Origin of the sequence: Streptomyces sp. NPDC004435 (assembly GCF_042873895.1) — a bacterium.
Taxonomy (GTDB): domain Bacteria; phylum Actinomycetota; class Actinomycetes; order Streptomycetales; family Streptomycetaceae; genus Streptomyces.
The window spans coordinates 1-56,900 of the sequence record NZ_JBIAMB010000017.1 but is presented as its reverse complement, the minus strand read 5'-3'; the positions used below and the strand labels follow the sequence as shown (position 1 = coordinate 56,900).

Annotated in this window: 48 protein-coding genes (1 of these 48 running past the window's edge); 19 read left to right on the top strand and 29 right to left on the bottom strand. The window is 74.4% G+C overall.

Annotated elements, in window-relative coordinates:
• The 4 genes from ACFYT9_RS27675 to ACFYT9_RS27660 form a co-directional block, all read right to left on the bottom strand.
• Positions 1–320, bottom strand: partial view of a PDZ domain-containing protein gene (locus ACFYT9_RS27675; RefSeq protein WP_389168350.1) — the 5' portion only. 769 nt of this gene lie to the left of the window's left edge; 320 of the gene's 1,089 nt are visible here — the first part of the coding sequence; the start codon lies at positions 318–320; its stop codon lies beyond the left edge, outside the window.
• 72 nt (positions 321–392) lie between these two features.
• Complete coding sequence (locus ACFYT9_RS27670; protein WP_376601536.1) at positions 393–605, bottom strand: hypothetical protein; 213 nt, start codon at positions 603–605, stop codon at positions 393–395.
• Between the two features lie 213 nt (positions 606–818).
• Positions 819–1,280 (bottom strand): molybdenum cofactor biosynthesis protein MoaE, encoded by a 462-nt coding sequence (locus tag ACFYT9_RS27665; protein ID WP_389168349.1) that lies wholly within the window; start codon positions 1,278–1,280, stop codon positions 819–821.
• Between the two features lie 80 nt (positions 1,281–1,360).
• On the bottom strand, positions 1,361–2,470 hold the full coding sequence (locus ACFYT9_RS27660; protein WP_376601534.1) for an SDR family oxidoreductase: 1,110 nt from the start codon (positions 2,468–2,470) through the stop codon (positions 1,361–1,363).
• Between the two features lie 190 nt (positions 2,471–2,660).
• On the opposite strand from ACFYT9_RS27660, the gene ACFYT9_RS27655 reads away from it, so the two are divergent.
• A complete protein-coding gene (locus ACFYT9_RS27655; protein ID WP_389168347.1) occupies positions 2,661–4,097 on the top strand; it encodes a zinc-dependent metalloprotease in 1,437 nt (478 codons plus the stop codon).
• Complete coding sequence (locus ACFYT9_RS27650; RefSeq protein ID WP_376601532.1) at positions 4,094–4,615, top strand: NUDIX hydrolase; 522 nt, start codon at positions 4,094–4,096, stop codon at positions 4,613–4,615. The genes ACFYT9_RS27655 and ACFYT9_RS27650 overlap by 4 nt, the downstream gene beginning before the upstream one ends.
• A gap of 68 nt (positions 4,616–4,683) precedes the next feature.
• Here ACFYT9_RS27650 and ACFYT9_RS27645 read toward each other — a convergent pair whose 3' ends face one another.
• The 4 genes from ACFYT9_RS27645 to ACFYT9_RS27630 form a co-directional block, all read right to left on the bottom strand.
• Complete coding sequence (locus tag ACFYT9_RS27645; RefSeq protein WP_387274422.1) at positions 4,684–5,439, bottom strand: AIM24 family protein; 756 nt, start codon at positions 5,437–5,439, stop codon at positions 4,684–4,686.
• A 19-nt stretch (positions 5,440–5,458) separates the two neighbouring features.
• The gene (locus ACFYT9_RS27640; protein WP_189847816.1) at positions 5,459–6,139 is read right to left on the bottom strand and encodes an AIM24 family protein; all 681 of its coding nucleotides are present in this window, start codon (positions 6,137–6,139) and stop codon (positions 5,459–5,461) included.
• Positions 6,140–6,153: 14 nt separating this feature from the next.
• The gene (locus ACFYT9_RS27635) at positions 6,154–7,827 is read right to left on the bottom strand and encodes a TerD family protein (protein ID WP_387274419.1); all 1,674 of its coding nucleotides are present in this window, start codon (positions 7,825–7,827) and stop codon (positions 6,154–6,156) included.
• A 112-nt stretch (positions 7,828–7,939) separates the two neighbouring features.
• Positions 7,940–8,506 carry a M48 family metallopeptidase gene (locus tag ACFYT9_RS27630; RefSeq protein ID WP_389168518.1) on the bottom strand — a complete coding sequence of 189 codons (567 nt, stop codon included), beginning with the start codon at positions 8,504–8,506 and terminating at the stop codon, positions 7,940–7,942.
• A gap of 142 nt (positions 8,507–8,648) precedes the next feature.
• On the opposite strand from ACFYT9_RS27630, the gene ACFYT9_RS27625 reads away from it, so the two are divergent.
• On the top strand, positions 8,649–9,857 hold the full coding sequence (locus ACFYT9_RS27625) for a TOMM precursor leader peptide-binding protein (protein ID WP_389168345.1): 1,209 nt from the start codon (positions 8,649–8,651) through the stop codon (positions 9,855–9,857).
• Complete coding sequence (locus ACFYT9_RS27620) at positions 9,850–11,193, top strand: ABC1 kinase family protein (protein ID WP_389168343.1); 1,344 nt, start codon at positions 9,850–9,852, stop codon at positions 11,191–11,193. Before ACFYT9_RS27625 ends, ACFYT9_RS27620 begins: the two co-directional genes overlap by 8 nt.
• A 9-nt stretch (positions 11,194–11,202) precedes the next feature.
• Here the strand turns inward: ACFYT9_RS27620 and ACFYT9_RS27615 are convergent, their stop codons facing one another.
• The 5 genes from ACFYT9_RS27615 to ACFYT9_RS27595 form a co-directional block, all read right to left on the bottom strand.
• Positions 11,203–11,385, bottom strand: a complete 183-nt coding sequence (locus tag ACFYT9_RS27615) for a hypothetical protein (protein ID WP_376603367.1) — start codon at positions 11,383–11,385, stop codon at positions 11,203–11,205.
• Between the two features lie 99 nt (positions 11,386–11,484).
• Positions 11,485–11,844 (bottom strand): hypothetical protein, encoded by a 360-nt coding sequence (locus ACFYT9_RS27610; protein ID WP_376604876.1) that lies wholly within the window; start codon positions 11,842–11,844, stop codon positions 11,485–11,487.
• The gene (locus ACFYT9_RS27605) at positions 11,841–12,209 is read right to left on the bottom strand and encodes a WhiB family transcriptional regulator (protein WP_389168341.1); all 369 of its coding nucleotides are present in this window, start codon (positions 12,207–12,209) and stop codon (positions 11,841–11,843) included. The genes ACFYT9_RS27610 and ACFYT9_RS27605 overlap by 4 nt, the downstream gene beginning before the upstream one ends.
• Positions 12,210–12,378: 169 nt before the next feature.
• Positions 12,379–12,726, bottom strand: coding sequence for a hypothetical protein (locus ACFYT9_RS27600; protein ID WP_387274413.1), 348 nt, complete (start codon positions 12,724–12,726; stop codon positions 12,379–12,381).
• Between the two features lie 172 nt (positions 12,727–12,898).
• Complete coding sequence (locus tag ACFYT9_RS27595) at positions 12,899–15,103, bottom strand: ATP-dependent DNA helicase UvrD2 (RefSeq protein WP_389168340.1); 2,205 nt, start codon at positions 15,101–15,103, stop codon at positions 12,899–12,901.
• A 196-nt stretch (positions 15,104–15,299) separates the two neighbouring features.
• On the opposite strand from ACFYT9_RS27595, the gene ACFYT9_RS27590 reads away from it, so the two are divergent.
• Positions 15,300–15,554 (top strand): glutaredoxin domain-containing protein, encoded by a 255-nt coding sequence (locus ACFYT9_RS27590; RefSeq protein ID WP_376604868.1) that lies wholly within the window; start codon positions 15,300–15,302, stop codon positions 15,552–15,554.
• A 55-nt stretch (positions 15,555–15,609) separates the two neighbouring features.
• Here the strand turns inward: ACFYT9_RS27590 and nudC are convergent, their stop codons facing one another.
• From nudC to ACFYT9_RS27555, 7 genes are all read right to left on the bottom strand, one after another.
• A complete protein-coding gene (gene nudC / locus ACFYT9_RS27585) occupies positions 15,610–16,557 on the bottom strand; it encodes an NAD(+) diphosphatase (protein WP_387280477.1) in 948 nt (315 codons plus the stop codon).
• Positions 16,558–16,612: 55 nt separating this feature from the next.
• Entirely contained in the window at positions 16,613–18,031 is a 1,419-nt protein-coding gene (locus tag ACFYT9_RS27580; RefSeq protein ID WP_387280475.1) for a dipeptidase, read from the bottom strand.
• A gap of 10 nt (positions 18,032–18,041) precedes the next feature.
• Positions 18,042–21,353: an ATP-dependent helicase gene (locus ACFYT9_RS27575; protein ID WP_389168338.1), complete on the bottom strand. Its 3,312-nt coding sequence runs from the start codon at positions 21,351–21,353 to the stop codon at positions 18,042–18,044.
• 91 nt (positions 21,354–21,444) lie between these two features.
• Positions 21,445–22,257 carry a hypothetical protein gene (locus ACFYT9_RS27570; protein WP_389168337.1) on the bottom strand — a complete coding sequence of 271 codons (813 nt, stop codon included), beginning with the start codon at positions 22,255–22,257 and terminating at the stop codon, positions 21,445–21,447.
• A 75-nt stretch (positions 22,258–22,332) separates the two neighbouring features.
• Entirely contained in the window at positions 22,333–23,109 is a 777-nt protein-coding gene (locus tag ACFYT9_RS27565) for a hypothetical protein (RefSeq protein WP_389168335.1), read from the bottom strand.
• 157 nt (positions 23,110–23,266) lie between these two features.
• Entirely contained in the window at positions 23,267–26,677 is a 3,411-nt protein-coding gene (locus tag ACFYT9_RS27560; protein ID WP_389168333.1) for an ATP-dependent helicase, read from the bottom strand.
• Positions 26,678–26,991: 314 nt separating this feature from the next.
• Positions 26,992–27,429, bottom strand: coding sequence for an MGMT family protein (locus ACFYT9_RS27555; protein ID WP_389168332.1), 438 nt, complete (start codon positions 27,427–27,429; stop codon positions 26,992–26,994).
• 141 nt (positions 27,430–27,570) lie between these two features.
• On the opposite strand from ACFYT9_RS27555, the gene ACFYT9_RS27550 reads away from it, so the two are divergent.
• Positions 27,571–30,222 carry a lysylphosphatidylglycerol synthase domain-containing protein gene (locus ACFYT9_RS27550; RefSeq protein ID WP_387277779.1) on the top strand — a complete coding sequence of 884 codons (2,652 nt, stop codon included), beginning with the start codon at positions 27,571–27,573 and terminating at the stop codon, positions 30,220–30,222.
• A gap of 168 nt (positions 30,223–30,390) precedes the next feature.
• On the opposite strand, the gene ACFYT9_RS27545 is transcribed toward ACFYT9_RS27550, so the two are convergent.
• Complete coding sequence (locus ACFYT9_RS27545) at positions 30,391–31,131, bottom strand: YwiC-like family protein (protein WP_389168330.1); 741 nt, start codon at positions 31,129–31,131, stop codon at positions 30,391–30,393.
• Between the two features lie 138 nt (positions 31,132–31,269).
• On the opposite strand from ACFYT9_RS27545, the gene ACFYT9_RS27540 reads away from it, so the two are divergent.
• The 6 genes from ACFYT9_RS27540 to hemG are packed head-to-tail and all read left to right on the top strand — an operon-like array spanning position 31,270 to position 40,340.
• Positions 31,270–34,917: a nitrate reductase subunit alpha gene (locus tag ACFYT9_RS27540; RefSeq protein WP_389168328.1), complete on the top strand. Its 3,648-nt coding sequence runs from the start codon at positions 31,270–31,272 to the stop codon at positions 34,915–34,917.
• Positions 34,918–34,920: 3 nt separating this feature from the next.
• Entirely contained in the window at positions 34,921–36,453 is a 1,533-nt protein-coding gene (narH, locus tag ACFYT9_RS27535; protein WP_389168326.1) for a nitrate reductase subunit beta, read from the top strand.
• On the top strand, positions 36,450–37,085 hold the full coding sequence (gene narJ, locus ACFYT9_RS27530) for a nitrate reductase molybdenum cofactor assembly chaperone (protein ID WP_389168325.1): 636 nt from the start codon (positions 36,450–36,452) through the stop codon (positions 37,083–37,085). The genes narH and narJ overlap by 4 nt, the downstream gene beginning before the upstream one ends.
• Positions 37,085–37,807 carry a respiratory nitrate reductase subunit gamma gene (gene narI / locus ACFYT9_RS27525; RefSeq protein WP_387277788.1) on the top strand — a complete coding sequence of 241 codons (723 nt, stop codon included), beginning with the start codon at positions 37,085–37,087 and terminating at the stop codon, positions 37,805–37,807. Before narJ ends, narI begins: the two co-directional genes overlap by 1 nt.
• A complete protein-coding gene (locus tag ACFYT9_RS27520) occupies positions 37,804–38,997 on the top strand; it encodes a TIGR04053 family radical SAM/SPASM domain-containing protein (RefSeq protein ID WP_389168323.1) in 1,194 nt (397 codons plus the stop codon). Before narI ends, ACFYT9_RS27520 begins: the two co-directional genes overlap by 4 nt.
• Positions 38,985–40,340, top strand: coding sequence for a protoporphyrinogen oxidase (gene hemG / locus ACFYT9_RS27515; protein WP_389168322.1), 1,356 nt, complete (start codon positions 38,985–38,987; stop codon positions 40,338–40,340). Before ACFYT9_RS27520 ends, hemG begins: the two co-directional genes overlap by 13 nt.
• Before the next feature lie 68 nt (positions 40,341–40,408).
• On the opposite strand, the gene ACFYT9_RS27510 is transcribed toward hemG, so the two are convergent.
• Positions 40,409–40,795 carry an HGxxPAAW family protein gene (locus ACFYT9_RS27510; protein WP_389168320.1) on the bottom strand — a complete coding sequence of 129 codons (387 nt, stop codon included), beginning with the start codon at positions 40,793–40,795 and terminating at the stop codon, positions 40,409–40,411.
• Between the two features lie 102 nt (positions 40,796–40,897).
• Between ACFYT9_RS27510 and ACFYT9_RS27505 the strand changes: the two genes are divergently transcribed.
• The 3 genes from ACFYT9_RS27505 to ACFYT9_RS27495 all read left to right on the top strand — a co-directional run bounded on the left by ACFYT9_RS27505 (position 40,898) and on the right by ACFYT9_RS27495 (position 44,875).
• The gene (locus ACFYT9_RS27505; protein ID WP_387277796.1) at positions 40,898–41,392 is read left to right on the top strand and encodes a MarR family transcriptional regulator; all 495 of its coding nucleotides are present in this window, start codon (positions 40,898–40,900) and stop codon (positions 41,390–41,392) included.
• 271 nt (positions 41,393–41,663) lie between these two features.
• On the top strand, positions 41,664–43,241 hold the full coding sequence (locus tag ACFYT9_RS27500) for an alpha/beta hydrolase (protein ID WP_376604609.1): 1,578 nt from the start codon (positions 41,664–41,666) through the stop codon (positions 43,239–43,241).
• 77 nt (positions 43,242–43,318) lie between these two features.
• Complete coding sequence (locus ACFYT9_RS27495; RefSeq protein ID WP_389168318.1) at positions 43,319–44,875, top strand: alpha/beta hydrolase; 1,557 nt, start codon at positions 43,319–43,321, stop codon at positions 44,873–44,875.
• 56 nt (positions 44,876–44,931) lie between these two features.
• On the opposite strand, the gene moeZ is transcribed toward ACFYT9_RS27495, so the two are convergent.
• From moeZ to ACFYT9_RS27460, 7 genes are all read right to left on the bottom strand, one after another.
• Positions 44,932–46,110, bottom strand: coding sequence for an adenylyltransferase/sulfurtransferase MoeZ (gene moeZ / locus ACFYT9_RS27490; RefSeq protein WP_376601771.1), 1,179 nt, complete (start codon positions 46,108–46,110; stop codon positions 44,932–44,934).
• A 63-nt stretch (positions 46,111–46,173) separates the two neighbouring features.
• Positions 46,174–46,923, bottom strand: coding sequence for a spherulation-specific family 4 protein (locus ACFYT9_RS27485; protein ID WP_376601769.1), 750 nt, complete (start codon positions 46,921–46,923; stop codon positions 46,174–46,176).
• Positions 46,911–47,882, bottom strand: a complete 972-nt coding sequence (locus ACFYT9_RS27480) for an NAD-dependent epimerase/dehydratase family protein (protein WP_376601767.1) — start codon at positions 47,880–47,882, stop codon at positions 46,911–46,913. The genes ACFYT9_RS27485 and ACFYT9_RS27480 overlap by 13 nt, the downstream gene beginning before the upstream one ends.
• Positions 47,883–48,005: 123 nt before the next feature.
• Positions 48,006–49,757 carry a hypothetical protein gene (locus tag ACFYT9_RS27475; protein ID WP_389168317.1) on the bottom strand — a complete coding sequence of 584 codons (1,752 nt, stop codon included), beginning with the start codon at positions 49,755–49,757 and terminating at the stop codon, positions 48,006–48,008.
• 13 nt (positions 49,758–49,770) lie between these two features.
• The gene (locus ACFYT9_RS27470) at positions 49,771–51,435 is read right to left on the bottom strand and encodes a glycosyltransferase (protein ID WP_389168315.1); all 1,665 of its coding nucleotides are present in this window, start codon (positions 51,433–51,435) and stop codon (positions 49,771–49,773) included.
• A 487-nt stretch (positions 51,436–51,922) separates the two neighbouring features.
• Positions 51,923–53,419 (bottom strand): DUF3152 domain-containing protein, encoded by a 1,497-nt coding sequence (locus tag ACFYT9_RS27465; protein WP_389168314.1) that lies wholly within the window; start codon positions 53,417–53,419, stop codon positions 51,923–51,925.
• A 7-nt stretch (positions 53,420–53,426) separates the two neighbouring features.
• Entirely contained in the window at positions 53,427–54,407 is a 981-nt protein-coding gene (locus ACFYT9_RS27460; RefSeq protein ID WP_387277806.1) for an alpha/beta fold hydrolase, read from the bottom strand.
• 230 nt (positions 54,408–54,637) lie between these two features.
• Between ACFYT9_RS27460 and ACFYT9_RS27455 the strand changes: the two genes are divergently transcribed.
• The 4 genes from ACFYT9_RS27455 to ACFYT9_RS27440 all read left to right on the top strand — a co-directional run bounded on the left by ACFYT9_RS27455 (position 54,638) and on the right by ACFYT9_RS27440 (position 56,757).
• A complete protein-coding gene (locus tag ACFYT9_RS27455; RefSeq protein ID WP_376601758.1) occupies positions 54,638–54,853 on the top strand; it encodes a hypothetical protein in 216 nt (71 codons plus the stop codon).
• 160 nt (positions 54,854–55,013) lie between these two features.
• On the top strand, positions 55,014–55,673 hold the full coding sequence (locus ACFYT9_RS27450; RefSeq protein ID WP_376601756.1) for a TetR/AcrR family transcriptional regulator: 660 nt from the start codon (positions 55,014–55,016) through the stop codon (positions 55,671–55,673).
• Between the two features lie 158 nt (positions 55,674–55,831).
• Positions 55,832–56,059, top strand: coding sequence for a DUF3107 domain-containing protein (locus ACFYT9_RS27445; RefSeq protein ID WP_189847783.1), 228 nt, complete (start codon positions 55,832–55,834; stop codon positions 56,057–56,059).
• 422 nt (positions 56,060–56,481) lie between these two features.
• Positions 56,482–56,757 carry a hypothetical protein gene (locus tag ACFYT9_RS27440; RefSeq protein WP_389168312.1) on the top strand — a complete coding sequence of 92 codons (276 nt, stop codon included), beginning with the start codon at positions 56,482–56,484 and terminating at the stop codon, positions 56,755–56,757.
• Positions 56,758–56,900 lie beyond the last annotated feature (143 nt).

Below are 56,900 nucleotides of genomic sequence, written 5' to 3'. Positions count from 1 at the left end.
TCCGTCTTCCCGTCCGGGTAGAGGGTGTCGTGCGGCACGATCACGTTGTCGTGCGCGAGCCAGCCGTAGACCGCCTCGACGGCGTTCATCTTGTAGTCCGCGCTGGTGACCCTGACCGTGGTCATGTTGAGGTGGCCGTCGGTCGGGTACGTCTTGCGGCCGGAGATCTGGAGCACCGGCTCGCCGCGGGCCTCGCCCAGCGTGTTGACCGTGGGTCCGGGGCTCATCTCCGAGTACGGCACCGGGATCAGGACGCCGGCGATGAGCAGGCAGATCAGGACCAGGGTGGAGGCGAGCATCGTCGCGGTGCGGCGTGGCATGGAACGACAGTACGGGACTCGCCTGTGCGCGCACCCCAGGGGCGGTCCGTCCGCCGGACGGCGATCCGGCCGTCAGGACTCGGCGGGGGCCGGTTCGGGGACCGGGCGGAGCGGGGCGGAATCGGGTGCGGTGGGGTGGGTGCGCTCCATGGCGTCCCTGAAGCGGGCATAGCCGGCGAGCTCGGCCACGTCACCTATGGTCTTGCTCCTCTGGACCCAGCTTCCCCATATCGCCGCTCCGACGACTGCGAAAAGCGGAATCAGCAACCAGGCCAGCGCTGCCATCCCGACCTCCCATCCCCAGTGAGTTGATCAGCAGATTATTCATCTGTGCCAACAACGCTCGGGCCTGGGGGCCGGTTACGCAAATCGGGCGTTCGGCTACGCCGTGTCGGCGCGTCGCCTTGCCAGGATCGGGCAGCCCAGGGGTGGCCGCTCAGCAGGCGCCGACCCTCCCCCAGACTTCGTCCGGGGGACCCCCAGTCTCGGGGTGGGCGTTCAGCAGGCGCCGACCCACTCCTCGGTGCCGTCCGAGAAGGTCTGGTGCTTCCAGATGGGGACCTCGTGCTTGAGGTCGTCGATCAGCTTGCGGCACGCCTCGAACGCCTCGCCGCGGTGCGGGCAGGAGACGGCCACGACGACCGCCAGGTCACCCACCGCGAGGTCGCCGACGCGGTGGACGGCCGCCAGGGCGCGGACCGGGTAGTTCGCCACGACCTTCTCGGCGACCCGGCGCATCTCGTCCTCGGCGCTCGGGTGGCAGGAGTAGCCCAGCCTGTCGACGTCGGCGCCGCCGTCGTGGTTGCGCACGGTGCCGACGAACAGGGTCGTCCCGCCCGCGGCCTCGTCGCCGACGGCCCGGAAGACCTCGTCGACCGAGAGCGGGGTGTCGCGGATGGCGAGCAGCTTGATCGGGTCGTCCGCGGCCTGCTCACCCGGGTGGTCGTGCGTCGTGGTCATGCCGTCCATGGTGCCGCACGCCGCCGACATCCCGGAATAGCGCTTTCGACCGGTGGACCGGGACCCTCCGTAGGAGGGTCCTACAGGCCGCGCCGCTTCCTCATCTGCCGCACCAGGGCCGCGGTGCCCAGGAGGGCCACCGTGGCTCCCGCGGCGCCCGCCGCCGTGGCGTCCTTGCGGCCCAGCCGGCGGCCCGCGACCGTGTGCCGGCCCTGGACCTCCTCCAGGAGTGCCGCGAGGACCTCCTCGTTGGTCCACCGCGGGCGCCAGCCGGCGTCGTGGAGCCGGCCGACGCTGACCACCCAGGGGTGCATGGTGTAGGCGAGGTCCCCGGCCGGGGAGGGGGTGAGGCCGATCCGGTGCAGCCGGGCCGCGGCCCCGAGGGCGACCGCCGAGGGCAGCTCCATGCGGCGGATCCCGGAGAGCTCCTCGACCTCCTCCTGCTCCAGCCAGCCCTCGCAGCCGACCGCGAACTCGCCGTCGACCTTCTCCAGGGCCGCGTACTCCAGGGCGCTGACCAGGTCCTCCACGTGGCAGAACTGCCAGGTGGGGCGTGATCCGGCGACGACCAGGAGGCGGGGCGACTCGAAGTAGCGGGTCAGCGCCGTGTCCGTACCGCCGACGAGGACGGCCGGGCGGACCACGGTCACGTTGAGGCCGGGGTGGGCGCGGGAGCCGCGGCGGCCGAGCCGCTCGATCTCCAGCAGGTCGCCGACGCCGGTGGCCTCGGCGGTGGCCCGCAGCTCGGCGTCCTCGGAGAGCGGGATGTCGTTGTCGGGCAGGGCGCCGTAGACCATGGTCGAGGTGCACAGGACGACCCGGTGGACGCCGGCCGCCGCGGCGGCCGTGAGGACCGTCTGCGTGCCGCGCACGTTGTAGGCCGTCCGGGCGGCGGAGTCCGTCTCCAGGTCCAGGTCGACGGCGAGGTGCACGACGACGTCGGCCCCCCGCAGCTTCTCCGCGATGGCCGGATCCCGCACGTCGAGGACATGCCAGGTCGCCTCCGCCACCTCGCCGCGCCGCTCGTCGATGGCGACGACCTGCCGGATCTCCTCCGAATCGGCGAGACGCCTGGTCAGCAGGGCTCCGACACCCGTGGCGGCGCCGGTGACGGCGACGACGGGGCCGCGCACGGCGGACCGGGTTGAGTGGTTTCGCGCTCCGCGAACCTGCGGATCTGGGGAACTCACCGACCGACTCCAGTGGTTGTCTTCAGTACGTGCGGGGATGACGCGTACGTACCAGGTGGCGTCCATCCTGCCGCAGGGCACGGCCCGGCGGAGACTTGAGCCCATATCCGACCCGGATGTCTACGCTGGTGTGGTGCAGTGGGCAGTCGCCGCCGGCAGAAGCCGGTGGCCCTAGGAGCCGAGGAAACCTGTGAGTGACACCCCATTCGGATTCGGCCTTCCGCCGGAGGAGCCGGAGGACGGCGACGAAGGCAAGAAGAAGGACCCCACCGGAGGTGGCCAGGGGTCCGGCAGCCCGTTCGGGGCGAACCCGTTCGGGTTCGGCGGCCTGCCCGGCATGGGCGGCGGCCAGGGTGGCGCGGACAATCCGTTCGCGGCGATGTTCGGGGCGATGAACCCGACGGACCTGGGCGCGGCCTTCCAGCAGCTCGGACAGATGCTGAGCTACGAGGGCGGTCCCGTGAACTGGGACATGGCCAAGCAGATCGCCCGCCAGGTGGTCGCGCAGGGCACCGCCGACGGCGTCAAGGACGCCAGCGTGGGCCCGGCCGAGAAGTCCGCCGTCGAGGAGGCGGTCCGCCTCGCCGACCTGTGGCTCGACCAGGTCACCTCGCTGCCCTCCGGGGCGAACACGGCGGTGGCGTGGAGCCGCGCGGAGTGGGTCGAGGCGACCCTCCCGGCGTGGAAGGAGCTGGTGGACCCGGTCGCCGAGCGGGTCGGCACCGCCATGGGCGATGTCCTGCCGCAGGAGATGCAGGCCATGGCCGGCCCGCTGATCGGCATGATGCGGTCGATGGGCGGCGCCATGTTCGGCCAGCAGATCGGGCAGGCCATCGGCGCGCTCGCGGGCGAGGTCGTCGGCTCGACCGACGTCGGCCTGCCGCTCGGCCCGGCCGGCCGCGCCGCGCTGCTCCCGCTGAACGTGGCGTCGTTCGGCAAGGACCTGAGCGTGCCCTCCGACGAGGTCCGGCTCTACCTGGCCCTCCGCGAGGCCGCCCACCAGCGTCTCTTCGCCCACGTGCCGTGGCTGCGGGCGCACCTCTTCGGTGCCGTCGAGAGCTACGCGCGCGGGATCAAGGTCGACACCTCGAAGCTGGAGGAGGCCGTCTCCCAGCTCGACCCGACCCACCCCGAGCAGCTTCAGGAAGCGCTCCAGTCCGGCATGTTCCAGCCGCAGGACACGCCCGAGCAGAAGGCCGCCCTGGCCCGTCTGGAGACGGCGCTCGCGCTGGTCGAGGGCTGGGTGGACGCGGTGGTCCACGAGGCCGCCAAGTCCCGGCTGACCTCGGCGGACGCGCTGCGCGAGACGCTGCGCCGGCGCCGGGCCACCGGTGGCCCGGCGGAGCAGACCTTCGCCACCCTGATCGGCCTGGAGCTGCGCCCCCGCCGGCTGCGGGACGCCTCCCGGCTGTGGGCCTCGCTCACCGACGCGCGCGGGGTCGACGGCCGCGACGGCCTGTGGGAGCACCCGGACATGCTGCCGACGGCGACCGACCTGGACGACCCGGACGGCTTCGTCCACCGCGAGCACCTGGACTTCTCCGAGCTGGACAAGATGCTCGGCGAGGCCGCCAAGGGCGACCGCGACCCGAAGGACGGGGACGGGGACGGGGACGAGAAGAAGTGACCCTGCACGACGACGCGGTCCTCGTCCTCAAGGGGTACGAGGGCCAGCCCGAGCTGCGCGATCTGTACCTGGAGCACCTGGCGACCCATCCGGACGGCATGTACAAGCCGTGCGCGGCCGGTCACCTCACCAGCAGCGCGCTGGTGATCGACCCCACGCGCGGGCGGGTGCTGCTCACCCTCCACAAGAAGCTCGGCATGTGGCTGCAGATGGGCGGCCACTGCGAGGAGGGTGATGCGACGGTCGAGGCGGCTGCGCTGCGCGAGGCGGCGGAGGAGTCGGGCGTCGGCGGTCTGACGCTGCTCCCCGGCGGTCCGGTGCGGCTGGACCGGCATGCGATCCCGGCGCCCTGCCACTGGCACCTCGACGTGCAGTACGCGGCGCTGGCCCCGGCGGACGGGGTCGAGCGGATCAGCGAGGAGTCGCTGGACCTGAGGTGGTTCGCGTACGACGAGGTGGCCGCCGTGGCGGACACCTCGGTGGTGCGGCTGGTGGAGGGCACGCTGGCCCGCCTGTGACGCCCGCGGACGTGAGAGGGCCCCCGGATCTCCTCCGGGGGCCCTCTCACGCGTCCGCGCGTGGTGCGTCAGTTCCAGGCGTTGTTCTGGTTCTGGGCGTGGGCGCCGTGCTGGCCGACGCCGAACTGGGCGGCGGCGCCCTGGCCGATCGCCGCGTTCTGCGGCGGCATGACCTCGCTGGGCTGGACGAGGGCGAAGCCCTGCCCGAGGAAGCTGAGCTCCCAGCCCTCGCCGGTGCTGCCGCGGCGGCTGCGGACGCTGCTGTTGTGCGTCTGGGCCTGCATCTGGACCCGCAGCGAAGTGGACCAGGCGACGATCGCGTCCGCGTCGGCGCTGACGTACTTCTCCGGGGTGACCTGGAGCATCAGCGGCTGGCCCGAGGTCATCAGGGCGACCTTGCCCCGGCCGGTGATGTTGAGCTGGTACTTGCCGGTGCCGGAGACCCCGTACTGGCTGTCGACCGCGATGACCTCGGTGTGGAGGCTCGTGTCGAGCGCGAGGACGTAGGCGCTGTCGACGGTGAGGCCCTCGTGGTCGACCTCGACGACGTGGATGTACTGGGCGAGGTTGGCGAAGTAGACCGTGCCCTGGCCGGAGCAGCGCATCAGGTCGAGGCCCTCGCCGGTGCGGGCGCGGGCCTGCCGCTGGCTGCTGCTCTGGTACTCGCCGTCGAAGTCGACGAGGCCCTGGTAGGCGACCATGGCGCCCTTGCGGGCCAGGATGTCGTCGTGGCCGGTGAGGCTGACCCGCAGGAGCTGCGGGTTCTGGACGACGTACCGCTCCTGGCTCTGCTGCTCGGCGTGGTTGAAAAGCGGGCTCTGCATGATGTGTTCTCGCTCCCCCTCAGCCCCGGACCCGCAGGCGGTCGCTGCTGTCCTCGCTGGGCTGTACGACGACGATGCCCTGGCCCGAGAAGGCCATCTGGTATGCCTCGCCGCTGCCCCGCCCGATGAGGGAGGACGCCTTGAAGCTGCGCTTGCCCTTGACCTTGAGCGCCGGCGACCAGGCGACGAGCGCGTCGGGGTCGACGTAGGTCTCGTCCTCGCCGCGGCCGCAGTCGACGACGATCGGGGTGCCGCGCGAGGTGAGCGCGACCCAGCCGGTGCCGGCGATCCCCACGTTGAACAGGCCCTGGCCGGCGAACTTGGCGAGGCCCTTGACCCGCTCGACGCCCCACTGGAGGTGGGCGTCGAAGGCGAGGAGGTTGCTGCCGTTGACCGAGATCGCGTCGTTCTGGAGGTTGATCACGACGACGTCGGCGCCGTAGTCGGCGAGGTAGAGCAGGCCGTCGCCGGCGCACTTCATGATCGGCGCGCCCTCGCCGGTGGCCCACTCCTTGGCGACCTGGCGGACGGCGGGCGGGTTGGGCTCGTAGCTGATGAAGCCCTCGTAGGCGACCATCGAGCCGGTCCGGGCGTAGAGGTCCTGGCCGGAGGCCATCGCGACCTTGAGCATGGTGCGGCCGTGGTTCTCCATGCGGGCCGCGATGGGGGTCGGGGCATAGCCCGCGAGCTGCTGGTTCATGGTGTCGGGCTCCCTCAGACCTCGTACGGCTGGACGACGATGAAGTTTCCGGGGGCGCCCCGGAACTGGAGGTTCACGGTCTCCCCGCTGTGGCCGGGGAAGGCGTTGCGCCGGAGCCGGACCTGGCTGGAGAGGATGACCTGCGAGGCGGCGGACCAGGCGACGACCGCGTTGCAGTCGGCGAAGGTCGTCGGCGTGACGGGCAGGACCACGGGGACGCCGTGGGTCTTGACGATCACGGTGCCGGTGCCCTGGAACTGCATGGTGAAGAGGGCGCCGCCGGGAATGCCGTGGCCCTCGATGCGGCGGACCTCGTACTGCAGCGACTCGTCGAAGGCGAGCACGTTCTCCGCGGAGACGCAGATGGCGTCGCCCTGGAGCTCGATCGGGTGCAGATGGGCGCCGTTCTCGGCGAGGAAGACCTGGCCGCGGCCGGTGCAGCGCATGAGCTGCATCTCCTGGCCGGTGGCGTTGCCGACGATCCGGCCGGCGAAGCCCGCGCCCTTGTAGGAGAAGTCGACCTTGCCCTGGTACATGACCATGGAGCCCTGGCGGGCGAGGACGGGGGTGCCGCCCATGGCCAGGTCCACCCGCATGAGCTGCTGGTTCTGCGGGGTCCAGCGGGCGCCGGTGGCGGTCTCCTTGAACGGTGCGAGCGCGGCGGCGAGTCCGGCGCCGGCCGCGGGGGCGCCCTGCGGCACGCCCTGGGGCGGCATGCCCGGGGGCATGCCGGGCTGCTGGCCGTAGGGGGCGGGCTGGCCGTAGCCGGGCTGCTGGCCGTACGGGGCCTGCGGCGGCTGCTGCCCGTAGGGGGCGCCGTGCGGCGGGGTCTGGCCCGGGATCTGACCGTAGGGAGCGCCGTGCGGCGGGGTCTGCCCGTACGGCGCGGGGGCGGCCGGCGCGGGGGGCGGCGGCGGCACCGGGGCGGGGGCGAGCGGCGCGACCATGGTCGGCTGGGTGTGCACGGGCTGCGGTGCGGGCGGCGGGGTCGGCGGCTGGGCGCCGTAGCCGGGCTGCGGAGCGCCGTAGCCGGGGGCGGGAGCCGGGGCCGGGGCGGCGGGAGCGCCGAAGGCCGGGGGCGCCGCGGCCTGGGCGGGGGCGCCGAAGGCCGGGGCGGCCTGCTGGGGGGCGGCGGGCGGCTGGGCCGCGGGCTGCTCCTCCTCCAGGACCTCGCCGCCGAAGTTCCGCAGCAGCGCCTCCAGGCCGCCGTCGAAGCCCTGGCCGACGGCGGCGAACCGCCACACGTCCTTCAGGTAGAAGTCGCCGAGCATGACCGCGCGCTCGGTGGAGAACTCGGCACCGGTGAAGGCGTAGCGGGCGACCTCCTCGCCGCCGGCGACGATCCGGATCCAGCCGGGCCCGACCTGGGACATCTGGCCGTTGCCGTCGATGGTGGCGGTGAAGGCCAGCTTGTGGATCTGCGGGGGGATCCGGTCGAGGGTGACGCGGAAGGACTCGGTGTCCCCGGACTGCGCCCCGAGCAGCTGGATGGACTCCTCGGGCGACTTCGGCTGGTTGAAGAAGACGAAGTACCGGTCGTCCGAGAGGCGCTCGTCGGCGTCGAGCCCGAAGCAACTGATGTCGAAGGTGAGTCCGGGCGCCGCGATCTGCACGCCCACGTACAGATCGGTACCGGCGGTCAGATCACTGATCTTGGCCTTGTGGCCGCGTTGGAATTCCCTGGCCATGCGTAACGACCGTCCCCCATCCCGATGGCGAATGACTCGCGTCAGGCTAACCGCTGGGAACGACATTCAGACAGGGCGGGGCGGTTCCGGTACGGAATCGGGAAATCTGGCCTCAGGCCGCGGGATCCCCGTCCGGAGGGTGTGGGAGGCGGGCCGCGGCGACCACTCCTTCGAGGTAGCCGCGAGCCCGCTCGGTCCGCGGGTACGCCTCCAAGAGCCGCCAGAAATCGGGGCCGTGGCCGGGGACGAGGAGGTGCGCGAGCTCGTGCAGGAGGACGTAGTCGACGACGTACTCGGGCATGGGCTGGAGGCGGTGGGAGAGCCGGATGGAGCCCTCGGCGGGGGTGCAGGATCCCCAGCGGCTGTTCTGGTTGGTGACCCAGCGCACAGAATCGGGGCGGGCCTTCCCGTCGAGGTAGCGGGCGGAGAGACGGTCGGCGCGCTCGGCCAGCTCGGCGTCGCCGCGGGTGGCGCGGCGCTCCTTGTCCTTCTCCTTCGCGGCGAGCTTCTCCAGCATCACCCCGACCCAGCGGCGCTCCTCGGCCTCCGACATCCGGGCCGGGATGAGGACGATGGTGCGGTCCCCGTCGCGGTACGCGGAGACGGAACGGGTGCGGCGGGCGCTCCTGCGGATCTCGACTGGCACGTCCTCGACGGTACCGGGCCCGTCCCCCGGAATCGCCTGTGTATGACCTACACGACTTTCCGCCCGTATGACTTTCGGGCGGGCCTGTGGATAACTTTCCGCGCCGTTCCGCGCCGTCGTGCAGCCTGGTTCCGGGAGAAGACACGGGGAGATCCGGGAGCGGACGGGGGCGGAGATGCATCCGATGGTGAAGCCGGCACTGCGCCGGGCGTGGCGGAGTCTGACCTGCGTGCAGTACGGGGTGACGCCGGCGCACGCGGTGGTGCTGGACCCGGTGGACGCGGCGACGGGCCGGCTGCTCGGGCTGATGGACGGGACGCGGGGGACCGCGCTGCTGCGGCGGGAGGCGGCGGAGCTGGGGCTGCCGGAGGGGCGGCTCGACGCTTTGCTCGCGCGGCTCGCGGCGGCGGGGCTCCTGGTGGAGGCCGGGGCCGGGCGGCCGGGGCGGGCGGGTCCCGCCGCGGGGGCGGTGGACACGGCGCTGGATCCGCTGCGGGCGGATCTGGCCGCGCTGTCGGTGGTGTGCCCGGAGCCGGACGGGGCGCTGCGGACGCTGGCCGCTCGCCGGGAGCGGCGCGTGGTGGTGCGGGGCGCCGGGAGGGTGGGCGCTTCGGTGGCGGCGCTGCTCGCGGCGGCGGGCGTCGGGACGGTGGAGGTGGCGGACCGGGGCCGGGTGGAGCCGTGGGACACGGCGCCGGGCGGGCTGCCGGCCGATGTGGTCGGCGAGCGGCGGCTCGCGGCGGTGCGGCGGCTGGTGGGCCGCTGGGCGCGCGGTCCGGTCTCGCCCCGGCGGAGGGGCACGCGGACGGGGGCGGGTGACGGGGACGACGAGGTGCCGGTGTCGCTCGTGCTGGTGACGCCCCGGGACGGTCTCGGGGTGCTGTGGCCGGATCCGGTGGCGGCCGAGCCGTGGACGGCGGCGGGGGTCCCGCAGCTGTACGCGGGGGTGCTGGAGGCGACGGGTCTGGTGGGGCCGCTGGTGCTGCCGGGCGGGACGGCGTGCGCCCGGTGCCTCCAGGAGGAGGCGGTGGACCGGGATCCGGAGTGGCCGCGGCTGCTCGCGCAGTGGCGTTCGGGGGCGCCGCATCCGCTGCCGGCCTGTGACGTGGCGCTGGCTGCGGCGGTGGCGGGGCTCGCCGCGGCGCACGCGCTGGCCTTCCTGGACGGGGAGCTGCCGGCGAGCACCGGGACCCGCTGGGAGGCGGTGGCTCCGACGCTGGGTTGGCGGTCCGAGCGGCTGGTGCCGCACCCGGCCTGTCCCTGCGGGGCCGCGCGCGGGAGGGTGGGGGTGGGCGCCTCGGCAGCCGGGGAGGCGCGGTCCACAATGGCGGGGCGCAGCCCTGCGCGGCACGGCAGTCTGGGATTTGGAGGGGCGCATGTCTGATCTTCCCCGGAAGGCGGTCACCCGGACCGCCAGGTTGGCCGCGTTGCCGCTGGGCTTCGCGGGCCGCGCGACCTGGGGCCTGGGCAAGCGGATCGGCGGGAAGTCCGCCGAGTTCGTCGCCCGGGAGCTCCAAGAGCGCACGGCGGAGCAGCTGTTCAAGGTGCTCGGGGAGCTCAAGGGCGGGGCCATGAAGTTCGGCCAGGCGCTGTCGGTGTTCGAGTCGGCGCTGCCGGAGGAGATCGCCGGCCCGTACCGGGCGGCGCTGACGAAGCTTCAGGAGGCGGCGCCGCCGATGCCGGTGCGCACGGTGCACGGGGTCCTGGAGGAGCGGCTCGGGGCCCAGTGGCGGGAGCTGTTCCTGGAGTTCGAGGACAAGCCGGCGGCGGCCGCGTCGATCGGGCAGGTGCACCGGGCGGTCTGGCACGACGGGCGTGAGGTCGCGGTGAAGGTGCAGTACCCGGGCGCCGGGGAGGCCCTGCTGTCGGACCTGGCGCAGTTGAGCCGGTTCGCCCGGCTGCTGGGGCCGCTGGTGCCGGGGATCGAGGTGAAGCCGCTCATCACGGAGCTGCGGGAGCGGGTGACGGAGGAGCTGGACTACGCGCTGGAGGCGGGGGCGCAGCGGGCGCACGCCGAGGTCTTCGCGGACGATCCGGACGTGGTGGTGCCGGGTGTGGTGCACCAGGCGGAGCAGGTGCTGGTGACCGAGTGGATGGACGGGGTCCCGCTGGCGGAGGTGATCGCGGACGGCGGGCAGGAGCAGCGGGACCGGGCCGGGCAGCTGCTGGCCCGGTTCCTGTTCTCGGGTCCGGCCCGGACGGGGCTGCTGCACGCGGATCCGCATCCGGGGAACTTCCGGCTGCTGCCGGCCGCGGACGGGTCGGACGATCCGGCGGGGTGGCGGCTCGGGGTGCTGGACTTCGGCACGGTGGACCGGCTGCCGGGCGGGCTTCCGGAGGTGATCGGGACCTGTCTGCGGATGACGCTGGCCGGCGAGGCGGAGCCGGTGTACGAGCTGCTGCGGGAGGAGGGCTTCGTCAAGGATTCGGTGGCGCTCGATCCGGAGGAGGTCCTGGAGTACCTGCTGCCGATCATCGAGCCGGCGGAGGCGGAGTCCTTCGTCTTCACCCGGGGCTGGATGCGGACGCAGGCGGCCCGGATCGCCGATCCGCGCTCGCCCGCGCACCAGCTGGGGCGGCAGCTGAACCTGCCGCCCTCGTATCTGCTGATCCACCGGGTGACGCTCTCCACCATCGGGGTGCTGTGCCAGTTGAACGCGACGGTCCGGCTGCGGGACGAGCTGTCCGCGTGGCTGCCCGGCTTCGACCCGGAGGGCTGAGGGCCGGGCTCACCACCAGGCGGAGTCGAGGCGGCCTTCGATGGCGCGGAGGTTGGCGCGGGCGCATTCCTCGCAGAAGTACTGGCGGCGGCCGTTCTCGACGGAGCAGGTCCAGGTGATCGGGAGGGTGTCGGCGGTCCTGCCGCAGCGTGCGCAGGCCACGGGCTCCTCCGCGGCGCGGGGCTCGTTCATCCTCGTGACGATAGCCCGGCGGGGCGCCCGCGGCGGGGCAACGCACCGCGGGGGCCGGTCCGTTCGGACCGGCCCCTGCGGGGATGCCTGGTGGGGCGCTCAGTGCATGACGGCCATGGCCAGCGCGCGGCGGGCGCGCAGCGAGACGCGCTCGGCGCGGCGCTGCATACGCCGGGCGGCGATCAGGCGCACGGCCTGACGTTCCGCGTCGGCCTCACGCTGTCGCTCGTGCATATGGGCACGGGCCAGGGCTTCTGGGATGAGTTGCATGTCGCGGGTCCTGTTCTGACGCAGCGCGGGGGCGCCGGCGGTGGAGAAGTCGGGGGTGGCGGAGCGGATGGGCTCGGTGGCGGGCGTGGTCATCGGGGCCTGCTTCTGGGGATCGTGCGTGAGGGGGTGGTCGATCGTTCCGGTACGCCTGGGGGCCTTGTGGGGTGCCTCCCAGGTGCGGGCGGTCATGCCGCGACCGGGTTCTTGCGCGGACGGCCGCGGGGCCGCTTGCGGGCGACGACGACGCCCTGGACGAACAGCTCGCCGCCCCAGACACCCCAGGGCTCACGGCGCTCCTTGGCGCCGGCGAGACAGGCCGCGACCAGCGGGCAGGTCTTGCAGAGGGACTTGGCGTACTCGACGTCGGCCGGGGACTCGGCGAAGAAGACCTCCGGGTCGTAGGCGCGGCACGGGACGGGGACGCCCAGGTTCTCGATGGCGTCGTCGAGCGCGGTGAGCGATGTCAGGGGGGTCAAGGCGTGGTCCTCCGTGGGGCCGGACGGGGGGATCGTTTCGGAAGGCGGTACGGACGGGGCGTGCGCTTCGAGTTGCACGGGTGTCTTTCCTCGTCTGGTCGTTCCGGCCGGTCGGCCGGGTCTTCGGCTGGTACCGGGTTTCTTGTCCCGAGGCCCCTTCGCTCCGTCGTCCCCGTTCGGGGACAAACAGAAGGGCCGCGGATCCCGGGTGGGGTTCCGCGGCCCTGAAGGCGCCGGCCTGATCAGGTCAGGCTGGATCACTCCAGGGTTCGAGCCCACGGAAGGCCCACATCGTGTGGTGGTGCGTCGTCTGCTGCTTGCCGGCACCGGCTGCCGCGAAGCCATAGGCCGTGATTCCGGCCTTGCCCTCTTCAGCCACCCGTGCCTCGGTCGGTCGCTCGTCGCGCTCGATGACGGCCATGCCGCGACCGGACAGACCGGTGACGGGCAGACCGCTGCCAAGGAGCGCAAAGGCGGAGAGGCCGAGCGAGCAGGTGGAGACGACCGAGCGATCGGTCATTTTGGCGGTGCTGACGACGGCGTCGAACTTGCTGCTGACGACATTGCTGCTGATGACGTTGATGTTGCTGATCACTGGAATCGCCTCCTCTCGGCGTCTCGGAGAGCTCGGGTGCGAGCCGGGCTCTCGATGTTTATTTGGACAAGTACAGCACGAGACAGGGCTTCATAAGAAGCCGCTGTTGCGTGGTTAAGAACCTATGGGGCTTGACGGGGCGTGCGCAAACTATTTTTCCCACGAGTTTCGATCAGACGTCCTCCGGCTCCGCCGCACCCTCTCCACCCGGGTCCTCACCTGCGCAGATGGCGAGGACGTCGGCTCCGAACCGGTCCAGCTTGCGGGCACCGACGCCGGCGATCACGGCGAGCTCGCCGCCGGAGCCGGGGACCCGCTCGGCGATCGCCATGAGGGTCTTGTCGGTGAACACGCAGTAGGCGGGCTGGCCGAGTTCCCGGGCCCGGTCGGCGCGCCAGTCGCGCAGCCGCTCGTACAGGCCCTCGTCCATGTCGGAGGGGCAGTCCTCGCAGCGGAGCAGCTTCATCGCGCCGGCCTCGGTGAGGGTGGTGCCGCAGACCCGGCAGCGGACGGGGCCGCGCGGGCGGCGCCGGGCTCCCTCGCCGGCCGGGCCGGAGCCGCCGCGCTCGATGCCGCCGCCGGCGGCGCCGTAGCCGGTGCCGCGGCTGCCGGAGCCGGGGCGCAGGCCCTTGAGGAAGCGGCTGGGGACGCGGTTCGGGCGGCCGCCCGGGGAGCGGGAGAGCGCCCAGGACAGCGTGAGGTGGACGCGGGCGCGGGTGACGCCGACGTAGAGCAGCCGGCGCTCCTCCTCGATCTGCTCGTCCGTCTTGGCGTAGGTGATCGGCAGCATGCCGTCGGTGAGGCCGACCAGGAAGACGGCGTCCCACTCCAGGCCCTTGGCGGCGTGCAGGGAGGCGAGGGTGACGCCCTGGACGGTGGGGGCGTGCTGGGCGGCGGCGCGCTCGTCGAGCTCGGCGACCAGATCGGAGAGGGTGGCGCCGGGGTGGGCGGCGGCGAAGTCGTCGGCGAGCCGGGCGAGGGCGGCGAGCGACTCCCAGCGGTCCCGGACGGCGCCGGAGCCGGCCGGGGGCCGACTGCTCCAGCCGTGGCCGGAAAGCACCGCCCGCACCTGGGCCGGGAGGTCCTCGGCGCCGTCGAGGAGGGTGTCGTTCGCCCCGAAGCGGGCCGCGCCGCGCAGGGCCGCGCCGGCCTCCCGTACCTCCTGGCGCTCGAAGAAGCGCTCGGCACCGCGGAGCTGGTAGGGGACGCCGGCGTCGGCGAGGGCCTGTTCGTAGACCTCCGACTGGGCGTTGATCCGGTAGAGGACGGCGATCTCGCCGGCGGGGACGCCCGCGGCGATCAGGTCGCGGACCCGGCGGGCGGTGCCCTCGGCCTCCGCCGGCTCGTCGCCGTACTCGGTGTAGACCGGCTCGGGGCCGCGCTCGCGCTGCGAGACCAGCTCCAGGCGGTGCTCGGCTGCCCGGCCGCGGGCCTGGTCGAGGAGGCCGTTGGCGAGGTGGACGACCTGGGGGGTGGAGCGGTAGTCGCGGACCAGCTTGACCACGGTCGCCTGCGGGTGCCGGGCGCGGAAGTCCAGCAGGTGGTCGGGGGTGGCGCCGGTGAAGGAGTAGATCGTCTGGCTGGCGTCGCCGACCACGCAGAGGCTGTCCCGCTCCCCCAGCCACAGCTCCAGGAGGCGCTGCTGGAGCGGGGAGACGTCCTGGTACTCGTCGACCACGAAGTGCTGGTACTGGCTGCGGATCTGCTCGGCGATGTCGTGCCGGTCCTGGAGGATGCCGACCGTGAGCAGCAGCACGTCCTCGAAGTCGATCACCGAGCGCTCGCCCTTGAGCTGCTCGTACATCGCGTAGAGCTGGCCGATCTCGGCCGGGTCCCTCGGGGCGTCGCGCCGGGTGCGGGCGACGGCCGCCGGGTAGTCGGCGGGCACGGTCTGGGTGACCTTGGCCCATTCGATCTCGGCGGTGACGTCCCGCAGCTCGTTCCGGTCGAGCCGGACCCGGCAGCGGGCCGCCGCCTCGGAGACGAGCTGGACCTTCCGCTCCACCAGCCGGGGCAGCGGGCCACCGATCGCTTTCGGCCAGAAGAACTGGAGCTGCCGGAGCGCCGCCGAGTGGAAGGTGCGGGCCTGGACGCCGCCCGCGCCGAGCTGGCGGAGCCGGCCGCGCATCTCGCCGGCGGCGCGGTTGGTGAAGGTGACGGCGAGCACGCTCGCGGGCTGCAGCACGCCCGCCCGGACCCCGTACGCGATCCGGTGGGTGATCGCCCGGGTCTTGCCGGTGCCGGCGCCCGCGAGGACGCACACCGGTCCGTGCAGGGCCGTGGCGACCTCGCGCTGCTCCGGGTCGAGCCCGTCGAGCACCGCGTCGGCGGTCTCCGGGACCCGAGGGAAGAGAGAGGAGTGCGTTGCTGCTGTCACTCCGCCATGCTGCCAGGTCGGGCGGGGTCGGTGCGGCGCGTCGTCCACAGGTCGAGCCCGTGGTCGTACCGTCGCATGATCGTCCCGGCTCGGGGGCGGAGAGCGGCACAGCTCACCCGGCGTGCGGGAATGGTGAGGCGGGTGGCGTACGTTCTCCCTTCGGCACCGACCCCCGAACCCAGAGGAGCTCCTGGCCATGCAGGGCACTGTGACGATGTACAGCACCGAGTGGTGCGGCTACTGCCGCCGGCTGAAGGGCCAGATGGACCGCGAGGGCATCGCGTACACCGAGGTCAACATCGAGCTGGACCCCGCGTCGGCCGAGTTCGTGGAGAAGGCCAACGGCGGCAACCAGACCGTCCCGACCGTCCTGGTGGTCTCCCCCGCCGGCACCGAGTCGGTCATGACGAACCCCAGCCTGGCCCAGGTCAAGCAGGCGCTCGCGGTCTGACGGACCCCGGACGCGCGAGGGGCCCCCGCTTCCCGAGCGGGGGCCCCTCGCGCGTTCAGACGACGTCGCCGGGCTTCGGCAGCGGCTTGCCGTACCAGAGCTCGATCAGGCGGGAGGCGATCGAGATGCCGTACGGCGGCAGGATCTCGCCCGAGGCGAAGCCGGCCTCCAGGTCGGCCCGGGAGAACCAGCGGGCCTCGTGGATCTCCTCGCCGTCCACCTCGATCTCCGGGGAGGTGGCCCGCGCGAAGAAGCCGAGCATCAGGCTGGACGGGAACGGCCACGGCTGGCTGGCCACGTACTCGACCTCGCCGACGGTGACCCCGGCCTCCTCGAAGACCTCCCGGACCACCGCCTGCTCGATCGACTCGCCCGGCTCGACGAAGCCGGCCAGCGTCGAGAAGCGGCCCTCCGGCCAGTGCACCTGGCGGCCGAGCAGCGCCCGGTCCTGGTCGTCGGTGACCAGCATGATCACCGCGGGGTCGGTGCGCGGGTAGTGCTCGGCGCCGCAGACCGGGCAGCGGCGGATGTGCCCGGCCGCCGCGATCACCGTGCGCTCGCCGCAGCGGGAGCAGAAGCGGTGGAGGCGCTGCCAGTTCTCCAGGGCGACCGCGTGGGTCATCAGACCCGTGTCACGCGGCGACAGCAGCATCCCGGCCTCGCGCAGGCCCGCGGGGCGCGCCGACTGGTCCATCCGGCCGGGCAGCGAGTCCTTCTGGAGCGCGAAGTAGGACACCCCGTCGGCGTCGGTGCCGAGGAAGTAGCGGTGCGTCTCGGTCATCGGCGCCTCGAACGCCGGGGTCATGACCAGCTCGGTGGTGCCGTCGGGGCGGTCGTCGATCAGCACCTGGCCGCCCGACACCACGAAGACGCGGGTGGTCGGGTGGCTCCAGGCGGCCGCGAGCCATGCCTCGTCGAGGCGGTGGTGGGCGGCCCGGTCGACACCGCTCGGGGCGGTGAGCGAGATCGGGCGGTCCGCGAACGCGTTGTTCAAGGTGCTCACAGGTGCTTCCAACTCCCCCGGTTCGGTGACGGTGATGACGGCGTGGGCCCGGCGCTCAGCGCCCGCCGGCCCGCAGGGCGGCCGGCAGGTCCCCCCACAGGTGGGCGGTCGTCTCGACGCCCTTCATGAGGAGGTCGAGCTCGACCTTCTCGTTCGGCGCGTGCCAGCCGTCGGACGGGACCGAGATGCCCAGGAAGAGCACGGGCGCGTCCAGGACGTCCTGGAGGTCGGCGGCGGGTCCCGAGCCGCCTTCGCGCGTGTAGCGGACGGTGGCGCCGTCGAAGGCCCGGCTCATCGCCCCGGCGACCGCCTTCAGGGCCGGGTGGTCGAGCGGGGTGAGGCAGGGGCGGGTCGGGGCGCCGAAGACGATCTCGTACCGGATGCCGGCCGGGACGAGTCCGGCCAGCCACTCCCGCACCAGCGTCTCGATCCGGTGCGGGTCCTGGCCCGCGACCAGCCGGAAGGAGAGCTTGAGGTGGGCGGAGGCGGGGACGATGGTCTTGCCGCCGGGGCCCTGGTAGCCGCCGCCGATGCCGTTGACCTCGGCGGTCGGGCGGGCCCAGACGCGCTCCAGGGTCGAGTGTCCGGCCTCGCCGAGGGTGCCGTGCGACCTGGCGGTGCGCAGCCATGCCTCCTCGTCGAAGGGGAGCTCGGCGACGAGCCTGCGCTCGGCGTCGGTGAGTTCGGTCACCCCGTCGTAGAAGCCGGGGATCGCGACCCGCTCGGCGGTGTCGTGCAGGGCGGCGACGATCCGGCCGGCGACGGTGGCCGGGTTGGGGACGGCGCCGCCGAAGGAGCCCGAGTGGATGTCCTGGTCGGGGCCGTACAGGTCGATCTCGCAGTCGGCGACCCCGCGCATGCCCGTGCAGACGGTCGGGGTGGTCTCGGACCACATGCCGGTGTCGGAGACGATGACCACGTCGGCGGCGAGCCGGCCGGCCCGCTCCTCGACGAGCGCGCGGAAGTGCGGCGAGCCGGACTCCTCCTCGCCCTCCACGAGCAGCTTCAGGTGGACGGCGGGGGTCGTGCGGCCGGTCACGGCGAGGTGGGCGCGGACCCCGAGGGTGTGGAAGAACACCTGCCCCTTGTCGTCCGCCGCCCCGCGCGCGTACATCCGCCCGTCGACGACGGCCGGCTCGAAGGGGTCGGTGTGCCAGCCGTCCTCACGGGCGGCGGGCTGCACGTCGTGGTGGCCGTAGACCAGGACCGTCGGCGCGTCCGGGTCCTCGGACGGCCACTCGGCGAAGACGGCCGGGGCCCCGTCGGTCTCCCAGACCTCGACCGTGGTGAAGCCGGTGTCCTTCAGCGCGCCCGCGAGCCATTCGGCACTGCGCCGCACGTCCCCGGCCCGCTCCGGCTGCGCCGACACGGACGGGATGCGCAGCCACTCCGCGAGGTCGCCGAGGAAGGCGGCGCGGTGCTGCTCGATGTACGCGCGTACGGGGTGGACGACGCTGTCCGGGGTCTGGCTCATGGCCACGAGCCTATCCGGCGCCGGGGGGTGCCCCGCCCAGCAGGATGGCCTCCAGCTCCGCCCGCCCGGGCAGCCGGGCCGGGCGGGCGGTCTCGCCCGTGCGCACGTAGACGAAGGCCGCGGCCACCTCCTCGGGGTCCAGGCCGTGCTGCTCGGCCCAGGCGAGCCGGTACAGCGCGAGCTGGAGGGGGTCGGCGGAGCGGTGGTGGCTGGTCTTCCAGTCGACGATCTCGTACGCGCCGGATTCGGGGTCCCGGTAGACGGCGTCGATCCGGCCCCGCACGACCCGGCCGGCGAGGGTGAGGTGGACGGGGACCTCCACCCGGTACGGGGTGCGGTGGGCGTACTCGGTGCGGGCGAACGCCTCCTTGAGGGCCTCCAGGTCCCGCTCGTCGACGATCTCAGGCTCGCCGGCGAAGTCCTCGCCGCCGGGGAGCTCGTCCGGGCCGAGGAGGGGCAGCGGCAGCTCCTCGAAGCGGGACTCCACCCACGCGTGGAAGCGGGTGCCGCGGCGGGCGGCGGGCTGCGGGGGCTTCGGCATGGGGCGGGCCAGCTCGCGCGCGAAGCCGTCCGGGTCCTCGGCGAGGCGCAGGACCTGGGAGGCGGAGAGGTACGCGGGCAGGACGACGTCCCGGGTGGTGGCGCGGGCGCGGCGGAGTTCGGCGGTGAGGGCGGTGAGGTCGCGGTCCCAGGAGGCGACGGTGCGGAGCTCCTCCGGGGTGAGCGTCTCCCGCGGGTGCGGGACCGTGCCCAGGGCCCGCTCCGGGTCGTCCGGGAGCCAGAGGTCGTCGGCGTGCGGGTCCTGGGGGGCGGGCGCGGCGGGCTCGGGCGGGACGGTGGACCACAGGTGCTGGTGGACGAGCTCGGCGGCCTTCCTGCGGCGCTTCAGCGCCTCCTCGTCCAGGGGCAGGGGCCAGGGGAGGTCGTGGTCCGCTTCGGCGAGGAGGGGGTTCTCGGCGCCCTTCTCCGGCTCCTGTGCCCATGCCTCGATGTCGCCGTGGCCCTTCTCGCAGTGGGCGTACAGCTCCGCCAGGAAGTCCGAGGGGCCCCGGGGCTTCTTCTGGGCGGGGCCCCACCAGTGGGCGGAGGCGAGGAGGAGGGTGCGGGGGCGGGTGAAGGTGACGTAGCCGAGGCGGAGTTCCTCGGTGCGCTGGTGGTCGGTCATCGCGGCCTTGAAGGACTTCATGGCGGCGGCGTCCCAGGTGCCGAGGTCCGGGAGGGTCTCCGCGTCGCCGCGCAGGGCGTGCGGGAGGACCTGGGGCTGGGAGGTCCAGGACTCGCGGGCGCGGGCGGACGGGAACTGGCCGGCGACCAGGCCGGGGACGGCGACGACGTCCCATTCGAGGCCCTTGGACTTGTGCGCGGTGAGCACCTTGACGGTGTTCTCGCCGCCCGGGAGGGCGTTGTCGAGGCCCTTCTCGAACTGGGCGGCGGTGCGCAGGAAGCCGAGGAAGGCGAGGAGGCTCGCCTCGCCGTCGAGGGAGGCGAAGCCGGCGGCGACGTCCAGGAAGTTGCCGAGGGTCTCGCGGCGGCGGGCGGCCAGCGCGTGCGGGGAGGCGGAGAGTTCGACCTCCAGGCCGGTGACGGAGAGGACCCGGTGGAGGACGTCCATGAGGGGGTCGGCGAGGGAGGCGCGCAGCGAGCGGAGCTCGGCGGCGAGCCGGGCGAAGCGGACCCGGGCCTCGGCGGAGAAGGGCAGGCCGTCCTCGGGGTGGCCGGCGGAGTCGAGGAAGGTGTCGAGGGCGTCGGCGAGCGAGATCACCTCGGCGGGGTCGACTCCCTCGACGGCGGCGGCGAGCTTCTGGCCCGGGTCCGGGTCGGTGTCGCCGCGGTGGACGAGGAGGCGGGCGCGGCGGCCGAGGAGGGCGAGGTCGCGGGGGCCGACGCGCCAGCGGGGGCCGGTGAGGAGGCGGACCAGGTCGGCGTTGGCGCCGGGGTCCTGGAGGACCTCGCAGACGGCGACGAGGTCGGCGACCTCGGGGAGGTGGAGCAGGCCGGAGAGGCCGACGACCTCGACGGGCACCCCGCGGGCGACGAGGGCGGCCTGGATCGCGGGGAAGTCGCCGGCGGTGCGGCACAGGACGGCCATGGAGCCGGGTTCGCGGCCGGTGCGGACGAGGTGGGCGAGGGAGTCGGCGAGCCAGTCGATCTCCTCGGTGTGGGTGGGGAGGAGGGCGATCCGCACGGTGCCGTCGGCCTCGGCGCCGGGTGCGGGGCGCAGTGCCTCCACGCCCGCGTGCATCGCGCGGAGCGGGGTGGCGAGGCCGTTGGCGAGGTCGAGGAGGCGGCCGCCGCTGCGGCGGTTCTCGGACAGGGAGTGGCGGGCGGCGGGGGTGCCGTCGGTGTGCGGGAAGTGGTCGGGGAAGTCGTCGAGGTTGGCGACGGAGGCGCCGCGCCAGCCGTAGATGGCCTGGCAGGGGTCGCCGACGGCGGTGACGGGGTGACCGGTGCCCTGGCCGAAGAGGCCGGAGAGGAGGAGGCGCTGGGCGACGGAGGTGTCCTGGTACTCGTCGAGGAGGACGACCCGGAACTCGTCGCGGAGGAGGGCGCCGACCTCGGGGCGGGTGGTGGCGAGGCGCGCGGAGAGGGCGATCTGGTCGCCGAAGTCGAGGAGGTCGCGGGAGCGCTTGGCGGCCCGGTAGCGGGTGACGAGTCCGGTGAGTTCGCGGCGGGCGGCGGCGGTCTCGGGGAGCTTGCGCAGGTCGTCGTTGGTGAGCTTGGCGCCGGAGAGGGCGGTGAGCAGCTCGGCGTCGTACGCGAGGAGGTCGGCGGGGTCGACGAGGTGCTCGGCCAGTTCGGAGTCGAGCGCGAGCAGGTTCTCGACGAGGGTCGGGAAGGACTTGGTGAGCGCCGGGTACGGGCCGGGGGCCTCGCGCAGCACGCGCGCGGCGAGCTGGAACCGGGTGGCGTCGGCGAGGAGCCGGGAGGTCGGTTCGAGTCCGATGCGCAGGCCGTGGTCGGTCAGGAGCTGTCCGGCGAAGGCGTGGTAGGTGGAGATGCGGGGCTCGCCCGGGGGGTTGTCGGGGTCGACCGGGTCGGGGTCGGTGACGCCGGCGCGGACGAGGGCGGTGCGGACGCGCTCGGCGAGTTCGCCGGCGGCCTTGTTGGTGAAGGTGAGGCCGAGGACCTGCTCGGGGGCGACCTGTCCGGTGCCGACCAGCCACACGACCCTGGCCGCCATCACCGTGGTCTTGCCGGAGCCGGCTCCGGCCACGATGACCTGCGGGGCGGGCGGCGCGGTGATGCAGGCCGTCTGCTCCGGGGTGAAGGGGATGCCGAGGAGCTCCTTGAGCTGCTCGGGGTCGGTGAGGTGCGCGGTCACCCTGAAGAGGCTAACCGGGCGGTCGGACATTCCCGTCCAGCACCGGCCTGACCTGCGGTTTCATGGCCGGACGGGGCGACGGGGGTCAGGGTCAGGCGGGGGTGCCGGGGTCGAGCCGGGAGAGGTCGACGGTCTCGTCGGCCGGCGGGGCGGTGACCTTCACCGGGCGGTCGAACTCGGAGAGGGTCATGGTGCCGGGTTCGTCGCCGCCGGTCCTGACGACCTCTCGGATGTACGGCTCGCCCTCCTGGGCGACGGAGACGGTGGTGGTCTCGTCGCCGTCCTTCTTGACGAGGGTCGCCACGGGGGTGCCGTCCACCTCGCGGTCGGGGCCGCGGGTGAGGCCCTCGCGGTCCTCCTCGTCCCTGCCGAGGTCGTCGAGGAGGGTGTCGAGGTCGCAGACCTCGCTGAGGTCGCCGCTGCCGGCCTGGCCGGGGGCGATCTTGAGCCAGCGGCCCTTGACGAGCTCGATGACGGGGGCGATCTGGTTCTCGGGGACGCCCTGGGAGGTCATGGAGGTCCGCCAGAAGGACTCGTCGCCCTTCATGTACGTGATGTCGTCGACCCGGCGGAGTTCGGCCCTGCCGTCGTCGACGCCGATGCGGCCCTGGCAGGAGCCCTGGTCGTCGACGGAGAAGTCGACGTCGAGGTCCTGTCCCTCGGTGACGACCTCACCGGTCATGCGCAGGGAGTCGGCGGAGCGGGTGGCGTCCACGGCCCGGTCGGCGATCGCGGCGGGCGTGAGTCCGTCGAAGGGGTCGGGGGTCGGGGCCGCGGCGGGCCGGGCGGGGTCCTGCGCCGCCGTCGCCGCCCAGGCCGCCGCCGGGGCGGGACCCGCGACGGCGACGGCGGCGCAGACGACCGCCGCGGCGCGGAGCTTCCGGTGGCTGGACTGGGACCGCATACGAGCCTCCTCGTCCCCCCGGACCCTGTCACCAGGGTGGCCCCACGCGCGCGTGGTCGCTACTCGGCCGGGGGGTCAGCTGCCGGCGCCGGCCTTCATGAGCGCCTCCAGGTCCATGACCTGGTCGGCGGGCGGGGCGGTGACGGTCAGCGGCTTGTTGTAGTCGCTGAGGGTGACCGAGCCGGGCTCCTCGCCGCCGGCGGTGACGGAGCGGAGGATGTACGGCTTGGCGGAGTCCTTGGCCACGTACAGCGTGGTGGTCTCGCCCTTCTTGTCCGCCTTGCTCTTGAGGACGACGGCTGCGGTGCCGTCGACGTCGGCGTCGGCCTCACGGGTGAGGCCGGTGGTCTCGGTCTCCTTGTCCATGTCGGCGAAGATCGCCTTCAGGTCGCAGAACTCGCCGAGGTCGTTGGAGTCCGCGTCATCGGCCGGCATCTTCATCCAGCGGCCGTTGAGCAGGGCGGCGATGGCGGCGCCCTCCTCGGCGGAGGCGCCCTCCTCGCCACCGGTGCTCTTGTAGAAGGCGTCGTCGGCCTTCATGTAGGTGAAGCCGCCGGTGCGCATGACCTCGGCCTTGCCCTCGGCGCCGGCGGACATCGTGCCCTGGCAGCTGCCCTTGTCGTCGACGCTGAAGTCGAGGGTCATGTCCTTGCCGTCGTTCTTGCCCTCGCCCTTCATGTGGACGGAGGTGGCGGCCTTGGTCGCCTCGACGGCCTTCTTGGCGATGTCGTCGGCCGAGACGCCCGCGAAGGGGTCGGCGGCCTTGTCGTCGCCCTTGCCGCAGCCCGTGAGACCGATGACGGCGGTCAGACAGATCGTCGTCGCGGCCCAGAGCTTCCGGTTGGCCCTCATGCACGTACTCCTCAGCGTGTTCGACGCGCCTTCGATGTGTTCGAAAGCGAATATTCACAGGTTCTCTTCACGCAGACCTTATGGGGTGGCACGCAACGGACGGTGAACGGGGGTGGACAAAGGCTGCGCAAACGGAAACGTGACCCGCGTCACTCGCTCAGTCGACGACCTGGCGGCCCTCGGGCCGGGCGCTGCACGCGGCGCGGAAGGAGCAGGTCGCGCAGTGCTGACCGGTCGTCGGGGTGAAGCGCTCGTCGAGGACGCGGCCGGCGGCGGTCGCGAGCAGGTCGCCGACCCACTCCCCCTCCGGCGGCTGCTGGGCCTGCACCTTGGGCAGCACGTCGCCGCCCTCCTTCTTGGGCGCGGCCTGGCGGAGCTGGACGAGTTCGGCGCCGCCCGGTTCGGGGCGGCGGCCGTCGAGGACGCCGTCCAGGGCGCCTTCGCGGACGGCCAGCTGGTAGACGGCGAGCTGCGGGTGGTGGGCGACCTCGTCCCGGGTGGGGGCGGACTTCCCGGTCTTGAAGTCGACGACGTACGCGCGGCCCTCCTCGTCGGTCTCCACGCGGTCCATGGAGCCGCGGATGCGGACCTGGTACTCCCCCGCCTCCAGGGTGACGTCGAAGCCGTGCTCGGAGGCGGCGGGGGTGCGGCCGCCGCGGTCCATGACGTGCCAGCGCAGGAACCGTTCCAGGGCCACGCGCGCGTGGCCCTTCTCCTGCTCCGACTTCCAGGGGGCGTCGAAGGCGAGCGCGTCCCAGACCGTGTCGAGCCGGGCCATGAGGACGTCGAGGTCGGCGGGGGTGCGGCCGGAGGCGACCTCGTCGGCCAGGACGTGGACGACGTTGCCGAAGCCCTGGGCGGCGGAGGCGGGTTCGGCGGCCTTGACCTCGCGGCCCAGGAACCACTGGAGCGAGCAGGTGGCGGCGAGGTTCTCCAGGGCGCTCGGGGAGAGCGCGACGGGCCGGTCGCGGTCGCGCAGCGGCACGGCGGAGCGGGTGGGCTCGTGGAGGCCCCACCAGCGGTCCGGGTGGGCGGCCGGGACCATCGGCTGCCCGTCCTCGTCGGCGAGGGCGGCCAGTTCGGCGAGGCGGCGGGCGGCGGCGTCCCGGAGCAGGGGCGAGGCGTCCGGGTCGACGGTGGTGGCGCGCAGCTCGGCGACGAGCGCGGAGACGGCGAGCGGGCGGCGGGGCCGGCCCGGCACCTCCTTCGGTTCGGCGCCGAGTTCGGTGAGGAGGCGGGAGGGCTGGTCGCCGTCCTCGGCGGGGGCCTTCACGGCGGTGACGACGAGCCGGTCGCGGGCGCGGGTGGCGGCCACGTAGAAGAGCCGGCGCTCCTCGGCGAGGAGGGCGCCGGGGGTGAGCGGCTCGGCGAGGCCGTCGCGGCCGATGCGGTCGGCTTCGAGGAGGGAGCCGCGGCGGCGCAGGTCCGGCCAGAGGCCCTCCTGGACGCCGGCGACGACGACGAGGCTCCACTCCAGGCCCTTGGAGCGGTGCGCGGTCATCAGGCGGACGGCGTCCGGGCGGGTGTGCCGGCGGGTGAGGGTGTCGGCGGCGATGTCCTGGGCGTCGAGCTCTTCGAGGAAGTTGAGCACGCCTCGGCCGCCGAGCCGCTCCTCGGCGCGGGCGGCGGTCTCGAAGAGGGCGCAGACGGCGTCGAGGTCCCGGTCGGCGTTGCGGCCCGCGGGGCCGCCGCGGAGGGCGGCGCGCTCCAGGCGGGCGGGCCAGGGGGTGCCGTTCCAGAGCACCCACAGGGCCTCCTCGGCGGTGCCGCCGGCGGCGAGGAGCGCGCGGGTCTCCTGGAGGAGCCGGCCGAGCCGCTGGGCGCCGCGGGCGTACGCGGGGTCGTGCGCGGTGAGGCGCTCGGGCTCGGCGAGGGCGCGGGCGAGCAGGACGTCGGAGGGGGGCGGGAGCCTGTCGCCCGCGGCGCGGGCCTCGTCGCGGAGGGCGCGGCCGAGTCTCCGCAGGTCCGCGGGGTCGATGCCGGCGAGGGGCGAGGCGAGGAGTTCGAGGGCGGTCTGGACGTCCAGCCACGCGCTCGCCTCAGCGGGAGGGGCCTCGGCGGGCGGCTCGGCCTGCGTGGACGCGGCGTGGGCGGACTCGGCCTGTGCCGGCTCGGCCTGGGCGGGCTCGGCGGGGCCACTCGCGACCGGGGCACTCGCGACCGGGCCACCCGCGACCGCGCCGCCCGCGGACTGGGCCACCGCGCGCAGGGCCAGCAGCAGGGGGGAGACCGCCGGTTCGTGGCGCAGGGGGGTGTCCGCCGCGTCGGTCTCCACGGGGACGCCCGCGGAGGTGAGGGCGCGGCGGAGCGCGGGGAGGACGGCGCCGGCGCGGGTGAGGACGGCCATGGCGTGCCAGGGGACGCCGTCCTCCAGGTGGGCGCGGCGGAGCAGGTCGGCGATGTTCTCGGCCTCGGCGGAGGCGGTGGGGTACGTGTACGCCTCGGCCCGGCCCCCGTCCCGTACCGGTGTCAGCTCGCGGTGGGCGCGGACCGCGGCCGCGGGCAGCCGGGTCAGCGGCATCCGGCGGGTCAGCTGCCGGGTGGCGGCGAGGAGCTCGGCGCCGGCCCGGCGGGAGGTGCCGAGGACGCGGACGGGGGCGCCGCCGAAGGCCGCGGGGAAGTCGAGGATGCCGTTCACGTCGGCGCCGCGGAAGGCGTAGATCGACTGGTCGGGGTCGCCGAAGGCGACGACCGTGTTCCGGCCGCCGCCGGTGAGGGCGGTCAGCAGCCGGACCTGGGCGGGGTCGGTGTCCTGGTACTCGTCGACGTAGACCGCGTCGTACCCGGGGAGCGTGACCCGCTCGGCGAGCAGGACGGCCCGGTGCACCAGCTCGGTGTAGTCGAGGACGCCCTGGAGGTCGAGGACGTCGAGGTACTCGGCGAGGAAGCCGGCGGCGGCCTTCCAGTCGGGGCGGCCGACGCGCTCGGCGAAGCGGCGCAGCGCGCCGGGGCCGAGGCCGAGCTCGCGGGAGCGGGCGAGGACGGCGCGGACCTCGTCGGCGAAGCCGCGGGTGGTGAGGCAGGCGCGGAGCTCGTCGGGCCAGCGGACCCCGCCGAGCCCGGTCCGTTCGAGGTCGATCTGGCCGGCGAGGAGCTCGCGGACGGCGAGGTCCTGTTCGGGGCCGGAGAGCAGCCGGAGCGGTTCGGCGAAGAGTTCGGCGTCCTGGTGGGCCCGGATGAGGGCGTAGCAGTAGGAGTGGAAGGTGGTGGCCTGGGGCGGGCGCCGGCCGCCGAGGCGGGTGGCCATCCGGTCGCGGAGTTCGACGGCGGCCTTGCGGCTGAAGGTGAGGACGAGGATCCGCTCGGGGTCGGTGCCGCGTTCCATGCGGGTGGCGACGGCCTCCACCAGCGTCGTCGTCTTGCCGGTGCCGGGTCCGGCGAGGACGAGGAGCGGTCCCCGGTCGTGCTCAACCACCGCCCGCTGCGCTGCGTCCAGCTGAGGGGGATCCACCGGGGCCGGAGCCGTGCGCACCAGCCGGTACGCGCCGGGGGTCCGCTGCCTGCCCGCGCCCGGGTACGGCTGTCCCCGGTGCGGCGGCGTCGGCCGGGTGGTGGAGGAGGAGCTCACGTGGTTGGCCGGTCCTGGTCGATGGTGATGTGGTGCCGGTGTCGCGGGCGGCGCCGGTGACCGCTGGGGGGACGGGGGTACGGGTCCCGGCACGCGCGCGTGCCCGTCTCCGTACCGCGGTCCGTGTCCCCGCCGTGTCCGGCGCCGTGTGCGGCACGCCCGTCGACGGTACGCGAATCCGGACCGCGGCGGGCCCCGGTCTCCCGGACCGGACGGACCGGACGGCCCGGACCGCGGCCGCCGCCGGGACGGCGGGGGCCCGCGGGGCGTGTGTGAGATCCCGCACGCCCGGCGCCGGCCGGGTGCCGCGCGGTTCAGGCCGGGGCGTCGCCGCCGGAGCCGTCCCACCGGGCGCGGCGCATGTCGATCCTCGGTACGTGTCCCTCGGCGGCCGGGCCGCGCTCGCGCAGCGGGGTGCCCTCGTCGCGGTAGTGGCCGAGGGCGCGCAGTTCGTGGCCGGGGAGCAGGGTGCCGTCGGCGCGGACCACCCTCCACCAGGGGGCGGAGCCGCCGTAGAGGGACATGACGCGGCCGACCTGGCGGGGGCCTCCCTCGCCGAGCCACTCGGCCACGTCGCCGTAGGTCATCACCCGGCCCGGCGGGATGCGGTCGGCCACGTCGAGCACCGCCTCCGCGTACGCGGGGAGCTCGCTCTCCGTGGAGGCCGGAAGTGCTCCCTCCGCTGCTCCGGAGCCTGCCGCTCCGCTCGGTCCGGTCCGTCCCACGGGTCCCTCCAGGCTCATCCGGCACATCCTGCCTCACCGCACCGACATGGCACCGATGCCTCCGCGGGGCGGCTCTTCGTGCCACCATCGTCCGGGCGGTGACCGGTGATACGAGATCAACAGCGACAGACGCAAGCGGCAGAAGCAGCAGGACACGCAGAGACGGACATGGTGATGGGTCAGGACACTCAGCCTCCCGGTGAGGCTCGGCCCGACGTGCCCGAGCGGGTCTCCGGCGACGAGCCGCTGCTCGCCGCCCGTGTCCACCGGCCCTCCGATCTGATGCGTCTGCTGGCGGGGCTGCTGGCCATCGCCGTCGTCCTCGCCATCGCCGCCTTCGCCCACGCCACCACCTCGGGTCTCGAACAGGACATCAACAAGGGGGCCGTCGGCGCGCCCGACGTCTTCGTCAAGATCGCCGGCCTGGTCTCGTCGATCGCCATCCTGGTGCTGCCGGTGGCGTTCGCCATCGAGCGGCTGGTGAAACGGGACGGGCTGCGGATCGCCGACGGCGTGCTCGCGGCCGTCCTCGCCCACGGGGTGACGCTGGCGATCGACCTGTGGGTGGCGAAGGCCGCGCCGGACACCATCAAGGACGCGCTGACCCAGGCGGCGAGCGGCGGCGGGCTGACCGACCCGGTGCACAACTACCTCGCGCCGGTGATCGCGTACATGACGGCCGTCGGCATGGCGCGCCGGCCGCGCTGGCGGTTCTCGCTCTGGACGGTGCTGCTGCTCGACGCGTTCACCATGCTGGTGGCCGGCTACACGACCGCCTTCTCGATCATCCTCACCGTGCTGATCGGCTGGACGGTGGCCTACGGCACGCTGTACGCGGTCGGCTCGCCGAACGTCCGTCCGACGGGTCAGACCCTGCTGGCCGGACTGCGCCGGGTCGGTTTCCGGCCGGTGACCGCGCTGCGCGCCGAGGAGGTCCCGGAGACCGCGGAGAGCGGGGACCGGGGCCGGCGGTACATCGTGAGCCTGGAGGAGGGCCCGCCGCTCGACGTCACCGTCGTCGACCGGGAGCAGCAGGCGCACGGCTTCTTCTACCGGCTGTGGCGGCGGATCACCCTGCGGACGGTGACCACCCGCCGGTCGATCGTCTCGCTCCGGCAGGCGCTGGAGCAGGAGGCGCTGCTGGCGTACGCGGCGATCGCGGCCGGGGCGAACGCGCCGAAGCTGATCGCCACCTCCGAGCTGGGTCCCGACGCGGTGATGCTCGTGTACGAGCACATCGGCGGGCGGAGCCTGGACTCGCTGGACGACTCCGAGATCACCGACGAGCTGGCGCGGAGCGCGTGGCGGCAGGTGAAGGCGCTCCAGTCGCGCCGGATCGCGCACCGCAGGCTGTCGGGGGACGCGATCCTGGTGGATCGTTCCGGCAGGGTCTTCCTGACGGATCTGCGCGGCGGTGAGATCGCGGCCGGCGATCTGGTGCTGCGGATGGACATCGCCCAGTTCCTCACCACCCTGGGCCTGCGGGTCGGGGCGGAGCGGACGGTGGCGGCGGCCGTGGAGGTGCTGGGCCCCGACGCGGTGGCGGGCTGTCTGCCGCTGCTCCAGCCGATCGCGCTGAGCCGGTCGACCCGGGCCACCCTGCGGAAGCTGGCGCGGGAGCGCTCGCAGCGGGAGCGGGAGGCGGTGCTCGAGGCCTCCGAGGCGGCGAAGCGGGAGCGGGCGGAGGCCAAGGCGGCGGCCCACGCGGGGCTTCCGGCGCCGGGCGCCGACCCGAAGGCCGAGAAGGCCGAGAAGCGGGCGGACAAGAAGGCGGAGAAGCGGGCGCTCGACGAGGCCCTGGACGAGGCCCGCGAGGAGGACCTGCTGGCGCAGATCCGCCGGCAGGTGCTGCTGATCCGGCCGCAGGCGCCGGTGGAGCCGGTGCGGCTGGAGCGGATCAAGCCGCGGACGCTGATCTCGCTGATCGCGGGCGCGGTCGCCGCGTACTTCCTGCTGTCGCAGATCGCCCGCACGCCGCTGTCCACGGTGAGCGAGGCGGACTGGCGGTGGGTGGCCGTCGCCGTGCTGTGCTCCGCGCTCAGCTATGTGGCGGCGGCGATGAGCCTGCTCGGCTTCGTGCCGGAGCGGGTCGGGTTCTGGCGGACGGTGGTGGCGCAGGTCGCCGGCTCGTTCGTGAAGATCGTCGCCCCGGCGGCGGTCGGCGGTGTCGCCCTGAACACCCGCTTCCTCCAGCGCGCGGGGGTGCGCCCGGGGCTCGCGGTGGCGAGCGTCGGCGCCTCGCAGCTGTTCGGGCTCGGGGCGCACATCCTGCTGCTGCTCTCCTTCGGCTATCTGACCGGGACGGAGAAGTCGCAGTCGTTCACGCCGTCGCGCACGGTCATCGCCGGCCTGCTGACGGTGGCGGTGCTGGTCCTGGTGATGACGGCGATCCCGTTCATGCGGAAGTTCGTCGCGACCCGGCTGAGGTCGCTCTTCGCGGGTGTGGTGCCGCGCATGCTGGACGTGCTCCAGCGGCCGATGAAGCTGGTCACGGGCATCGGCGGGATGCTGCTGCTGACCGGTGTGTTCGTGCTCTGCCTGGACGCGTCGATCCGCGCCTTCGGGCAGGGGAACGTGTCGATCAGCCTCGCGGGCGTGGCCGTCGTCTTCCTGGCGGGCAACGCGCTCGGCTCGGCGGCCCCCACGCCCGGCGGTGTCGGCGCCGTCGAGGCCGCGCTGATCGGCGGGCTCCTGGCGGTGGGCCTGCCCATCGACGTCGCCACCCCGGCGGTGCTCCTCTACCGTCTGCTGACCCTGTGGCTGCCGGTCCTGCCCGGCTGGCTCTGCTTCAACTGGCTCACCAAGCGCGGAGCGCTGTAGGGCCTGTCTGACAATTGGCGTCGGATCAGGCCGGGTCGTTCGGTGCGTGCGATCGGCGTGCGGCCGGGGTGCCCTTGTAGCGGAGCTACTCGGGCATTTCGGCCGTGCGGCGAGCGTGCGTGCCGGGCGGGCCGGACCCGACGGGAATTGTCAGACAGGCCCTAGCCGTCAGCCGTACACGCCGGCGAGGAAGCCGAGCAGCAGCAGCGAGCAGCCGACCTCGACGGCTCCCACCACCGGGACCCTGAGTCCCCGGCCGGGGAGGGCGGCGGCGCGGGCGAGGTAGACGGCGAAGGGGACGGCGAGCCACGGGTCCAGGAGGGCCGCCGCCACCAGCGCGACCGCGTGGTAGGCGACCGAGCCCTTCCGGTACGCGGCGGACCTCCGCTCGCGGATCATCGTCTTCACGTACGGGACGGTGCCGGCGAAGTACAGCAGGCACGCGGCGGCGGGGGCGAGGCCCTGGGCGACCGTGCCGCCGCCGAGCCGGAGCGCGACGAGCAGCATCCCGCAGGCGGGGACGACGGCGACGAGGCCGTTGACGAGCGCCCGTTCCCTGTTGCGGCGGGCGTAGTGGACGTTCACCGCGAGGAAGGGCGCCATCAAAACCGCGGCGACCCCGAGCCAGGGCTCGGCCACCAGCGGGACCAGTCCGAGGGCGGCCGTGGCGGCGGCGAGGACGAGGGCGGGGCGGGTGTGGCGTGCGGCTGCCCGGGGGTTGCGGGAGGCGCGTCGGAGCCGTACCCACTGCTCGGCGTGGAAGACGGCGCAGTAGCCGAGCAACCACGCCAGGAAGACCGGGAGTTGGATCCAGGCCGGGGAGCCGGTCAGGACGCCCGCGAGGTAGGGCACGGCGAGCATCGCCCAGGCCCCGTGCTGGTTCGGTATCCACCGTCTCGGAGTGCTCACCGGACCAGCCTCACACACCGACCCCCGGGACAAATGCGGGATTTGGTCACGCCCGTACGGGACCATTGACCCCCCTTCGGGCCGATTCGCCCGGCCTAGGCTCAGGCTGCTGAACGCTTCGTCGTGAAGGAGCCTGACGTGCAGCAGGAGCAGCCGGACGCCGCCGAGATCCTCCTCCGAGCGGGGAGGTTCTTCTCCCGTTCCGAGGTCTCCGGGGACCTGCGGACGGTGCACCGCACCGGTGGCCGCGAGGGCGAGTCCTTCTACCGGGACCGCTGGAGCCACGACAAGGTCGTGTACTCCACCCACGGCGTCAACTGCACCGGCTCGTGCCGGTGGAAGGTGTACGTCAAGGACGGGATCATCACCTGGGAGACCCAGGCCACCGACTACCCCTCCGTCGGCCCCGACCGGCCCGAGTACGAGCCCCGCGGCTGCCCCCGCGGCGCCTCCTTCTCCTGGTACAGCTACTCCCCCACCCGGGTCCGCCACCCCCTGGTCCGGGGCACCCTCCTCGCGATGTACCGGGAGGCGAAGAAGCGCCTGAAGGACCCGGTGCTCGCCTGGGCCGACATCCAGCGCGACCCGGTCCGCCGCCGCACCTACCAGCAGGCCAGGGGCAAGGGCGGCCTGGTGCGGGCGAGTTGGGAGGAGGCGGTGGAGATCGCCGCCGCCGCGCACGTCCACACCATCGAGGAGCACGGCCCCGACCGGGTCGCCGGCTTCTCCCCGATCCCGGCGATGTCGATGGCCTCGCACGCGGCCGGAGCCCGCTTCCACTCCCTCATCGGCGCGCCGATGCTCTCCTTCTACGACTGGTACGCGGACCTGCCGGTGGCCTCCCCGCAGGTCTTCGGCGACCAGACCGACGTACCGGAGTCGGGCGACTGGTGGGACGCGGCCTATCTGCTGATGTGGGGCTCGAACGTGCCGGTGACGCGCACGCCCGACGCCCACTGGATGACCGAGGCCCGCTACCGGGGCCAGAAGGTCGTCACCGTCTCCCCCGACTTCGCCGACAACACCAAGTTCGCCGACGAGTGGATGCACCCGCACCCGGGGACGGACGGGGCGCTCGCCCTGGCGATGGGGCACGTGCTCCTCAAGGAGTTCTTCGTCGACCGCGAGACGCCCTTCTTCTCCGAGTACGTGCGCACCTACACCGACCTGCCCTTCCTGATCACCCTCCAGGAGAGCGGGCACGGTCTCGTCCCGGGCAAGTTCGTGACCGCCGCCGACCTCGGCCAGGACGTCGAGAACGCCGAGTGGAAGACCGTCCTCGTCGACGACGCCACCGGCGAGCCGGTCGTCCCGAACGGCAGCCTCGGGCACCGCTGGGGCACCGGCGGCGAGCCGGACTGGAACCTCGACCTCGGCGGCGTCCGCCCCCGGCTCTCCCTCCTGGAGGAGGGCGGGTCCGCCGAGGTCGTGCTGCCTCGCTTCGACGAGGAGGGCGAGGTGCTGCGGCGGGGCGTGCCGGTGCGCCGGCTCTCCGCGGACGGGCCCCTGGTCACCACCGTGTACGACCTGCTGCTCGCCCAGTACGGCGTCGGGCGCCCCGGCCTGCCGGGCGCGTGGCCGGAGTCGTACGAGGACGCCTCGCAGCCCGGCACCCCCGCCTGGCAGGAGACCCTGACCTCGGTCCCCGCGGCCCAGGCTGCGCGCGTGGCACGGGAGTTCGCGGACACCGCCGAACGCTCGCGCGGCCGCTGCATGATCCTCATGGGCGCGGGCACCAACCACTGGTTCCACTCCGAGACGATCTACCGGGCCTTCCTCGCCCTGCTCACGCTCACCGGCTGCCAGGGCCGCAACGGCGGCGGCTGGGGCCACTACGTCGGCCAGGAGAAGTGCCGGCCGGTGACCGGCTGGGCCACCCTCGCGAGCGCCTCCGACTGGGGCCGGCCGCCCCGGCACATGATCGGCGCCGGCTGGTTCTACCTCCACACCGACCAGTGGCGCTACGACACCCTGCCCGCCGAGTCGCTGGCCTCGCCGCTCGGCGCCGGGCGCTTCGCGGGCATGACGGGCGCCGACTGCCTGGCCGCCTCCGCGCGGATGGGCTGGATGCCCTCGTACCCGACCTTCGACCGCAACCCGCTGGAGCTCGGCGCCCAGGACGACCCGGTCGCCGACACGGTGAAGGCGCTGAAGGACGGGACGCTCGGCTTCGCCGGGGAGGACCCGGACGCGCCGGAGAACTGGCCCCGGGTGCTCAACGTGTGGCGGGCCAACCTCCTCGGCTCCTCCTCCAAGGGCAACGAGTACTTCCTCAAGCACCTCCTCGGCACCCACTCCAACCTCCCCGAGGACGGGCCGCGCTGCACCCCGAGGGACGTGCGGTGGCGGGAGGACGACGTCGAGGGCAAGCTCGACCTGCTCCTCGCCATGGACTTCCGGATGACGTCCACGACGCTGCTGTCGGACGTCGTGCTCCCGGCCGCGACCTGGTACGAGAAGCACGACCTGTCCTCCACGGACATGCACCCCTTCCTGCACGCCTTCACCCCGGCCGTCGACCCGCCGTGGCAGGCCCGCTCCGACTACGACGCCTTCCACGCCCTCGCCCGCCGCTTCGGCGAACTCGCGAAGGACCACCTGGGGGTGCGCAGGGACCTGGTCGCGACCGCCCTCCAGCACGACACCCCGGGCGGCGAGATGGCGCAGCCCGGCGGGGTGGCGCTCGACTGGTCGAAGGGCGAGTGCGAGCCGGTCCCCGGGCGCACCATGTACAACCTGACGGTGGTCGAGCGGGACTACGGGGCCGTGGGCGAGAAGTTCGCCGCGCTCGGGCCGCTGGTCGACCGGCTCGGGGTGACGACGAAGGCGATCACCTTCGACGTCGACGAGGAGGTCGCCTACCTCGGCGCCAAGAACGGCCTGGTCAGGGGCGGTGTCGCGGACGGACGTCCGCGCCTGGACACCGCACCGCGGGCCTGCGAGGCGATCCTCTCCCTCTCCGGCACCTCCAACGGACGGCTCGCCACCCAGGGCTTCGAGAAGCTGGAGAGGCGCACCGGACAGGAGATGGCCCACCTGGCCGCGGAGGCCGAGGGCAAGCGCATCACCTTCGCCGACACCCAGGCCCGGCCCGTCCCCGTCATCACCTCGCCCGAGTGGTCGGGCAGCGAGTCCGGCGGACGCCGCTACACCGCCTTCACCGTCAACACCGAGCACCTCAAGCCCTGGCACACCCTCACCGGCCGCCAGCACTTCTTCCTCGACCACGACTGGATGCACGAGGTCGGCGAGGCGCTGCCCGTCTACAAGCCGCCGCTGGACATGCACCGGCTGTACGGGGAGCCGCGGCTGGGCTCCACCGACGGGCGCCAGGTCGCCGTGCGGTACCTCACCCCGCACAACAAGTGGGCGATCCACTCCCAGTACCAGGACAACCTCTACATGATGACGCTCGGCCGGGGCGGGCAGACGGTCTGGATGTCGCCGCAGGACGCCGAGGCGATCGGGGTGCGCGACAACGACTGGATCGAGGCGGTCAACCGCAACGGCGTGGTCACCGCCCGCGCGATCGTGTCCCACAAGATGCCCGCCGGCACGGTCTACATGAACCACGCCCAGGAGCGCACGGTCGGCGTCCCCAGGACCGAGAAGACGGGACGCCGGGGAGGCATCCACAACTCGCTCACCCGCGTGATGCTCAAGCCGACCCATCTCGTCGGCGGATACGCCCAGTTGACCTGGGCCTTCAACTACCTGGGCCCGACCGGCAACCAGCGCGACGAGGTGACGGTCATCCGCCGCCGCGACCAGAAGGTGGAGTACTGACCCATGCGCGTCATGGCACAGGTGGCGATGGTGATGAACCTCGACAAGTGCATCGGCTGCCACACCTGCTCGGTCACCTGCAAGCAGGCGTGGACCAACCGGCGGGGCACCGAGTACGTCTGGTTCAACAACGTGGAGACCCTCCCCGGGCAGGGCTACCCGCGCCGCTGGGAGGACCAGGAGCGGTGGAAGGGCGGCTGGGAGCGGACCCGCTCGGGGCGGCTGCGGCTGCGGGCCGGCGGGCGGCTGAAGCGGCTCGGGCAGATCTTCGCCAACCCGGAGCTGCCGGAGCTCGACGACTACTACCAGCCGTGGACGTACGAGTACAAGAACCTCACCGAGGCCCCCGCCGGTGACGACCTTCCGGTCGCCCGGCCCGTCTCCCAGCTCACCGGCGAACCCCTCGACAAGGTCGAGTGGGGCCCGAACTGGGACGACAACCTCGGCGGCGCCCCCGAGCACGGCCCGAAGGACCCGCTGGTGGAGAAGGTCCGGGCGCGGGTCGGCGAGAGGATCCGCTTCGAGTTCGAGCAGAGCTTCATGTTCTACCTGCCCCGGATCTGCGAGCACTGCCTCAACCCGGCGTGCGTCTCCTCCTGCCCGTCCGGGGCCATGTACAAGCGCGAGGAGGACGGCATCGTCCTCGTCGACCAGGACCGGTGCCGGGGCTGGCGGATGTGCGTCACCGGCTGCCCGTACAAGAAGGTCTACTTCAACCACGCCACCGGCAAGGCCGAGAAGTGCACCTTCTGCTTCCCGCGCGTCGAGGTCGGCATGCCGACGGTCTGCTCCGAGACCTGCGTGGGCCGCATGCGCTACCTCGGCGTGATGCTGTACGACGCCGACAAGGTCACCGAGGCCGCCGCCGTCGAGGACGAACACGACCTCTACCCGGCCCAGCTGGAGTGCTTCCTCGATCCGCGCGACCCGGCCGTGGCCGCCGCCGCACGGGCCTCCGGGATCACCGAGGAGTGGCTGGACGCGGCCCGGCGCTCCCCCGTGTACGACCTCATCGCCACCTATCAGGTGGCCCTGCCGCTCCACCCGGAGTACCGCACGATGCCGATGGTCTGGTACGTGCCGCCGCTCTCCCCGGTCGTCGACGCGGTCGCCGCCACCGGCAGCGACGGCGAGGACGCCGGGAACCTCTTCGGCGCGATCGACGCGCTGCGGATCCCGGTGGAGTACCTGGCCGAGCTGCTGACCGCGGGCGACACCGTGCCCGTGGAGGCCGTGCTGCGCCGGATGGCGGCCATGCGCTCCTACATGCGGGCGGTCAACCTCGGCGAGGACAGGGACGAGGGCGTCGCGGCGGCGGTCGGGCTGACCGGGCAGGAGATGGAGGACATGTTCCGGCTGCTCGCCATCGCCAAGTACGAGGACCGGTACGTGATCCCCACGGCGGCGCGCGCCGACGCGGACGCGCTCGCCGACGCGCATCCGCTGGAGCCCGACGCGGGCTGCCCGGTCGCCGACCAGGCGGCCGACGGCAGCCGGGTCCTGCTCAACCTGGGACGCACGAGGAGGAGTTCATGACCCCGGACGCGGTGGTGCGGCTGGTGGCGGCGCGCTGCCTGACCTACCCGGACGAGCGGCTGTACGAGGAACTCCCGCTGCTGCTGCGGGCCGTGGCGGGCGTGCCGGGCGCGGAGGGGGTGCGGGACCTCCTCGGCCACCTGGAGCGGACCCCGCTCCTCGACCTCGCCGCGCACTACACGGACACCTTCGACACCCGCAACCGCCGCTGCCTCTACCTCACCTGGTGGACCGACGGCGACACCCGGCGGCGCGGCCTCTCCCTGGTCGGGATCAAGCGGACCTACCGCGAGCACGGCCTGGAGTTCGACAGCGACGAGCTGCCCGACTTCCTGCCCGCCGCCCTGGAGTTCGCCGCCCTCCACGAGGAGCCCGGCACCGCCCTGCTCCAGGAGCACCGGGCGGGCCTGGAGCTGCTGCGGCTCGCGCTGGTCGCCGCCGGCACCCCGTACGCCCGCGCCCTGGAGGCGGTCTGCGGCACCCTGCCGGGGCCCTCCCCCGAGACCAGGGAGGAGGCGAGGGCGCTGGCGCGGTCCGGGCCGCCGCGCGAGCTCGTCGGACTCGAACCCCTCGGTCCGGGCGTCGAACTGCCCTGGCCGACCACGCACCGCGCCGAAAGGACCCCGGTCTGATGGATCTGCTGCTGTGGGGCGTGCTGCCCTACGTCTCGGTGGCCCTGCTCGTCGCCGGGACGGTCTGGCGCGGGCGCCACGACCGCTTCGGCATCACCACCCACTCCTCCCAGCTGCACGAGTCGCGGCTGCTGCGGATCGGCTCGCCGCTCTTCCACTTCGGGATGCTCTTCGTCGTCCTCGGGCACGTGGTCGGACTGCTGATCCCGATGGAGTGGACCGACGCGCTCGGGATCAGCGACCACACCTACCACCTGATGGCCGTCTCGACCGGCGCCGTCGCCGGTGCGGCGGCCGCCGCGGGCATCGGGATCCTCGTGTACCGGCGGACGCGGGTGACCGCGGTGCGGAAGGCGACGCTGAAGAGCGATCACCTCATGTACACGGTGCTGCTCGGGGCGATGGCCCTCGGGATCCTCGCCACCGTCCTCAACTCCACGGGTGCGACGGACGGTTACAACTACCGCGAGGGCGTCTCGGTGTGGTTCCGGTCGCTCTTCGCGCTGAGCCCCGACTGGGGGCTGATGGCGGGCGCGCCGCTCGCCTTCAAGCTGCACGTCCTCTTCGGCTTCGCGCTCTTCGCGCTCGTCCCCTACTCGCGGCTCGTGCACATGTTCGCGGTGCCGGTGCGGTACCTCTTCCGTCCGTTCGTCGTCTACCGGCGCCGGCGCCCCGGCCGGATCGCCGGCCGGGAGCCGAAGCGCGGCTGGGAGCGGGTGTGAGCGGCGCCCCGAGGACCCTCGTGCGCCGGCCCCGGCAGCCGGTGGACGAGCGGCCGTTCCTCGTCATCTGGGAGGCCACCCGGGCCTGTCCGCTGGCCTGCCTGCACTGCCGGGCCGAAGCGGTGCCCGACCGGCACCCCGACGAGCTGGACGGCCCGGCGGCCCGCCGTCTGATGGACCGGATCGCCTCCTTCGGGAAGCCGGCCCCGCTCTTCGTCATCACCGGCGGCGACCCCTTCCAGCGGCCCGACCTCGCCGCGCTCGTCGCGTACGGCACCTCGATCGGGCTGCGGGTCGCGGTCTCGCCGTCCGGGACGCCGACCCTCGACCGCGACCACCTCGTACGGATCCGGGACGCCGGGGCGGTCGCCCTCTCGCTCTCCCTCGACGGGTCGACCGCCGCCCGCCACGACGCCTTCCGCGGGGTCCCCGGCGTCTTCGACCTCACCCTCGACGGCTGGCGGACGGCCCGCGAGCTCGGCCTGAAGGTGCAGATCAACACCGCCGTCGGCCGGCACAGCCTGCCCGACCTCGCCGACCTCGCCGCGCTCGTCCGGCGCGAGGGCGCCATGCTCTGGTCCGGCTTCCTGCTGGTGCCCACCGGCCGGGCGGGCGCGCTCGACGCGCTCACCGCCGCCGAGTGCGAGGACGTGCTGCACTTCCTGTACGACCTCGGCGCGCGGATGCCGGTGAAGACCACCGAGGGCCACCACTTCCGGCGGGTCGCCCTTCAGCGGGCGGTGCTCGACCGGCGCGGCGAGCGGCCGGCCCTCGGCCCGCTGCACGCGCGGCTCACCGCGCGGGCCGGCGAACTGGGCCTGTTCGAGGGCGAGCGGCGGACCGCGCGCCGCCCTCCGATGGACGTCTCCTCCGGGCGCGGCTTCGTCTTCGTCTCCCACACCGGCGAGGTGCATCCGAGCGGCTTCCTGCCGCTGTCGGCGGGGAACGTGAAGGAGCGCGGACTGCCCGACATCTACCGGGAGTCGGAGCTCTTCCGGTCCCTGCGCGACCCGGAACGGCTGGGCGGGAGATGCGGGGCGTGCGAGTTCGCGCGGGTCTGCGGGGGCTCGCGCTCCCGGGCGTACGCGGTCACCGGCGACCCGCTCGCCGCGGACCCGTGGTGCGCCTACCGGCCGGGCTCCTTCCCCCACCAGGACGAACTGCGGGAGGTCCTGGCATGCGCCGGGTGATCGTGATCGGCGGCGGCGTCAGCGGCCTCGCGGCGGCGTGGTCGCTGCGCGGGCGGGCCGAGGTGACCGTCCTGGAGGCCGGCGACCGGATCGGCGGCAAGCTGCGCACCACCCCGCTGGCGGGCGTCCCCGTCGACGAGGGCGCCGAGTCGCTGATGGCGCTGCGGCCCGAGGCCGTGGAGCTGGCCGAGGCGGTGGGCCTCGGCGGGGACCTGCGGGACCCCGCGCCCGGGCCGGTCACGCTGTGGAGCCGGGGCGCGCTGCGGGCCCTGCCGCCCGGGCACGTGATGGGCGTGCCGCCGGACCCGGCGGCCCTCGACGGCACGGGGCTGCTGTCGGAGGCGGGCCTGGCGCGGCTGCGCGAGGAGGAGCGGCTGCCGGCGCCGCCGCTGCCGGACGGCGACCCCTCCGTCGCGGAGTACCTGTCCGGGCGGCTCGGCCGGGAAGCCGTCGACCGGCTCGTCGAGCCGCTCCTCGGCGGGGTGTACGCGGGTGAGGTCGACCGCCTCTCGCTGCGCTCCGCGCTCGGGCCGGTGGCCGCGCTCGCCGGACGCGGCGGCTCGCTGCTCGCGGCGCTGCGGGACCGGCCCGCGCGGCCGCCCAGGGCGGCGGTGCGGGGCGTGGCCGGCGGCACCGGGCGCCTCCCGGAGGCGGTCGCGCGGGCGTCCGGGGCGCGGATCGTGACGCGTACGGCGGTCGCCGGGCTGCGGCGGGCCGGAGGCGAGTGGCGGGTGGCGACGGCGACCGGCTCCCTGGCCGCCGACGCGCTGGTCCTCGCACTCCCCGCCCACGCGGCGGCGCCGCTGCTCGCGGGGCTCGCGCCGGAGGCGGCGGAGGCGCTGGCCGGGATCCGGCACGCGGACACGGCGGTGGTGGCGCTGGCCTTCCCGCCGGGGACGGAGGCGGCGCTGCCGCCCGGGAACGGCTTCCTCGTCCCCGCGGTCGAGGGCCGCACGATCAAGGCCGCGACGCTGCTGTCCCGGAAGTGGGCCTTCCCGCCCGGCGGCCCGTGCGTCGTCCGCGCCTCACTGGGCCGGGCGGGCGGACCGCCGGTCCTGTCGGCGTCCGATCCGGAACTGGTCGCCGCGGCCCTCGGAGATCTGCGGGCGGCGGTCGGCCCGCTGCCCGCGCCCGTCGCGACCCGGGTCAGCCGCTGGGCCGGTGGCCTCCCGCAGTACGACACGGGTCACGCCGCCCGGGTGGACCGCGCGCGCACCGCCGTCGCGGGGCTCCCTTCGCTGGTCCTGTGCGGGGCGGCGTACGAGGGCGTGGGCGTGGCGGCCTGTGTGGCGTCGGGGCTGCGGGCGGCGGGGGTGGCTGGGGCGGCGGCGGGCTCCTGCTGAACCGGGCCCCCCGGGGACCCGGGGTGCCGGGCCTCCCGGGGTGCCCGTCACCGGAGCCCCGCACGCCGTCACGCGCGGACGGTCGCGGCCCGCGCCTGCGGAGGCGCCGAGGCGGGCTCGGTGGTGTCCGGCCCGGGGGTGTGCGCGGTGGCCGCCCGCCGGCCCGCGAGCCGGCAGCCGAGGCAGTCCGGGTGGCCGGTCCTGGCCGTGGTGTCGCGGACGCGCCAGTCCCACTGGTCCGGGGGGCGGGGACCGGAGGGCTTGCCCCAGCCGGCGAGGTGCAGCAGCCAGGTGACGAGGGCGGCGGCGGCGAGAAGGGCGGTACCGAGCCCTCCCGCCGCGGCCGAGCCGAGGCAGAGGGCCAGGCCGAGGACCGCGCAGCCGAGGGTGGCGAGGGCGGTTCCGGTCCAGCCGGCCAGGGTGTGGCCGAGGTCGACGTCGCCGTGTGCGCTCATGGGGGCTCCTGGGGGTGGGGGAAGGCAGGATGAGGACGAGGAGGCTCGCCCGAGATCTTTTATCTCACGAGCTAAGTATCTTAGACCGTAAGGAGTATCTGAGTGCAGGGCAAGAGCCGGCCTCCGGCCACCGCCGCCGAGGCGATCTCGCGCATGGACACCTATGTGGCGCTCGGCCTGATCGGGCAGCAGGAGGTGGCCCAGGCACTCGGCCTGAACGTGACCGACCTCACCTGCCTGGGCCATGTGCTCGGCGCCGGAGCGGAACCGCTCTCCGCGGGTGACCTCGCCGAGCGGGCCAACCTCACGACCGGGGCGGTGACCGGCGTCCTCAACCGACTGGAGAAGGCCGGATACGCCCGCCGGGTGCCCGACCCCGGCGACCGCCGCCGGGTCCGCGTGGTCGCCGACCCGGCCGCCGTCACGCGCCTGACCGAGCTGTACCAGCCCTTCTACGAGCGGCTCGGGCAGATCTTCGCCCGCTACTCCCCCGAGGAGACCGCCGTGATCGCGGACTGGTTCACCCAGGCCGCCGAGGCGGCCCGGGCCCACCTCGACACCCTCCGCGGCCGCACCGCGCCGGAGGGGACCGAGTAGGGCCCGTCGCCCCGGACGCACTCGGACTCGCGTCCGGCGCCGGGGGCGACGGGGGCGCCGGGGGCGCCGGGGGCTCCATGTGGTGAGACGGGCGCCGCGAGGCGGACGGGCGCGGACCGACGAGGGGCGGCGCGGGCCCACCCGGGACCGACCTGGGCCGACCCGGGCCGACCCGGGCCGACGCCGGGCCGACGCGGGCCCACGGGGCCGGGGACACCCGCTTGGGCGTGCGTCGCGGGCGGGGGTGGGCGGGGGGCACGAGCATGGGGGCATGCCGATCTCCCCCGCCCGCGCCACCGCCCTCCTCACCGCCTCGGCCGTCCTCTGTCTGACGGCCGGCTGCTCGGACGACGGCGACGACAGCTCCGCGGCCGCCCGCCCCTCCGGCACCGGCGGCCTCTCGGCGCTGACGGAGCAGCAGCTGGAGTGGGACACGTGCCCGCCGCCGTCCGCGGCGGAGGGCGGTGGATCCGCGCCGACGCCGCTGCCCGGCGGCACGCCGTGGGAGTGCGCGTTCCTGACGACCCCGCTCGACTGGTCGAAGCCGGACGGGGAGACGATCGAGCTGGCGCTGATCCGGGCGCGGGCCGAGAACAACGCCCGCCGCATCGGCTCCCTCGTCTTCAACTTCGGCGGCCCGGGCGGCTCCGGCGTCACCGCCCTGCCGGGGTTCGCCACGGAGTACGAGACCCTCCGCTCCCGCTACGACCTCGTCTCCTTCGACCCGCGCGGCGTCGGCCGCAGCGAGCCGGTGGAGTGCATGACCGACGAGGAGCTGGACGCCTACTACGCGCTGGACTTCACCCCGGACGACCTGGCGGAGGAGCGGACCCTGTCCGACGCGCAGAAGAGGTACGCGGCGGGCTGCGAGAAGGACTCCGGCCCCGTCCTGCCGTACGTCGGCACGGAGAACGCGGCCCGGGACATGGACCTGCTGCGCCAGGTCCTCGGCGACGACAAGCTGCACTACTTCGGCATCTCGTACGGCACGGAGCTCGGCGGCGTCTACGCCCACCTCTTCCCGGAGCGGGTCGGCCGGGCCGTCTTCGACGCGGTCGTCGACCCGGACGCGGGCGTCGAGGACGGCGCGCTGGGCCAGGCGAAGGGCTTCCAGCTGGCGCTGGACAACTTCGCGCAGGACTGTGTGGACCGGGGCGACGAGTGCGCCCTGCCGGGTGCGACGGTCGCGGAGGTCGAGGAGGGCGTCACCGATCTCCTCGCCTCGCTCGACGAGAAGCCGATCACCGGCATCGGCAGCCGGAAGCTCACCCAGACCCAGGCCACGAACGGCATCGCCCAGGCGCTGTACTCGAAGGAGTTCTGGCCCTATCTGGAGCAGGGCCTGGAGGCCGCGGACGGCGGCGACGGCGCCCTCCTCCTCGCCCTCTCCGACTCCATGAACGGACGCGGCGAGAACGGCAGCTACAGCAACATCCAGGCCGCCAACGCCGCCATCAACTGCGTCGACTTCAAGGAGCGCTACACCCTCGGCCAGGCCAAGGAGCGGCTGCCGCAGTTCCGCGAGGCGTCCCCGGTCTTCGGCGACTTCATGGGCTGGGCGCTGTCGAGCTGTTCGCAGTGGCCGGTGCCGGGCGCCTGGGACCACCCGGACGTGTCCGCGCCGGGCTCCGCGCCGATCCTGGTGATCGGCAACACCGGCGACCCGGCGACCCCGTACGAGGGGGCCCGCGCGATGGTGCAGGCGCTCGGCAAGGGCGTCGGCGTGGAGCTGACGTACGAGGGCGAGGGCCACGGCGCGTACAACGGCGGCAACGCCTGTGTGAAGAAGGCCGTCGACGGCTACCTCCTCGACGGCAAGGTCCCCGCCTCCGGCACCGTCTGCAAGTAGCGGGCGGCGCCGCCCGCGAGAGCCCGGAACCGGTCCCCCTAGGATGAAGAGCCGGTCTCGATCCCAGGGGGTCCCCCATGCACATACGCCGGCACCTGACGGCCCTCGCCGTCGGGGGACTCCTGGTCAGCGGCTGTACGGGGACGGACTCCCCGGCCGCCGCGCCGACCACCGCGCCGGCGCCGGGATCCTCCTCCGACGCCAAGCCCGCGCCCACCTCCGGCACCCCCGCGCCGGGCACCCCCGTCCTCCCCGCCGCCCTCACCGGCCAGCGCCCCGACTGGAAGCCGTGCGAGGGGGACGGGGCCGGCGCCGACTGGCGGTGCGCCACCGTGAAGGTGCCGCTGGACCACGCGAAGCCGTCGGGCGCCACGCTCCCCGTCGCGCTGATCCGCAAGGAGGCGACCGACCGGAAGGAGCGGATCGGGTCGCTGCTCTTCAACTTCGGCGGGCCCGGCGCCTCCGGGGTGGACATCCTGCCGCAGCTGTCCGGGGAGTACGGGACGCTGAACGAGCGGTACGACCTCTTGGGCTTCGACCCGCGCGGGGTGAGCCGCAGCTCCGGCGTCGTCTGCCGCACCGACGCCGAACAGGCGGCGGCCGAGACCCGCGTCGACTCCACCCCCGACACCCCCGCCGAGGAGGCCGCCTTCCTGAAGGACGCGGCCGGCTTCGGCGCCGGCTGCGCCCGCCGATCCGGCGCCGTGATCCCGTACACCACGACCTCGGCCACCGCCCGCGACCTCGACCTGATCCGGCGGGTCCTCGGCGACGACAAGCTGCACTACTTCGGCATCTCCTACGGCACCCAGCTCGGCGGCACCTACGCCCACCTCTTCCCCCGGAACACGGGCCGGCTGGTCCTGGACGCGGTCGTCGACCCGACCGGCGACACCGTGGGCCACGCCCGGAACCAGACGGTCGGCTTCCAGCGGGCCCTGGACGGCTACCTGAAGAGCACCGGGCAGACGCCGAAGGCCGGCAGCGAGCGGATCGCCCGGCTCCTCGCGGAGCTCGACCGGCGGCCCCTGGAGGTCGGCGACCGGCGGCTCACCGAGGGCCTCGCGGTCACCGGCATCGCGGTGACCCTCTACGCGGAGTCCAGCCGGCCGCTGCTCACCGAGGCGCTGGAGGCGGCCGAGGACGGGGACGGCGGCCCGCTGCTGCGGCTCGCGGACGCCTACAACGACCGGGACGAGCAGGGGCGCTACTCCACCCAGTCGCACTCCCAGCGGGCGATCTCCTGCGCCGACTCCAGCGAGCGTCCGACCGCGGCGCGGGCGAAGGCACTGCTGCCGGAGTTCCGCCGGCTCTCCCCCGTCTTCGGCGCCTTCCTCGCCTGGGACACGGCCGGCTGGTGCGCCGACTGGCCGGTGGCGGGCGAGGCGAGGACCCCGGCGGCGTCCGCGCCCGGGGCGGCCCCGGTCCTCGTGGTGGGGACGACGGGCGACCCGGCGACCCCGTACGAGGGCGCGGAGCGGATGGCGCGGGAGCTCGGCGAGGGCGTCGGGATCCTGGTGACCAACAAGGGCGAGGGGCACGGCGCGTACGGCACCTCGGAGTGCGTGACGCGGACGGTCGACGCGTACCTGCTCGACGGGAAGGTGCCCGCGTACGGCACGACCTGCGGGTAGCCGGGACGCGCGGAGGCCCCGGACCGTCACACGGTCCGGGGCCTCTCGCACACCGACTAGTAGACCGGCTTCTCGGGCTCGATCTGGTGGACCCAGCCGATCACGCCGCCGCCGACGTGCACGGCGTCCGCGAAGCCCGCGGACTTGAGCACGGCGAGGACTTCCGCACTGCGGACACCCGTCTTGCAGTGCAGGACGATCCGCTTGTCCTGCGGGAGGTCCTGGAGGGCGGTGCCCATCAGGAACTCGTTCTTCGGGATCAGGCGCGCGCCCGGGATCGAGACGATCTCGTACTCGTTCGGCTCGCGGACGTCGATGATGTCGATGTTCTCGCCGTCGTCGATCCACTCCTTGAGCTGCTTCGGAGTGATCGTGGCGCCGAGCGCGGCCTCCTGGGCCTCCTCGGACACGACGCCGCAGAAGGCCTCGTAGTCGATGAGCTCGGTGACGGTCGGGTTCTCGCCGCAGACCGCGCAGTTCGGGTCCTTGCGGACCTTCACCTGGCGGTACTGCATCTCCAGGGCGTCGTAGATCATCAGGCGGCCGACGAGCGGCTCGCCGACGCCGGCGAGGACCTTGATGGCCTCGGTGACCTGGATGGAGCCGATGGACGCGCAGAGCACGCCCAGGACGCCGCCCTCGGCGCAGGAGGGGACCATGCCCGGCGGCGGGGGCTCCGGGTAGAGGCAGCGGTAGCAGGGACCGTGCTCGGACCAGAAGACGGACGCCTGGCCGTCGAAGCGGTAGATCGAGCCCCAGACGTACGGCTTGTTCAGCAGCACGCAGGCGTCGTTCACCAGGTAGCGGGTGGCGAAGTTGTCCGTGCCGTCGACGATCAGGTCGTACTGGCTGAAGATGTCCATCACGTTGTCGGCCTCGAGCCGCTCCTCGTGCAGGACCACGTTCACGTACGGGTTGATGCCGAGCACGCTGTCGCGCGCCGACTCCGCCTTGGAGCGGCCGATGTCCGCCTGGCTGTGGATGATCTGGCGCTGGAGGTTCGACTCGTCGACCTCGTCGAACTCCACGATGCCGAGCGTGCCGACGCCGGCCGCGGCCAGGTACATGAGGGCCGGCGAGCCGAGGCCGCCGGCGCCGACGGCCAGCACCTTGGCGTTCTTCAGCCGCTTCTGCCCGTCCATCCCCACGTCGGGGATGATCAGGTGGCGGGAGTACCTGCGGACCTCGTCTACGGTGAGCTCGGCAGCCGGCTCGACCAGGGGTGGCAGCGACACGGGGACTCCGTTGGTCGGTATGTCAGTACGGTTGTTCTCCCCGTAACACTGCCACGCCCCTTCTCATTCCGAGACACCCGGTCCGATACGCGAGACGATTTCGTCCCAGTAGCCGGGCAGCGAGTGGAATGGCATGGTTCGTCCCGCCGCGCCGCCCGGACCGCCGGGGCGGTCGGTGAAGAAGATCGTGCCCGCGCCCTGCCAGCGGGCGATCCGCAGCGCCTCGTCGAGGTGGGTGCGCGGCACTCCGTGGACGAAGTGCGCGAACTTCCCCTCCGGGTACTCCGCCGTCCACTCGGCCACCTGCGACCAGCGGTAGTCCGCCCAGGCGCCGGAGAAGGTCACCAGCTGGTCCGCCGCCTCCGCGTAGCCGGGGTACGGGTGGCCGCCCTGGCCCAGGACGAGGTGGGCGTCGCCGCCGAGGAGGGCCGAGAGGGTGGTGGTGACCCTCCTCACTCCGGGCAGGTCGGTCCGGTCCGTGGGGCAGCGGTCCAGGTAGAAGCCGCCGACCCGGTACCAGTCGAGGTACCGCTGCGCCTGCGAGACCAGCTCGCCGAAGGGGCGCGAGCCGTGCGCCAGGTCGAGGTGCCCGAGCACCCTCACGCCCGCGTGCCGGAGCCGGCCGGCGGTGTCCAGGCAGTGCGGGTCGGGGCGGCTGCCGGGGCCGTCGGCGACGTTGAGCACCGCCCAGTGCACGTTGGTCCCGGGGCGGGCCAGTTCGGCCCATTCGACCGGGGCGAGCAGCGGGTGGGCGTAGCCGGGGGCGCCCACGCCGAGCGCCCGGACGGTGCCGGTGGCGGTCAGATGCGACACGCCGCCTCCATCCAGATGTCGGCGAGCGACTCCTCCAGGTTGATCCGGGGGCGCCAGCCGAGCCGGTCCCTGGCGGTGCGGACGTCGGCCTGCTGCCAGGGGCCGCAGCCGTCGGGGTACGGGAAGGGGGCGGAGGCCAGCTGTTCGGCGATGGTCGCCTCGGAGCGCGGGGCGCCGATGACGGGCCGCTGCGGGATGCCGTGCGGGGCGTCCATCTCGTGGAGGTTGCCGGCGTAGCCGGCGACCCGGGCGAGGACGGCGGCGGCGTCCCGGAGCCGGACGGCCCGTCCCGTACCGATGTTGACGACGCCCTGGGCGGCGGAGAGGGAGGCGGCGTGCACGGCGCGGGCCACGTCCCTGACGTCCACGAAGTCCCGCTGCACGCCGAGGCCGCTGAGCTTGAGCTCGCCGTCCCCGGCCTGCATCGCCCGGCGCATCGCCTCGGCGAGCCGGCCGAGCGGGGAGCCGGCGGGGGTGCCGGGGCCGACCGGGGAGAAGACCCGGAGGACGACCGCGTCGAGTCCGGAGCCGAGGACGAGTTCGGTGGCGGCGAGCTTGGAGACGCCGTAGGGGCCGCCCGGGCGCGGCACGGCGTCCTCGGCGGTGGAGGAGCCGGGCTGGCTGGGCCCGTACTCGGAGGCGCAGCCGACCTGGACGAGCCGGGCGCCGCAGCCGCTGCGGCGCAGGGCCTCGCAGACCGTGGCGACGGCGACGGTGTTGTGCCGGGTGAGGTCGCGGGCGCCGCCGCGGGTGGCGCCCGCGCAGTTGACGACCACTCCGGGGTGGACGGCGTCCAGGAAGCGCGTGAGCGCGCCGGGGCTGCCGGAGGCGAGGTCGAAGCGGACGTCGGCGTCGTCGCCGCGGCCGAGGGCGGTGAGGTGGACCGCCGGGTCGGCGAGCAGCCGGTCGGCGACGAAGCGTCCGATGAAGCCGTTGGCTCCGAGCAGTAGCACCCTCATCGTGCGGCCCCTTCGTGCCGACCGGCCGGTGCTGGGGAGTGAGGGGTCATGGTCTGGGTTCTCCTTGGGGGTGGTGAGTCGGGGGCCGGGCGCCCGCGGCGTCGGCTCCGCGGGTGCCCCGGGTCAGGGGGTGGTGTGGGCCGAGGCCCGGGTGAGGACACCGGTCGCGTGGGCCAGCAGGCCGAGCGCGGCGGCGCCGCAGACGAGTGCGGGGAGTGCGCCCGCGCCCCAGGCGTCGACGGCGGTCCGCACGGGGAGGGCGAGCGCGTCGAAGCCGGGGAGGGGGAGCCGGGCGGCCAGCACGCTCGCGAGGCCGAGGGCTTCGGCGGCGCAGGCGGCGGCGAGGGCGGCGGCGGCGGTCTCGGGGTGTCCGTGGACGGTGAGCAGCCGGGCGAGGAGGAACAGGAGGCCCAGGGCGAGTGCGCCGGCGGTGAGGCCGGTGAGCGCCAGCAGGGCGGTGAGGGCGGCGAGATGGAAGAGGACGGCGGCCAGGAGCCACGCGCGGGTGCCGGCGGCGAAGTCGGCGAGGCCGCGGCTGTCGGCGATGCGCCGCCGGGCGCGGCCGGCGAAGAGGTGGGCGCACCAGGCGGCGGGCGCGACGGCGAGCGCGAGGCCGAGGAGCGGGGTGGGGTGGAGGTTCCAGGCGCCGTCGGGTCCGCCGGCGAGCACCTGCTCCAGGAGCCCGTCGCCGGCGACGGCGTACGCGAGGAGCCACAGGGTCCAGAGCCGGGCGGCGGGCGCGGGGGCGGCGGCGCGCAGCGGCCCGCGCCGGACGGCGAGGACGAGCGCGCCGGCCAGTCCGAGCGCTCCGGCGGTCGCGGCGGCGAACCGGACGGCCCCGTCGAGGTGGAGCAGGGCGGGCACCAGGAGCGCCGCCGCGGCGCCGGGGGCGAGCGCGGCGAGTGCCCAGGGGGTACGGGGCGCGGGGGCGTCCCGTAGGGGTGCGGGTTCCTGGTGGCCGCGGGGCACGCGCGCGTACAGCTCCTCGGCGAGGGAGAAGACGTCGCGGTGCCGGTAGCGGGCGGCGGTCCGGTCGGTGAAGCCCTGCGCTTCGAGCCCGGCGGCGATCTCCAGCGGGTCGACGGCGCGGGCGCACAGCTCCCGGTGCCGGTGCATGAGCACCTTGACGGGGTCTCCCGCGCGGCGGCCCCTCGTGACGGGGGCGGGTGAGGCGGCGGGTGGTGCGGCGGGAGCGGGCGGCTCCCCCCAGGCGGCCCCGGGCCCGGGCGGGACGGCCCCTCCCGCGGCGGGAGCGGGGGGTACGGGCGTGGGGGTGACGGCGGCGGGACCCGCGGTGGTCGCCTCGGGCGCGGACACGGGAACGGGTGCGGGCGCGCGCCCGGTCCCGTCGGCGGACTCGGCCTCGCCGTCGACGGACTCGGCCTCAGCGTCGGCGTCGGCGTCGGCGACCGGCCGGGGCCCGCCCTCGGGCCGGGGCTCCGGGCCGGGTTCGCCCTCACGCCGGGCCTCCGGCGCCGGCCTGCCATCGGCCTGCGGCTCCGCCTCGGCTTGTGGCTCGGCGTCCGCCTGCGGCTCCGTCCGGGCCCCGGTTCCGGCCCCTGCCGGGGACGGCGCCACCGGCTCCGGGTCGGTGTCGGTCGCCGTCGTGCGCTCTTCCTCGGGCACGCGCGCGTGGGGGGTCGGGCGGGGCGGGCCGAAGGCGGACAGGAGGTCGTCCAGGGCGGACGGGCCGGGGACGGGGTCCGGGGTCGCGGACGGCGGGTCCGCGGGGAGGTCGAGGGCGGGGAGCGGGCGGGCGGCCCCCGGGGCTATCGCGGGCGGCGCGGGCTCCGCGTCCACCGCGGGGGCGCCGAGGAGGGCCTCGGAGCGGGCGTCCCAGGCTCCGGGGCTCGTCGGGGCGGCGGAGCCGCGCATGGGGTTGCCTCCTTCAGGCATCGGGGGCTCCTGTGCCCGCGGCGACGGCCTTCGGCGCCCAGCTGCCGGGGAGGTGCGCCTCGGCGGGGTGGGCGAAGGGCACGTCGGACCCGGCGCGGTGGCGGACCGGGGCGTGGGAGAGGAGTTCCAGGTAGATGCCGCGGAACGCGGCGAGGTTCTGGTCGACGGTGAAGAGCTCCAGCGCCCGGGCGCGGGCGGCCGCGCCGAGCCGGTAACGGCGCTCGGGGTCGCCCAGCAGCGCGTGGCAGGCGTCGGCGAGCGCGCGGGGGTTGCGCGGGGGGACGACGAGCCCGGTGCCGCCGATGATCTCGACGACCGCGCCGACGTCGGTGGAGACGGTGGCGCGGGCGCAGAACATGGCCTCGACGAGGCTGGCGGGGAAGCCCTCGACGGTGCTGGAGAGGACGACGACGGCGGCGGAGGCGTAGACGTCCTCCAGGGTGGGGGCCTCGGGTCCGCCCAGCTCCTCGAAGGAGACGGGGTTCTCGCCGACGGCGTGCGCGCCGGCGGCCTCGTCGGGGAAGAGCTGGGCGGCGAGCGCGGCGCACTGGGCGAGGTAGGCGCAGGGCTCGGTGGCCCCGTCGGGTGCGTCGGCGTCGGCGGGGACGGAGACGATCCGCAGCCGGGTGTCGGGCCGGCGGGCGCGGAGTTCGGCGAAGGCGTGGAGGAGGGCGACGAGGTCCTTGGCGGGTTCGACGCGGCCGATCCAGACGAGGGTGCCGGGCTCGCCGCTCTCCTCGTCCTCGCCGACGTCGGCGAAGCGTTCGGCGGGCATGCCGGGGTGGACGGTGCGGACCCGCTCGCGGTCGGCGCCGAGCTTCTCCTGCCAGCGGCGGGCGTGGGCGTTGCCGGGGGTGAGGAGGGCGGCCTGGCGGTAGGTCTCTCCGGCGAGGCGGCCGTGGAGGGCGGCGAGCAGGGTGCGCAGGGCGGTGGAGGCGGCGGGGGTGTCCGGGCCGGGCCGGGCGAGGTAGTGGGAGCGGAGGCCGACGCCGTACTCGGTGACGAGGAGCGGGGTGCCGAAGAAGCGTTTGGCCAGCAGGCCCGGGAGGGCGACGGGGCCGCCGGCGGTGGCGTGGCAGAGGTCGGCGGCGCCGAGGGCGGTCTCGTCGTACCAGGCGAGGGAGAGCGGGCGCAGGGCCCGCTCCAGGTGGTCGGCGAAGGCGAGGTGGTCGCGGAGTCCGGCCGCGGCGGCGGCGCGGCGGGCGCCGGGAGCCCGGCAGGCGGCCTCCAGGAGGCGGACGGCGTCGTCGGAGCGGAGCGCGCCGGGCAGTCCGCCGGTGTCGCGGGCGAGGTCGGCGAGGGCGCCGAGGCCGGTGGCGAAGGAGTCGGCGGCGGTCGCGGCGGCGGGGTGCGCGGGGTCGGCCTCGGCGGCGAGGCCGGTGGCGAGGGCGTGGAAGCCCTCGGCGAAGCGGCGGCGGTCGCGGCGGCCGTAGGCGCGACGGCCCGCGCGCTCGGGCGGTCCGGCGGGGAGAGCTCCTTCACCGGTGGCGGTGACGGGGCGGGCGTTGGGGGGCAGCGGGCCGGCGGGGAGGCGGCCGCCGACGGCGTACAGGTCGAAGTCGTGGGGGGCGAGGCCGCTGACGAGCCGCTGCCACCACGCGCCGGTGTCACCGGCGGCGCACGAGGTGCCACCCTCCGTGAGCAGTCCGATCCGCACGAGCACACACCCCCGGTCCCTTTCGACGGCGCCCACCGGTTCCGTCGACGGCGCGCGCTGCTCGACGGGAGTCCCACGGCGGGATTCCCGCAGCGGGTAGAACGTAAGCGCAGGGAGCGGTGGCGCGACGGACGGTTGTCCGCCGCACCACCGGAAGGGGTGAATGCACGTAACTTTCCCAGTCCGGTCGCGTTCGGTCGCGGTACGCGGCGGAGGGGTGACGGAAGGTCAGGTTCCGCCGGGCGCGAGGCTCCCGCGCGAAAGGGCGGGGATTCCTCGCGCGAACCGCTCCAGGGGAAAAGGGAATTCCGCGAGCGCGGGGAAATCGCCGGAAGTGCGGAACGCCGCGAGGAGCGCGCCCGCGTGAATGCGGGCGCGTTCGGGGGAATGAATGCGGGCGACGGAGGGTCCGCCGGACCGGGCCGGCACGACGCCGATCCGCCGTCCGTATCCCGAGACGTACGGCTCGGGACACGGACCCCGACGATCAACTGCCCGGGTGCACCCAGGGGTTGGGGCGGCAGGCGATACCGTCGATCTCCAGGGACTTCGTCTGCTGCTGCATCACCGGCGCCAGGGCGCCCGGCGTCCGGCACGTCACGTGGTTGTGGCCCAGCCGGTGCCCGACCTCGTGGTTGATGAGCATCTGCCGGTAGGCGTGCATCGCCTTCGGGCCGAAGGTCTCCGAGCCCTGCGCCCACCGGAAGGCGTTGATCATCACGCGCTCGGTGGAGGCCGAGTCGCAGGAGACGTTGTCGACGGTGGTGTCGAGACCCGACTTGGCGCACCACTTGCCGGTGGTGCCGGGGCTCGCGAGGGTGATCACGAAGTCGGGGTCCCCGCTGGAGATCCGCTCGAAGGTCATCGCGCCCTGACCGGCCCAGCTGCGCTTGTCGTTGAGGGTCTGCTGGACGGCCCGCGCGAAGAGCCCGGCGTCGAGCCCGAGGCCCTTCTCGACGTCCACGCGGTAGCGGTACTTCTGACCCTTGCCCGGCGCCTTGTCGAGCCCGGGCACCGCCTCGAAGTCGCCGGAGCCGCTGAGCTTCGGGTCGATCTTGAACTGATGGGTCATCAACTGCTCGTACGTGGGCGCGGGCCGCTGCTTCACGGGTGCCGGTTCCGCCGGCTTGACCCGCTCGTCGGAGCGGGAGGCGGAGTCCTCGGAGGCCCGCTGGGCGGGCTCCTGCGCGGCGCGGACGGCCGGGGCGTCGTCCTCGCGGTCGGTGACCTGTCCCGCGACGACGATCGCGAGGCAGGTGGTGACGGCGGCGGCGGCGATCCCGGTGAGCGCCCGCCCCTTGCCACCCCTGCCCGACGCCTCGTCCCCGGTGCCGGGCGCGGGCGCGTCGGGCCCGTCCGGAGGTGCCGCGGCGACCCGGCGGGGGGCGGGCACCCGGGAGGCGCCACCGGTGGTGGGCCCGTACCGCTCGGGCGCGACCCGCCCGCCCTCCTCGTGCGCGGGATGCTCGCCGCGTACCGGAATCCCGTGGGCGGGCGTGTGCTGAGCCCCGTGCGCGGGGACGTCGAAGGCGGGCGTGCCGTGGGCGGGGGTCCCGTGAGCGGGCGTGCCGTGGGCCGGCGCCGGGTGCACGGGGGTGCCGTGCGCCGGGGTCCCGTACACCGGAGTGCCGTGCGCAGGGGTCCCGTAGCCGGAGCCGCTCTGCCCCGGCGCGCCGCGGCCCGGGGCGCCCTGTCCGGGCGTCCCGTACGCCTGGGGGGTTCCCTGCGCGGGGGTGCCGTGACCGTGGAAGGTGCCGTGGCCGCGCGTGGCGCCCGGGGGCGTGCCGTACTCCTGCGGGCCCCCGCCGGCGGCCCTGCGGCGGCGCCCCGTGCCCGCGCCGGCGTCCGCGACGGGCGTGCGCCCGGCCTCCGCCGCCTGCGTGCGCCCGGTCTCCGCCGCCTGCGCGCGCCCGGCGTCCCGTACCGGCGCGCGCCCGGTGTCGCCCGCCGAGGGCACGGGCCCCTTGCGACTATGTCGTCCCACCCCGGGTTCAGCTCCCGTCGTGCCGTGCGTCGTGTTCCGCGATCAGCTCCCGCGCGGCCGCGGCGACCGTCTCGGGGTACTCCATCATCGCCACGTGTCCGGCGTCGGGCAGGCTCAGCAGCCGCGAGCCCCGGAAGGCGGCGGCGGCCCTGCGGGCCATCCGGTACGAGACGAGCCGGTCACGGCCGCCGTAGACGAGCAGGGTGGGAGCGAGCACCCGCTCCGCCTGCCGCCACAGGCCGTGCTGGCCGCCGAGCGTATAGGCGTCGACGATTCCGCGCGAGGACCTGGCCATCGCGTCCCAGAAATAAGGGAGTTCCAGCCGGCGCTCCATCTCCTCGACGGCGTGCCGAAGGCCCTCGTCGGTGACCCGGCCGGGGTCCCCGTAACAGAGGGAGAGGACGCCGCGGACGCGCTGCTCGGCGGTCCAGTCCCGGGAGACGCGGGCGAAGAGCCCGGCGACTCCGGGCACGGCGAGCAGCGCGGTCGGCCAGGCGGTGCGCTGGGCGCGCAGCTCGGGCAGGGCCGGGGAGATCAGGGTCAGGGTGCGGACCAGGTCGGGCCGGACGGCGGCGACCCGGGTGGTGACGGCGCCGCCCAGCGAGTTGCCGAAGAGGTGGACCGGGCCGCGCCCGGAGGCGTCGAGCAGCCGGATCACCGCGCGGGCGTGCCCGGTGACCGAGTAGTTGCCGTCGTCGGGCGGCGGGGAGTCGCCGAAGCCGGGCAGGTCGACGGCCTCGCCGTCGACGAGGTCGGCGAGGTGCGGCATCAGGGCGGACCAGTTCTGCGAGGAACCGCCGAGGCCGTGCACGTACAGCGCGGGCGGCAGGCCGGGGCGGGAGCCGGGCCGGGAGCGCACGGTGAGCGTGAGCCCGGGGAGCGCGACGGAGCGGAGCTCCTCGCCGTCGGCGACCCGGACGGCGCGCGGACGCGGCGCCGGCGGAGCGGTGTCGGCGGTCCGGGTTTCCGGCAGCTCGGTCGAGGACATGGCCGCAATATTACGAGACGATCACGCAGGCTCGGGTGTGGGTGCGGTCACAGGCGCGCGTGGCGTCCGTCCGTGCCTCCGTACGGCGGCGCGCGGCGTCCGCCCGTGCCTCCTGTGCGGCCGCGGCGGAGGCGGCTCGGGTGCGGGGGGAGGCCGGTGCTCCTACGCTCGTAGGGAGGGCCATCTGCGCGGGCGGCCGCCCGCGCACGGGGAGGACGGGAAGGAATCGCATGACTGTCGATCCGTCCGAGCCGGACACGTTCCCCGAGGAAGAGGACGCCGTGCTCGACGAGGAAGTCCCGGAGGCCGACGCGGCCGAGCAGCACACGGAACTGCGTCCGAGGGAGGACGAACCGCTCGGCGACATCGACCACGAGGCGGCGGACGAGGCCGACGCCTCCGAGCAGGCGCGGGTGGTCACCCTCGACGAGGACGACTACCGCTGACGACTACCGCTGATTTGTTCGGTTTAATCTTGAATCGACTGTCGCCCCCGACGTCCGGTCCGTGAAATTCTGCGTCCGCACCGCGCACAGCCGGGTTACCCAAAAGTACGATGGCGGCGCGGCGCGACAGCGCACATGGATCGAATTCTTGGGAGGCCGCGTGAGCGCCATCGAGCAGACAGAGGCAGCACGCCCTCGCGGTACGCGGCTGCCGCGCCGTGCCCGGCGGAACCAGCTGCTCGGCGCGGCCCAGGAGGTCTTCGTCGCCCAGGGCTACCACTCCGCGGCCATGGACGACATCGCCGAGCGGGCCGGCGTCAGCAAGCCCGTGCTCTACCAGCACTTCCCGGGGAAGCTGGAGCTCTACCTGGCCCTGCTCGACCAGCACTGCGAGTCGCTGCTCCACGCGGTCCGCACCGCCCTCGCCTCCACCTCGGACAACAAGCTCCGGGTCGCGGCCACCATGGACGCCTACTTCGCCTACGTCGAGGACGAGGGCGGCGCCTTCCGCCTCGTCTTCGAGTCCGACCTCACCAACGAGCCGGCCGTCCGCGAGCGCGTGGACCGCGTCAGCCTCCAGTGCGCCGAGGCCATCTCCGAGGTCATCGCCGAGGACACCGGGCTCTCCACGGACGAATCGATGCTGCTCGCGGTGGGCCTCGGCGGCGTCTCGCAGGTCGTCGCCCGCTACTGGCTCTCCAGCGAGTCCCCGATCCCCCGCGACACGGCCGTCTCGCTGCTCACCTCGCTCGCCTGGCGCGGCATCGCGGGCTTCCCGCTGCACCCGGTCGACGGCCAGCTGAGCGCCGAGGGCCACTGATCCCGGCCGGCGGCGGACGGGGCCCGGGCTTTGTTCCCGCTCCCTGTTCGCTCCTGGCGTGCGGCGGCTGAGCCGTGCGCGTCCCCTCTCCGGGCTAATGTGTGCAGCGTACGGCGCGGGTTCATCGCGCATGGCTGACCGTTCGGAGGGACATAGCCGTGGAGGTCAAGATCGGCGTGCAGTACGCACCCCGGGAGATCGTTCTGGAGAGCGGGCAGTCCGCCGAGGACGTGGAGCGCGCCGTCGCGGACGCGCTGTCCGGCAAGGCACCGCTGCTCAGCCTTGAGGACGAGAAGGGCCGCCGGGTCCTCATCCCCTCGGACAAGATCGCTTATGTGGAGCTCGGCGAGACCGCGGTGCGCCGGGTGGGCTTCGGCACGCTCTGAGCCGCGGCTCCCGCACAGGAGGCCCGGAGGGACACCCGTCCCTCCGGGCCTCCTCGCGTGCGTACGGACCCCGTGCGCACGCATGCGTACGCACCGAGCCCACGCGCGCGTGTGCAGGGCCTCGTGCACGCGCGTGCGTCACGCGCGTGCGTACGGACCCGAGTCCACGCGCGCGCGTGCACGAGGCCCTGCACACGTCCGTACGGGCTCCGTCGGTCCCGGTCCCGCGCGTCCGGGAGCAGGGCCGTCCGGGTGGCGTGCGCGGGGGCGTTCCGGTACGTCCTCCGGCGCTCCGGCCGCCCGCCGGGGCGGCTCGGCGGGGCTCCTCGCCGGGCCATGGGGAGGGTTGCGTTCCGACGGCCCGGGGTAGAAGGGGACTTGACCGCACCGCCCGCCCCGCACCCCTCGCGAGGTGATCCACCGTGTTCCTGGAAGCCCTCGGCTCCGCCCTGCTCGGACTCGCCCTGGCCTGGGCCGCCGCGCACCGCCTGTCCGACCGCCTCCCCGCCCGGAGGACCGTCCTCCTGACCGGTGCGCTCGGCGCCGTCTTCGGGGCGCTCGTCACCCACGGGGCGCTCGGCCCCGGCCATTTCCTCGCCACCCTCGTCGGTGCCGTCGCGGTGGCGGCGGTGCTGCTGTCGCTGCTGATCCGCCCGGCCGCCCGCCGGCTCCGCCGATCATCGCCCGCGGCGTACTGACCCGCCGCACCGCACGTGAGACGGCCGCGGGGGGGGGGGGCGCGGGCCCGGGGCCCCCCCGCGCGCAGAGAGCGGTGGGGGTGGGGGGGCGGGGGGGGGGGGCCCGGGCGCCCCCCCCCCGGGGGGGGGGGCGCGGGTGGAGG

Bases quoted from the DNA above. Each gene is read 5' to 3' on its own strand.
- ACFYT9_RS27670 (WP_376601536.1), bottom strand. From the start codon at position 605: ATGGCAGCGCTGGCCTGGTTGCTGATTCCGCTTTTCGCAGTCGTCGGA.
- ACFYT9_RS27665 (WP_389168349.1), bottom strand. From the start codon at position 1,280: ATGACCACGACGCACGACCACCCGGGTGAGCAGGCCGCGGACGACCCG.
- ACFYT9_RS27645 (WP_387274422.1), bottom strand. From the start codon at position 5,439: ATGCAGAGCCCGCTTTTCAACCACGCCGAGCAGCAGAGCCAGGAGCGG.
- ACFYT9_RS27640 (WP_189847816.1), bottom strand. From the start codon at position 6,139: ATGAACCAGCAGCTCGCGGGCTATGCCCCGACCCCCATCGCGGCCCGC.
- ACFYT9_RS27635 (WP_387274419.1), bottom strand. From the start codon at position 7,827: ATGGCCAGGGAATTCCAACGCGGCCACAAGGCCAAGATCAGTGATCTG.
- ACFYT9_RS27625 (WP_389168345.1), top strand. From the start codon at position 8,649: ATGCATCCGATGGTGAAGCCGGCACTGCGCCGGGCGTGGCGGAGTCTG.
- ACFYT9_RS27620 (WP_389168343.1), top strand. From the start codon at position 9,850: ATGTCTGATCTTCCCCGGAAGGCGGTCACCCGGACCGCCAGGTTGGCC.
- ACFYT9_RS27615 (WP_376603367.1), bottom strand. From the start codon at position 11,385: ATGAACGAGCCCCGCGCCGCGGAGGAGCCCGTGGCCTGCGCACGCTGC.
- ACFYT9_RS27610 (WP_376604876.1), bottom strand. From the start codon at position 11,844: ATGACCGCCCGCACCTGGGAGGCACCCCACAAGGCCCCCAGGCGTACC.
- ACFYT9_RS27590 (WP_376604868.1), top strand. From the start codon at position 15,300: ATGCAGGGCACTGTGACGATGTACAGCACCGAGTGGTGCGGCTACTGC.
- ACFYT9_RS27580 (WP_387280475.1), bottom strand. From the start codon at position 18,031: ATGAGCCAGACCCCGGACAGCGTCGTCCACCCCGTACGCGCGTACATC.
- ACFYT9_RS27570 (WP_389168337.1), bottom strand. From the start codon at position 22,257: ATGCGGTCCCAGTCCAGCCACCGGAAGCTCCGCGCCGCGGCGGTCGTC.
- ACFYT9_RS27565 (WP_389168335.1), bottom strand. From the start codon at position 23,109: ATGAGGGCCAACCGGAAGCTCTGGGCCGCGACGACGATCTGTCTGACC.
- ACFYT9_RS27555 (WP_389168332.1), bottom strand. From the start codon at position 27,429: ATGTGCCGGATGAGCCTGGAGGGACCCGTGGGACGGACCGGACCGAGC.
- ACFYT9_RS27550 (WP_387277779.1), top strand. From the start codon at position 27,571: ATGGTGATGGGTCAGGACACTCAGCCTCCCGGTGAGGCTCGGCCCGAC.
- narH (WP_389168326.1), top strand. From the start codon at position 34,921: ATGCGCGTCATGGCACAGGTGGCGATGGTGATGAACCTCGACAAGTGC.
- narJ (WP_389168325.1), top strand. From the start codon at position 36,450: ATGACCCCGGACGCGGTGGTGCGGCTGGTGGCGGCGCGCTGCCTGACC.
- narI (WP_387277788.1), top strand. From the start codon at position 37,085: ATGGATCTGCTGCTGTGGGGCGTGCTGCCCTACGTCTCGGTGGCCCTG.
- hemG (WP_389168322.1), top strand. From the start codon at position 38,985: ATGCGCCGGGTGATCGTGATCGGCGGCGGCGTCAGCGGCCTCGCGGCG.
- ACFYT9_RS27510 (WP_389168320.1), bottom strand. From the start codon at position 40,795: ATGAGCGCACACGGCGACGTCGACCTCGGCCACACCCTGGCCGGCTGG.
- ACFYT9_RS27500 (WP_376604609.1), top strand. From the start codon at position 41,664: ATGCCGATCTCCCCCGCCCGCGCCACCGCCCTCCTCACCGCCTCGGCC.
- ACFYT9_RS27495 (WP_389168318.1), top strand. From the start codon at position 43,319: ATGCACATACGCCGGCACCTGACGGCCCTCGCCGTCGGGGGACTCCTG.
- ACFYT9_RS27480 (WP_376601767.1), bottom strand. From the start codon at position 47,882: ATGAGGGTGCTACTGCTCGGAGCCAACGGCTTCATCGGACGCTTCGTC.
- ACFYT9_RS27475 (WP_389168317.1), bottom strand. From the start codon at position 49,757: ATGCGCGGCTCCGCCGCCCCGACGAGCCCCGGAGCCTGGGACGCCCGC.
- ACFYT9_RS27460 (WP_387277806.1), bottom strand. From the start codon at position 54,407: ATGTCCTCGACCGAGCTGCCGGAAACCCGGACCGCCGACACCGCTCCG.
- ACFYT9_RS27455 (WP_376601758.1), top strand. From the start codon at position 54,638: ATGACTGTCGATCCGTCCGAGCCGGACACGTTCCCCGAGGAAGAGGAC.